At 65.7% G+C, this 55,333-nt stretch carries 57 protein-coding genes (1 of these 57 cut by a window edge); 38 read left to right on the top strand and 19 right to left on the bottom strand.

The features are described 5' to 3' along the window. Positions 1–6 precede the first annotated feature (6 nt). Both ACFOLG_RS09245 and ACFOLG_RS09250 read left to right on the top strand, forming a co-directional pair. The gene (locus tag ACFOLG_RS09245; protein ID WP_386091068.1) at positions 7–1,101 is read left to right on the top strand and encodes an ABC transporter substrate-binding protein; all 1,095 of its coding nucleotides are present in this window, start codon (positions 7–9) and stop codon (positions 1,099–1,101) included. Positions 1,102–1,113: 12 nt separating this feature from the next. Next, entirely contained in the window at positions 1,114–2,343 is a 1,230-nt protein-coding gene (locus tag ACFOLG_RS09250; RefSeq protein ID WP_386091070.1) for a GGDEF domain-containing protein, read from the top strand. Positions 2,344–2,349: 6 nt separating this feature from the next. Here ACFOLG_RS09250 and ACFOLG_RS09255 read toward each other — a convergent pair whose 3' ends face one another. The 7 genes from ACFOLG_RS09255 to prpB form a co-directional block, all read right to left on the bottom strand. Next, positions 2,350–2,844, bottom strand: a complete 495-nt coding sequence (locus ACFOLG_RS09255) for a thermonuclease family protein (RefSeq protein WP_386091072.1) — start codon at positions 2,842–2,844, stop codon at positions 2,350–2,352. A 175-nt stretch (positions 2,845–3,019) separates the two neighbouring features. After that, complete coding sequence (gene prpF, locus ACFOLG_RS09260) at positions 3,020–4,198, bottom strand: 2-methylaconitate cis-trans isomerase PrpF (protein ID WP_386091218.1); 1,179 nt, start codon at positions 4,196–4,198, stop codon at positions 3,020–3,022. Positions 4,199–4,275: 77 nt separating this feature from the next. Beyond that, positions 4,276–4,818 (bottom strand): 2'-5' RNA ligase family protein, encoded by a 543-nt coding sequence (locus ACFOLG_RS09265; protein WP_386091075.1) that lies wholly within the window; start codon positions 4,816–4,818, stop codon positions 4,276–4,278. A gap of 31 nt (positions 4,819–4,849) precedes the next feature. Next, a complete protein-coding gene (acnD, locus tag ACFOLG_RS09270) occupies positions 4,850–7,453 on the bottom strand; it encodes a Fe/S-dependent 2-methylisocitrate dehydratase AcnD (RefSeq protein WP_386091076.1) in 2,604 nt (867 codons plus the stop codon). 127 nt (positions 7,454–7,580) lie between these two features. Next, a complete protein-coding gene (prpC, locus tag ACFOLG_RS09275; protein ID WP_386091078.1) occupies positions 7,581–8,732 on the bottom strand; it encodes a bifunctional 2-methylcitrate synthase/citrate synthase in 1,152 nt (383 codons plus the stop codon). Between the two features lie 49 nt (positions 8,733–8,781). After that, positions 8,782–9,117 (bottom strand): cupin domain-containing protein, encoded by a 336-nt coding sequence (locus ACFOLG_RS09280; RefSeq protein WP_386091080.1) that lies wholly within the window; start codon positions 9,115–9,117, stop codon positions 8,782–8,784. A 3-nt stretch (positions 9,118–9,120) separates the two neighbouring features. After that, positions 9,121–9,993, bottom strand: a complete 873-nt coding sequence (prpB, locus tag ACFOLG_RS09285) for a methylisocitrate lyase (RefSeq protein WP_386091082.1) — start codon at positions 9,991–9,993, stop codon at positions 9,121–9,123. Between the two features lie 271 nt (positions 9,994–10,264). On the opposite strand from prpB, the gene rpoE reads away from it, so the two are divergent. The 16 genes from rpoE (at position 10,265) to nagZ (ending at position 22,779) form a co-directional block, all read left to right on the top strand. Then, positions 10,265–10,864: an RNA polymerase sigma factor RpoE gene (gene rpoE / locus ACFOLG_RS09290; RefSeq protein ID WP_349590852.1), complete on the top strand. Its 600-nt coding sequence runs from the start codon at positions 10,265–10,267 to the stop codon at positions 10,862–10,864. Positions 10,865–10,868: 4 nt separating this feature from the next. Beyond that, positions 10,869–11,357, top strand: coding sequence for a sigma-E factor negative regulatory protein (locus ACFOLG_RS09295; RefSeq protein ID WP_386091084.1), 489 nt, complete (start codon positions 10,869–10,871; stop codon positions 11,355–11,357). A 23-nt stretch (positions 11,358–11,380) separates the two neighbouring features. Next, positions 11,381–12,301 (top strand): MucB/RseB C-terminal domain-containing protein, encoded by a 921-nt coding sequence (locus ACFOLG_RS09300; RefSeq protein WP_386091087.1) that lies wholly within the window; start codon positions 11,381–11,383, stop codon positions 12,299–12,301. A 1-nt stretch (position 12,302) separates the two neighbouring features. Then, positions 12,303–12,776 carry a SoxR reducing system RseC family protein gene (locus ACFOLG_RS09305; protein WP_386091090.1) on the top strand — a complete coding sequence of 158 codons (474 nt, stop codon included), beginning with the start codon at positions 12,303–12,305 and terminating at the stop codon, positions 12,774–12,776. Next, on the top strand, positions 12,758–14,185 hold the full coding sequence (locus tag ACFOLG_RS09310; protein WP_386091092.1) for a DegQ family serine endoprotease: 1,428 nt from the start codon (positions 12,758–12,760) through the stop codon (positions 14,183–14,185). The genes ACFOLG_RS09305 and ACFOLG_RS09310 overlap by 19 nt, the downstream gene beginning before the upstream one ends. Continuing rightward, positions 14,185–14,448, top strand: a complete 264-nt coding sequence (locus tag ACFOLG_RS09315; RefSeq protein WP_386091220.1) for a glutaredoxin family protein — start codon at positions 14,185–14,187, stop codon at positions 14,446–14,448. Before ACFOLG_RS09310 ends, ACFOLG_RS09315 begins: the two co-directional genes overlap by 1 nt. Before the next feature lie 220 nt (positions 14,449–14,668). After that, positions 14,669–16,462, top strand: coding sequence for a translation elongation factor 4 (gene lepA / locus ACFOLG_RS09320; protein WP_386091095.1), 1,794 nt, complete (start codon positions 14,669–14,671; stop codon positions 16,460–16,462). Then, a complete protein-coding gene (lepB, locus tag ACFOLG_RS09325) occupies positions 16,462–17,424 on the top strand; it encodes a signal peptidase I (RefSeq protein WP_386091097.1) in 963 nt (320 codons plus the stop codon). The genes lepA and lepB overlap by 1 nt, the downstream gene beginning before the upstream one ends. Before the next feature lie 20 nt (positions 17,425–17,444). Further along, positions 17,445–17,822 (top strand): DUF4845 domain-containing protein, encoded by a 378-nt coding sequence (locus tag ACFOLG_RS09330; protein ID WP_386091099.1) that lies wholly within the window; start codon positions 17,445–17,447, stop codon positions 17,820–17,822. A gap of 3 nt (positions 17,823–17,825) precedes the next feature. Further along, a complete protein-coding gene (gene rnc / locus ACFOLG_RS09335; RefSeq protein WP_386091102.1) occupies positions 17,826–18,539 on the top strand; it encodes a ribonuclease III in 714 nt (237 codons plus the stop codon). Then, entirely contained in the window at positions 18,536–19,426 is an 891-nt protein-coding gene (era, locus tag ACFOLG_RS09340; RefSeq protein ID WP_386091104.1) for a GTPase Era, read from the top strand. The genes rnc and era overlap by 4 nt, the downstream gene beginning before the upstream one ends. A 28-nt stretch (positions 19,427–19,454) precedes the next feature. Continuing rightward, positions 19,455–19,808, top strand: coding sequence for an antibiotic biosynthesis monooxygenase family protein (locus tag ACFOLG_RS09345; RefSeq protein ID WP_386091106.1), 354 nt, complete (start codon positions 19,455–19,457; stop codon positions 19,806–19,808). Continuing rightward, the gene (gene recO, locus ACFOLG_RS09350; RefSeq protein WP_386091107.1) at positions 19,789–20,520 is read left to right on the top strand and encodes a DNA repair protein RecO; all 732 of its coding nucleotides are present in this window, start codon (positions 19,789–19,791) and stop codon (positions 20,518–20,520) included. The genes ACFOLG_RS09345 and recO overlap by 20 nt, the downstream gene beginning before the upstream one ends. Positions 20,521–20,545: 25 nt before the next feature. Next, positions 20,546–21,280: a pyridoxine 5'-phosphate synthase gene (gene pdxJ / locus ACFOLG_RS09355; RefSeq protein WP_386091110.1), complete on the top strand. Its 735-nt coding sequence runs from the start codon at positions 20,546–20,548 to the stop codon at positions 21,278–21,280. 10 nt (positions 21,281–21,290) lie between these two features. Then, positions 21,291–21,686 (top strand): holo-ACP synthase, encoded by a 396-nt coding sequence (acpS, locus tag ACFOLG_RS09360; RefSeq protein WP_386091112.1) that lies wholly within the window; start codon positions 21,291–21,293, stop codon positions 21,684–21,686. Between the two features lie 7 nt (positions 21,687–21,693). Further along, entirely contained in the window at positions 21,694–22,779 is a 1,086-nt protein-coding gene (gene nagZ, locus ACFOLG_RS09365; protein WP_386091114.1) for a beta-N-acetylhexosaminidase, read from the top strand. Between the two features lie 107 nt (positions 22,780–22,886). Here nagZ and ACFOLG_RS09370 read toward each other — a convergent pair whose 3' ends face one another. Then, on the bottom strand, positions 22,887–23,690 hold the full coding sequence (locus tag ACFOLG_RS09370) for a substrate-binding periplasmic protein (RefSeq protein ID WP_386091116.1): 804 nt from the start codon (positions 23,688–23,690) through the stop codon (positions 22,887–22,889). A 261-nt stretch (positions 23,691–23,951) separates the two neighbouring features. Next, entirely contained in the window at positions 23,952–25,436 is a 1,485-nt protein-coding gene (locus ACFOLG_RS09375; protein WP_386091118.1) for a cobyric acid synthase, read from the bottom strand. Between the two features lie 256 nt (positions 25,437–25,692). Between ACFOLG_RS09375 and ACFOLG_RS09380 the strand changes: the two genes are divergently transcribed. Together ACFOLG_RS09380 and ACFOLG_RS09385 are read left to right on the top strand one after the other, a co-directional pair. Next, positions 25,693–26,616 (top strand): ABC transporter substrate-binding protein, encoded by a 924-nt coding sequence (locus tag ACFOLG_RS09380; protein WP_386091121.1) that lies wholly within the window; start codon positions 25,693–25,695, stop codon positions 26,614–26,616. Next, positions 26,616–29,459, top strand: coding sequence for a putative bifunctional diguanylate cyclase/phosphodiesterase (locus tag ACFOLG_RS09385; protein WP_386091124.1), 2,844 nt, complete (start codon positions 26,616–26,618; stop codon positions 29,457–29,459). Before ACFOLG_RS09380 ends, ACFOLG_RS09385 begins: the two co-directional genes overlap by 1 nt. Positions 29,460–29,534: 75 nt before the next feature. On the opposite strand, the gene trpE is transcribed toward ACFOLG_RS09385, so the two are convergent. Next, complete coding sequence (gene trpE, locus ACFOLG_RS09390; protein ID WP_386091221.1) at positions 29,535–31,001, bottom strand: anthranilate synthase component I; 1,467 nt, start codon at positions 30,999–31,001, stop codon at positions 29,535–29,537. A 201-nt stretch (positions 31,002–31,202) separates the two neighbouring features. After that, the gene (locus ACFOLG_RS09395; protein WP_386091126.1) at positions 31,203–31,898 is read right to left on the bottom strand and encodes a phosphoglycolate phosphatase; all 696 of its coding nucleotides are present in this window, start codon (positions 31,896–31,898) and stop codon (positions 31,203–31,205) included. A 115-nt stretch (positions 31,899–32,013) separates the two neighbouring features. Here ACFOLG_RS09395 and ACFOLG_RS09400 point away from each other — a divergent pair, with 115 nt between their 5' ends. Further along, positions 32,014–33,108, top strand: a complete 1,095-nt coding sequence (locus tag ACFOLG_RS09400) for a hypothetical protein (RefSeq protein WP_386091128.1) — start codon at positions 32,014–32,016, stop codon at positions 33,106–33,108. A gap of 61 nt (positions 33,109–33,169) precedes the next feature. Here ACFOLG_RS09400 and ACFOLG_RS09405 read toward each other — a convergent pair whose 3' ends face one another. Beyond that, positions 33,170–33,895 carry an SDR family NAD(P)-dependent oxidoreductase gene (locus tag ACFOLG_RS09405; RefSeq protein WP_386091130.1) on the bottom strand — a complete coding sequence of 242 codons (726 nt, stop codon included), beginning with the start codon at positions 33,893–33,895 and terminating at the stop codon, positions 33,170–33,172. Further along, a complete protein-coding gene (gene rpe / locus ACFOLG_RS09410) occupies positions 33,892–34,578 on the bottom strand; it encodes a ribulose-phosphate 3-epimerase (protein ID WP_386091132.1) in 687 nt (228 codons plus the stop codon). The genes ACFOLG_RS09405 and rpe overlap by 4 nt, the downstream gene beginning before the upstream one ends. 111 nt (positions 34,579–34,689) lie before the next feature. On the opposite strand from rpe, the gene apaG reads away from it, so the two are divergent. Next, positions 34,690–35,067, top strand: coding sequence for a Co2+/Mg2+ efflux protein ApaG (gene apaG, locus ACFOLG_RS09415; protein WP_386091134.1), 378 nt, complete (start codon positions 34,690–34,692; stop codon positions 35,065–35,067). Positions 35,068–35,141: 74 nt separating this feature from the next. Further along, entirely contained in the window at positions 35,142–36,935 is a 1,794-nt protein-coding gene (locus ACFOLG_RS09420; RefSeq protein ID WP_386091137.1) for an ABCB family ABC transporter ATP-binding protein/permease, read from the top strand. A gap of 60 nt (positions 36,936–36,995) precedes the next feature. On the opposite strand, the gene ACFOLG_RS09425 is transcribed toward ACFOLG_RS09420, so the two are convergent. Continuing rightward, positions 36,996–37,850: a hypothetical protein gene (locus ACFOLG_RS09425; RefSeq protein WP_386091223.1), complete on the bottom strand. Its 855-nt coding sequence runs from the start codon at positions 37,848–37,850 to the stop codon at positions 36,996–36,998. Between ACFOLG_RS09425 and ACFOLG_RS09430 the strand changes: the two genes are divergently transcribed. The 12 genes from ACFOLG_RS09430 (at position 37,796) to ACFOLG_RS09485 (ending at position 49,644) form a co-directional block, all read left to right on the top strand. Continuing rightward, the gene (locus tag ACFOLG_RS09430) at positions 37,796–38,617 is read left to right on the top strand and encodes a basic amino acid ABC transporter substrate-binding protein (RefSeq protein WP_386091139.1); all 822 of its coding nucleotides are present in this window, start codon (positions 37,796–37,798) and stop codon (positions 38,615–38,617) included. The genes ACFOLG_RS09425 and ACFOLG_RS09430 overlap by 55 nt on opposite strands. A gap of 70 nt (positions 38,618–38,687) precedes the next feature. Next, positions 38,688–39,431: an amino acid ABC transporter permease gene (locus tag ACFOLG_RS09435; RefSeq protein ID WP_386091141.1), complete on the top strand. Its 744-nt coding sequence runs from the start codon at positions 38,688–38,690 to the stop codon at positions 39,429–39,431. Between the two features lie 131 nt (positions 39,432–39,562). Next, on the top strand, positions 39,563–42,220 hold the full coding sequence (gene gyrA / locus ACFOLG_RS09440) for a DNA gyrase subunit A (protein WP_386091143.1): 2,658 nt from the start codon (positions 39,563–39,565) through the stop codon (positions 42,218–42,220). 2 nt (positions 42,221–42,222) lie between these two features. Further along, on the top strand, positions 42,223–42,693 hold the full coding sequence (locus ACFOLG_RS09445; RefSeq protein WP_386091145.1) for a PaaI family thioesterase: 471 nt from the start codon (positions 42,223–42,225) through the stop codon (positions 42,691–42,693). Then, positions 42,690–43,136 carry a PaaI family thioesterase gene (locus ACFOLG_RS09450; protein ID WP_386091147.1) on the top strand — a complete coding sequence of 149 codons (447 nt, stop codon included), beginning with the start codon at positions 42,690–42,692 and terminating at the stop codon, positions 43,134–43,136. The genes ACFOLG_RS09445 and ACFOLG_RS09450 overlap by 4 nt, the downstream gene beginning before the upstream one ends. Positions 43,137–43,204: 68 nt before the next feature. Further along, the gene (serC, locus tag ACFOLG_RS09455; protein ID WP_386091149.1) at positions 43,205–44,290 is read left to right on the top strand and encodes a 3-phosphoserine/phosphohydroxythreonine transaminase; all 1,086 of its coding nucleotides are present in this window, start codon (positions 43,205–43,207) and stop codon (positions 44,288–44,290) included. A gap of 153 nt (positions 44,291–44,443) precedes the next feature. Beyond that, entirely contained in the window at positions 44,444–45,658 is a 1,215-nt protein-coding gene (locus ACFOLG_RS09460) for an MFS transporter (RefSeq protein WP_386091151.1), read from the top strand. A gap of 120 nt (positions 45,659–45,778) precedes the next feature. Next, positions 45,779–46,369: an O-methyltransferase gene (locus ACFOLG_RS09465; RefSeq protein WP_386091153.1), complete on the top strand. Its 591-nt coding sequence runs from the start codon at positions 45,779–45,781 to the stop codon at positions 46,367–46,369. A 3-nt stretch (positions 46,370–46,372) separates the two neighbouring features. Beyond that, positions 46,373–47,446: a prephenate dehydratase gene (pheA, locus tag ACFOLG_RS09470; protein WP_386091155.1), complete on the top strand. Its 1,074-nt coding sequence runs from the start codon at positions 46,373–46,375 to the stop codon at positions 47,444–47,446. 94 nt (positions 47,447–47,540) lie between these two features. Next, positions 47,541–48,128 (top strand): LOG family protein, encoded by a 588-nt coding sequence (locus ACFOLG_RS09475; protein ID WP_386091157.1) that lies wholly within the window; start codon positions 47,541–47,543, stop codon positions 48,126–48,128. Positions 48,129–48,138: 10 nt separating this feature from the next. Continuing rightward, a complete protein-coding gene (aroF, locus tag ACFOLG_RS09480) occupies positions 48,139–49,155 on the top strand; it encodes a 3-deoxy-7-phosphoheptulonate synthase (protein ID WP_386091159.1) in 1,017 nt (338 codons plus the stop codon). Between the two features lie 36 nt (positions 49,156–49,191). Continuing rightward, positions 49,192–49,644 (top strand): OsmC family protein, encoded by a 453-nt coding sequence (locus ACFOLG_RS09485; RefSeq protein ID WP_386091160.1) that lies wholly within the window; start codon positions 49,192–49,194, stop codon positions 49,642–49,644. Positions 49,645–49,704: 60 nt separating this feature from the next. Here the strand turns inward: ACFOLG_RS09485 and ACFOLG_RS09490 are convergent, their stop codons facing one another. From ACFOLG_RS09490 to dapF, 3 genes are read right to left on the bottom strand one after another with little or no spacing between them, the layout of a single operon-like run. Beyond that, positions 49,705–50,271, bottom strand: coding sequence for a hypothetical protein (locus tag ACFOLG_RS09490; RefSeq protein ID WP_386091162.1), 567 nt, complete (start codon positions 50,269–50,271; stop codon positions 49,705–49,707). Continuing rightward, positions 50,268–50,903, bottom strand: coding sequence for a DUF484 family protein (locus ACFOLG_RS09495; protein WP_386091164.1), 636 nt, complete (start codon positions 50,901–50,903; stop codon positions 50,268–50,270). Before ACFOLG_RS09495 ends, ACFOLG_RS09490 begins: the two co-directional genes overlap by 4 nt. A 36-nt stretch (positions 50,904–50,939) precedes the next feature. Continuing rightward, positions 50,940–51,770, bottom strand: a complete 831-nt coding sequence (dapF, locus tag ACFOLG_RS09500) for a diaminopimelate epimerase (RefSeq protein WP_386091166.1) — start codon at positions 51,768–51,770, stop codon at positions 50,940–50,942. Between the two features lie 190 nt (positions 51,771–51,960). On the opposite strand from dapF, the gene ACFOLG_RS09505 reads away from it, so the two are divergent. From ACFOLG_RS09505 to ACFOLG_RS09515, 3 genes are read left to right on the top strand one after another with little or no spacing between them, the layout of a single operon-like run. Next, positions 51,961–52,596 carry a TetR/AcrR family transcriptional regulator gene (locus tag ACFOLG_RS09505; RefSeq protein ID WP_386091168.1) on the top strand — a complete coding sequence of 212 codons (636 nt, stop codon included), beginning with the start codon at positions 51,961–51,963 and terminating at the stop codon, positions 52,594–52,596. After that, complete coding sequence (locus ACFOLG_RS09510) at positions 52,596–53,099, top strand: DUF4442 domain-containing protein (protein ID WP_386091170.1); 504 nt, start codon at positions 52,596–52,598, stop codon at positions 53,097–53,099. The genes ACFOLG_RS09505 and ACFOLG_RS09510 overlap by 1 nt, the downstream gene beginning before the upstream one ends. A 4-nt stretch (positions 53,100–53,103) precedes the next feature. Beyond that, the gene (locus tag ACFOLG_RS09515) at positions 53,104–53,916 is read left to right on the top strand and encodes a crotonase/enoyl-CoA hydratase family protein (RefSeq protein WP_386091172.1); all 813 of its coding nucleotides are present in this window, start codon (positions 53,104–53,106) and stop codon (positions 53,914–53,916) included. A 101-nt stretch (positions 53,917–54,017) separates the two neighbouring features. Here the strand turns inward: ACFOLG_RS09515 and ACFOLG_RS09520 are convergent, their stop codons facing one another. Both ACFOLG_RS09520 and ACFOLG_RS09525 read right to left on the bottom strand, forming a co-directional pair. After that, entirely contained in the window at positions 54,018–54,671 is a 654-nt protein-coding gene (locus ACFOLG_RS09520) for a response regulator (protein WP_386091173.1), read from the bottom strand. Continuing rightward, on the bottom strand, positions 54,668–55,333 hold the 3' portion of the coding sequence (locus ACFOLG_RS09525) for a type IV pili methyl-accepting chemotaxis transducer N-terminal domain-containing protein (protein ID WP_386091175.1). It continues 1,242 nt past the right edge of the window; the window shows 666 of its 1,908 coding nt (coding positions 1,243–1,908); its start codon lies off the right edge, out of view; the stop codon is at positions 54,668–54,670. Before ACFOLG_RS09525 ends, ACFOLG_RS09520 begins: the two co-directional genes overlap by 4 nt.

The raw sequence follows: 55,333 nt of genomic DNA on the forward strand, positions 1-55,333 counted from the left end.
AACACCATGCGACACCTGCTTCTGCTGGTCTGCAGCCTGCTGCTGTGCGGCCTGGCCCAGGCCATGTCGGTTACCTTCATCAACCCCGGCAAGCATGACGAGGTCTACTGGCTGACCGCCAGCCGCGCGATGCAGGCGGCGGCCGATGACCTGGGCATCCAGCTGGAGGTGTTGTACGCCGAGCGCAACCACCCGCGCGCGCTGGAGTTCGCCCGCCAGATCATTGCCCGCCCCAAGCCGCAGCGCCCGGACTACGTGCTGTTCTCCAATGATTACGCCACCGCGCCGGAGATGCTCAAGCTGTTCGACGGCGCCGGCATCCGTACTTTCCTGGCCTTCAGCGGTCGCGGCGACGACAAGGGGGCGGAGCCGCTGGGGCCGCCGCGCGGGCAGTACAAACTGTGGCTGGGCTCGCTGGAGCCGCATGCCGAGGATGCCGGCTACCAGTCGGCGCAGGCGCTGATCCGCCAGGGGCGCAGGGCCGGTCTGCCGCGGGTGAACGGCAAGCTGCAGCTGATCGCCATCGGCGGCGACCGCTCCACCCCCACCTCCATCCTGCGTGACAGCGGCCTGCGCCGCGCGGTGGCCGAGGCCGGCGACGTGGAGCTGGTGCAGCAGGTGTACGCCGCCTGGAACCGCGAGCGCGGCGCCGAGCAGAGCGAGTGGCTGTACCAGCGCTACCCGCAGGCGCGCATGGTGTGGGCCGGCAACGATCTGATGGCGTTCGGCGCCATGGACAGCTGGCGCAAGCGCGGCGGCCAACCCGGCAAGGACGCGCTGTTCAGCGGCATCAATACCTCGGCCGAGGCGATGCAGGCCCTGCGCGACGGCAATCTGGCGGCGCTGTCCGGCGGCCATTTCATTGCCGGCGCCTGGGCGCTGGTGATGCTGTACGACTACCAGCGCGGCGTCGATTTCGCCGCGGAAGGGCTGGAGCTGGACCGGCCGATGTTCACGCTGTTCAACGCCGCTCGCGCCGAGCGCTTCATGCGCTACTACGGCGCGCTGGATTTTTCGCGCGTGGATTTTCGCCGCTACAGCAAGGCGCTCAACCCGCGGCTGAAGCGCTACGACTTTGGTTTCCAGCAACTGCTCAAGTAAGAAAGACGTATTTTGCCGCGTAATTTCCGTCCGCTCGCCGTTGCGCTGATCCGTCGCCTGGCCTGGCTGGCGCTGGGCTGCACCCTGCTGTTCAGCGCCGTGCAGGGGGTGTGGATCTACCATTCGGTGCAGCAGCAGCTGCTGGGCAATATCCAGTATGTGGCCGCCAGCAACGTGCCGCTGCTGTCGGTGGCGTTATGGGATATCGAGCCGGAGGTGGTGCAGCGCCAGCTGGCGGTGATCGCCGCGCGGCCGGGGGTGGGCTTTGTGCGCGTCAACGTGGTGACCGGGCAGATGTTCGAGGCCGGCGATGCCTCGCTGCTGTACCGCAACCAGGTGTCGCGCTTCGTCATCCCGATGCCCGCAGGTGGCGGCAAGCCGCTGGGCGAGCTGCTGATCGTGGTGAAGGACGGTTACATCTACCAGCAGGTGGCGCTGTCGCTGGCCGGCATGTCGCTGGGCTATCTGCTGCTGACCGGGCTGATCTGCGCGCTGGTGGTGTATGTGCTGCGACGCGACCTGGAGCGGCCGATGCGCGCGATGGCGGCCTTCGCCGGCCGGCTGGGGCCGCACACGCTGACGGCGCCGCTGCGGCTGCAGCGCGGGCCGCGCGCCACGCAGGACGAAATCGACCTGGTGGCGGCCGGCTTCGTCACCCTGCAGAACGCGCTGACCGAGCACATCGACTCGCTGGACCAGCAGGTGGAGGAGCGCACCCAGCAGCTGGAAAACGCGCTGGCGGAGATTCGCGCGCTGCTGACCCACGACACGCTGACCGGCTGCTACAACCGTGCCTTTCTCAGCGAGCGGCTGCCGCAGGAAACCACCCGCGCGCAGCGCAGCGGCCAACCTTTGGCGCTGGTGTTCTGCGACATCGACCACTTCAAGCAGATCAACGATGAGTACGGCCACCTGATCGGCGACGAAGTGCTGCGCGAAGCCGCATCGCGGCTGCGCAGCCAGCTGCGCAACGACATCGACTGGGTGGTGCGCTATGGCGGCGAGGAGTTCGTGGTGGTGCTGCCGGACATCGGCGGCGAGCACGCGCGCCAGGTGGCCGAACGGCTGCGCGAAGCCATCGCCACCTCGCTGCGGCTGGCCGACGGCCGCCGGCTGCTGATCACCGCCAGCCTGGGGCTGGCCGTGTGGCAGCCGGGCGAATGCATGGATGACTGGCTGAAGCGGGCGGATGCCCTGCTGTACCAGGCCAAGATGAATGGCCGCAACCGGGTGGAAAGCTGAGCGGCGTTACAGCCGGCTGCGCCGCGGCGACGACCAGATGCCCTTGCCCTGGCTCTGCGCCTCGCGTTCGAACGGCACATAGTAATAGGCGCCGAATTGCGCCCGGTCCACGCGGCCCAGCCCGCGCCTGAGCAGCGCCTCGGTGACATCCGCCTTGTACAGCCGCACCCGCCCCAGATCCCGGCCGTGCTTGTCCACGGCAAACACATCCACCCGCACTTGCTGGTACAGCAGGATATTGCCGAGCGCAGTGTGCGCCTGGGCGGCCAGCGGGTGGTTGTCCGGCGGCGGCTGGTAGCCCAGCAGGCTCACCCGCACGCTGCTGGGCAGGCCGTAGTCGCTGCCGGGCAGCGAGCGGTGGCGCTGGCAGCTGAAGCCGCTGGCGGATTCCACCGACTGCACCACGCAGAAAAAACTGGCGAGCGGGCCTTCGGCACGGACGGGTAGCGGCAGGGCAAGCAGCAGGCACAGCAGCCGTTGCCAGAGGCGGAATCGGGACATGGGCGCTCTTCGGGTGAGTCGCCCCATTGTCGCCGCCGGAGAGTGCGCGGATTTGTCTGCCGTGTATCGGCTTTGCCACATTGGCCGGCGCCGGCCCGCGCGGTCCGGAGCAGAAAAACCTTGCGGCCAACCTGTTAGCAGGTTGGCCGCAAGGTTTTGGGCGGTGGCTGCCGCTCTAGAACGCGTCGCCCGGCACCCGCACCCAGCCTTCCATCAGCACGCGGGCGCTGCGGCTCATGATCGCCTTGGTCACGCGCCACTGGCCGTTCTCCAGCACCGCCTCGGCGCCCACGCGCAGGGTGCCGGACGGGTGGCCGAAGCGCACCGCGCTGCGTGAGCCGCCGCCGGCCGCCAGGTTCACCAGCGTGCCGGGAATGGCAGCGGCGGTGCCGATGGCCACCGCGGCGGTGCCCATCATCGCGTGGTGCAACTTGCCCATCGACAGCGCCCGCACCAGCAGGTCGATGTCGCCGGCCTGGATCTGCTTGCCGCTGGAGGCGGTGTAGTCGGCCGGCGGCGCCACGAAGGCGATCTTCGGCGTGTGCTGGCGGGTGGCGGCTTCTTCCGGGTGCTTGATCAGCCCCATGCGCAGCGCGCCGGCCACACGGATGGCCTCGAAGCGCGCCAGCGCCGCCGGGTCGCTGTTGATGGCGTCGCGCAGCTCGGTGCCGCTGTAGCCGATGTCGGTGGCGTTGACGAATATGGTGGGGATGCCGGCACTGATCATGGTGGCCGGGAAGGTGCCGACACCGGGAACCTCCAGCTGGTCCACCAGCTTGCCGGTGGGGAACATGGCGCCGCCTTCGTCACCGTCATCGGACGGGTCGAGGAACTCCAGCACGATCTCGGCGGCCGGGAAGGTGACGCCGTCCAGCTCGAAATCGCCGGTTTCCTGTACCTGGCCGTTGCTGATGGGCACGTGGGCGATGATGGTCTTGTGGATATTGGCCTGCCAGATGCGCACCACGCACACGCCGTTGTGCGGGATGCGCGCCGGGTCCACCAGGCCGGCGTGGATGGCGAAGGCGCCGGCGGCGGCGGACAGGTTGCCGCAGTTGCCGCTCCAGTCGACGAAGGCCTTGTCGATGGCCACCTGGCCGTACAGGTAGTCCACGTCGTGCTCGGGCTGCGTGCTTTGCGACAGGATCACGCACTTGCTGGTGCTGGAGGTGGCGCCGCCCATGCCGTCGATGTGGGCGGAGTAGGGGTCCGGGCTGCCGATCACGCGCATGAACAGCGCATCGCGCGCCGCGCCGGGCTGCTGGCAGCTGGCGGGCAGGTCCTGCAGGCGGAAGAACACGCCCTTGCTGGTGCCGCCACGGATATAGGTGGCGGGGATTTTGATTTGTGGCAGATGGGACATGTCTGGCCTGTTCCTTGTTTGGGTTTCCCTGCTTGCGGCAAGGGCGGTCTGTCTGTTTTGCGCTTGCGCTATAACAGCCGCAGCTGCGCATACGGGTAGCCGGGTGTGGCCAGTGGCCAGCGCTCCAGCGTGCGGTAGTGGTACGGCTGGCTGTCGCCGGCAAGCACCAGCTGGACTTCGTCGATGCTCCAGTCGATGGGGGTGATCACCCTTGTCGATAACGGCATTGGCGCCCGGTAGCTGATGGTGACGTGCGGGCTGTGCGCGTGTTCTTCATTCACCCCTGCGGCACTCAGGGCGGTGCGAACGGCGCGCAGCAACTCGCGGAAACCCTGCGGTTGGCCGCGCGCCCGGAACGCCCAATGTATCCCGCGCGCCGTAGCGGGCAGACTGCTGATGCGATTCAGCGTCAGCACGCAGCAGTTCGCGGCGATCCGGCTGCCGGCTTGCAGCAGCTGCTCGTAGCGCCCTGGCTCATCGCGGTAAGGGCCGGACAGCGACTGGTGCCAGTTCTCCGGCGCGAACAGCGCGGCCCCCAGCTGGGTGTGCAGCCGGTGCTGGCTGACTTCCTGCACCATGGCTGCCAACACCTCCGGCTGGGGTCTGGCCATTAACAACAGCCGCCGCTCGCGCATGGCCGCCTTACGCCGTCTGCGCCGACTCTAGGAAGTCCTTGGCAAAGCGCTGCAGCACGCCGCCGGCTGCGTACACCGACACTTCCTCGTCCGAGTCCAGACGGCAGGTCACCGGCACGGTCAGGCTGTCACCGTTGCGACGGTGGATGACCAGCGTCAGCTCGGCACGCGGGGTGAGCTTGCCCTGCACATCGTAGGTTTCGGTGCCGTCGAGGCCCAGCGTCTTGCGGGTGGTGCCCGGCTGGAACTCCAGCGGCAGCACGCCCATGCCGATCAGGTTGGTGCGGTGGATGCGCTCGAAGCCTTCGGCCACGATCGCCTCCACCCCGGCCAGACGCACGCCCTTGGCGGCCCAGTCACGCGAACTGCCCTGGCCGTAGTCGGCGCCGGCCACGATGATCAGCGGCTGCTTGCGGTTCATATAGGTTTCGATCGCTTCCCACATGCGCATCACCTTGCCTTCCGGTTCCACGCGCGCCAGCGAGCCTTTCTGCACTTCGCCGTCCACCACCGCCATTTCGTTCACCAGCTGCGGGTTGGCGAAGGTGGCGCGCTGCGCGGTGAGGTGGTCGCCGCGGTGGGTGGCGTAGGAGTTGAAGTCCTCCTCCGGCAAGCCCATCTTGTGCAGGTATTCGCCAGCCGCCGAGTTCATCAGGATGGCGTTGGACGGCGACAGGTGGTCGGTGGTGATGTTGTCCGGCAGCAGCGCCAGCGGGCGCATGCCCTTGAGCGTGCGCTCCCCGGCCAGCGCGCCTTCCCAGTACGGCGGGCGGCGGATGTAGGTGGACATCTCGCGCCAGTCGTACAGTGGCGAGGCGGCTTTCTCGGTAGCGTGCTTCTCGAACATCGGGATGTAGACGCGGTTGAACTGCTCCGGCTTCACCGCGCGCGCCACGATGGCGTCGATTTCCTCGTCGCTCGGCCAGATGTCCTTGAGGCGGACTTCCTTGCCGTCCACCACGGTCAGCACGTCCTGCTCGATATCGAAGCGCACGGTGCCGGCGATGGCGTAGGCCACCACCAGCGGCGGCGAGGCCAGGAAGGCCTGCTTGGCATACGGGTGGATGCGGCCGTCGAAGTTACGGTTGCCGGACAGCACCGCGGTGGCATACAGGTCGCGATCAATGATTTCCTGCTGGATTTTCGGGTCCAGCGCGCCGGACATGCCGTTACAGGAGGTGCAGGCGTAGGCGACGATGCCGAAGCCCAGTGCTTCCAGATCGTCCAGCAGACCGGCCTCTTCCAGGTACAGCTTCACTACCTTGGAGCCAGGGGCCAGCGAGGTCTTCACCCACGGCTTGCGGGTGAGGCCGAGCTTGCGGGCATTGCGCGCCAGCAGGCCGGCGGCGATCACGTTGCGCGGGTTCGACGTATTGGTGCAGCTGGTGATGGCGGCGATGATTACCGCGCCATCCGGCATCTGGCCCTGTGCTTCCTGCTCGCGGGCGGCGGCAAGGTTGGCCGCAATGCCGCGCTCGGCCAAGGCGGAGGTCGGCAGGCGCTTGTGCGGGTTGGACGGGCCGGCCATGTTGCGGGTAACGCTGGACAGGTCAAAGCGCAGCACACGCTCGTACTGCACCTCGCGCAGGCTGTCGGCCCACAGGCCGGCTTCCCTGGCGTAGGTTCCCACCAGCTTTACCTGCTCGTCGCTGCGGCCAGTCAGGCGCAGGTAGTCCAGCGTCTGGCCGTCGATGGCGAACATGGCGGCGGTGGCGCCGTATTCCGGGGCCATATTGGAAATCGTCGCGCGGTCGCCGATGGTCAGGCTGGCGGCGCCGGCACCATAGAATTCCAGGTAGGCACCGACTACCTTTTCCTTGCGCAGGAATTCGGTGAGTGCCAATACCACGTCGGTGGCGGTGATGCCGGGCTGGCGCTTGCCGCTCAACTCCACGCCGACGATGTCCGGCAGCCGCATCCACGAGGCGCGGCCCAGCATCACGTTCTCCGCTTCCAGGCCGCCCACGCCCACCGCGATCACCCCCAGCGCGTCCACGTGTGGGGTGTGGCTGTCGGTGCCGACGCAGGTGTCCGGGTAGGCCACGCCGTGCTCGGCGTGAATCACCGGCGACATTTTCTCCAGGTTGATCTGGTGCATGATGCCGTTGCCGGCCGGGATCACGTCCACGTTGTCGAACGCGGTCTTGGTCCACTCGATAAAGTGGAAGCGGTCTTCGTTGCGGCGATCTTCGATGTCGCGGTTCTTCTGGAACGCATCCGGGTCGAAACCGCCGCATTCCACTGCCAGCGAGTGGTCGACGATCAGCTGCACCGGAACGACAGGATTCACTTTGGCCGGGTCGCCGCCCTGGTCGGCAATGGCGTCACGCAGGCCGGCCAGGTCCACCAGCGCGGTCTGGCCGAGGATGTCGTGGCACACCACGCGCGCCGGGAACCACGGGAAATCGCGCTCGCGCTTGCGCTCGATCAGCTGCAGCAGGCAGTCGTTGATGATGGCCGGGTCGGCGCGGCGCACGATGTTCTCGGCGTGTACGCGGGCGGTGTAGGGCAGGCCGGCCCAGGCGCCGGGTTTGAGGGCGTCAACGGCGGCACGGGCGTCGAAGTAGTCGAGGGCGGTGCCGGGCAGGGCTTTGCGGTATTGGCTGTTCATGGCATGGGCACGAGGGTGAGGTTGCTGATCACCTTGCGGCCAACGTTGGCCGCAAGGTGCCGGTGCAGTTTATTGTTGTTGGGCCACGCGGACGTGGCCTGCTGGCTGGTGCGCTGTCTAGGTTCTCTCAGCGCTGGGCCAGCGGTACGAAGGTCTGGTCTTCCGGGCCGGTGTAGTTGGCCGACGGGCGGATGATCTTGCCGTCGATGCGCTGCTCGATCACGTGCGCGCTCCAGCCGCTGGTGCGGGCAATCACGAACAGCGGGGTGAACATGGCGGTCGGCACGCCCATCATGTGGTAGCTCACGGCCGAAAACCAGTCTAGGTTGGGGAACATCTTCTTGATGTCCCACATCACGCTTTCCAGACGCGCGGCGATGTCGAACATCTTGCTGTCGCCGGCGGTCTGCGACAGTTCGCGCGCCACTTCCTTGATGACCTTGTTGCGCGGGTCGCTAATGGTGTACACCGGGTGGCCAAAGCCGATTACCACTTCCTTGCGCTCGACGCGGGCCTTGATGTTGGCCTCGGCTTCGTCCGGCGTTTCGTAGCGCTTCTGCACTTCGAATGCCACTTCGTTGGCGCCGCCGTGTTTCGGGCCGCGCAGCGCGCCGATGGCGCCGGTGATGGCGCTGTACATGTCGGAACCGGTGCCGGCGATGACGCGGGCGGTGAAGGTGGAAGCGTTGAACTCGTGCTCGGCGTACAGGTTGAGCGAGGTATGCATGGCGCGTACCCACTGCTCGGATGGCTGTTGGCCGTGCAGCAGGTGCAGGAAGTGGCCGCCGATGGAATCGTCATCGGTTTCCACCTCGATACGCTTGCCGTTGTGGCTGAAGTGGTACCAGTACAGCAGCATCGAACCCAGGCTGGCCATTAGACGATCGGCGATGTCGCGGGCACCCGGTGCGTTGTGGTCATCCTTCTCCGGCAGCGTGCAGCCCAGCGCGGACACGCCGCTGCGCATCACGTCCATCGGGTGCGATGCCGCCGGCAGCGCTTCCAGCGTGGCTTTCACCGCTGCCGGCAGGCCGCGCAGGCTCTTCAGTTTTTTCTTGTAGCCGGTCAGTTCGGCCTGGTTCGGCAGCTTGCCGTGCACCAGCAGGTAGGCGACTTCTTCGAATTCGCAGTGCGCGGCCAGATCCAGAATGTCGTAGCCGCGGTAGTGCAGGTCGTTGCCGCTGCGGCCAACGGTGCACAGCTCGGTGTTGCCGGCGGCCACGCCGGACAGGGCTACGGATTTCTTGGCTTTGGGAAGCACTTGGAGGGTCTCGCTCATCTTTACTTCTCCTGCTGCTGGTGTTGATTGGGGTTGTGTTGTGTTCGGGTCAGTCGGCGTCGTGGAAGATCGCCAGCCACACGGTGTCGCTATCGGCTGCGGTGGCAGCGACGCGGTGCCGGCGGTGTGCTGGGATCAGCACCGTGTCGCCGGGGTGCAGGGTTTGTCGTGCCGCCGGCGCGTCGTATTCCAGCTCGGCCTGGCCGGCCAGCAGCAGCACCCATTCATGCTGCGGCTGGTCGTACCAGTAGCCGGGCGGCGAGGCGTGGCCGCGCGACACGATGCGCTCGACACGGAAACCGCGCCTGCCACTCAGCAGCGTGTCGAACAGCTCCTGTGGCAGCGCGGCCGGAATGTCGGCCAGCAAGTTGCGCGGCGCGGTCATCGCTTATTTTTCCTGGCGAAACAGTGCGTCCAGCTTCTGCTCGTAATCGTGATAGCCCAGGTGGTCGTACAGCTCCATGCGGGTCTGCATCTTGCCGATCACGTTCTGCTGGCTGCCGTCCTGGCGGATGGCGCCGTAGACTTCCAGCGCCGCCTTGCTCATGGCGCGGAAGGCGGACAGCGGGTACAGCACCAGGCTCACGCCGTGCTCGCCCAGTTCTTGGGTGGTGTACAGCGGGGTGGCGCCGAATTCGGTGATGTTGGCCAGTACCGGCACCTTCACTGCCTCGGCAAACTGCTTGTACATCGCCAGATCGGTCATGGCTTCCGGGAAGATCATATCGGCGCCGGCTTCCACGCAGGCCACCGCGCGTTCGATGGCGGCATCCAGGCCTTCCACCGCCAGCGCGTCGGTGCGGGCCATGATCACCATATCACCCTTGCGCGCGTCCACCGCGGCCTTGACGCGATCCACCATCTCGTCCTGACCGACGATGGCCTTGTTCGGGCGGTGGCCGCAGCGCTTCTGCTGCACCTGGTCTTCGATATGCACCGCGGCCGCGCCGGCCTTCTCCAGGCTGCGGATGGCGCGGGCGATATTGAAGGCGCCACCCCAGCCGGTATCGATGTCTACCAAGAGCGGCAGCTCGGTCACATCGGTGATGCGACGCACGTCGATCAGCACGTCTTCCAGCGTGGTGATGCCGAGGTCGGGAATGCCGCAGGAGCAGGCGGCCACGCCGCCGCCGGACAGGTACAGCGCCTTGAAGCCGCTGTGCTCGGCCAGGCGGGCGGCGTAGGCGTTGACGGCGCCCACTACCTGCAGGGGTTTTTCTTGGGCGACTGCGTCGCGGAAACGTTGGCCGGGTGTCGTCATCGGGATCTCCTGTCCTTGTTCTGGGGTATTGGTCAAAATTCTAGCAAGTGCTTGGTTTTTTGGAAACCGACTTTTTGTCGTGGGGCTTGTTACCTGTGGTCACAAGCTGGCTTGGCACGCAGCTGCCGTGGTTCAATGCGCCATTCAGGGTGATGTCACATTTCAGTGTGAACTAAAGCGGAGGGCCTCCGGTCATAAGTTGTGCCCTGCGCCGGTGCAAGCCGGCAACAAACAAAGAACAGCAGGGCGAATCAGGGAGTGAATGACAACGATGAGTGATCGAGAACTCGATCAGCAACTGGTGGAGCGTGCCCAGCGCGGCGAAAAACGAGCGTTCGACTTGCTGGTCAGCAAGTATCAGCGCCGTCTGTCGCGGCTGCTGTCGCGGTTTATCCGCGACAGCGCCGACATTGAAGACGTGACGCAGGAAGCCTTTGTAAAGGCCTACCGCGCCTTGCCATCGTTTCGTGGCGAAAGCGCGTTTTATACCTGGCTGTACCGTATTGGCATCAATACGGCCAAGAATTTTCTGACCTCGGCCGGGCGGCGGCCAGTGGTGAGTGCGGAGTTCGAGGACGAGGACGGCGATACGCTGGACATGGCCTCGCAAGTGCCGGACTACCACACGCCCGAGGCGGAAATGATGAACCAGCAGATCTTGGCGGCGGTCAATGCGGCCGTCGAACGTCTGCCGGAAGAATTGCGTACGGCGATCTCCCTCCGCGAAATGGAGGGCCTCAGTTACGAGGAGATCGCCGAGGCAATGAATTGTCCGATCGGCACCGTGCGCTCGCGTATCTTCCGCGCACGCGAAGCGATTGCGACAGAGTTGCGTCCGTTGCTGGATACGGCAAAGAACAAAAGATGGTGAGCAGATGATGAAAGAAAACCTTTCCGCCCTGATGGATGGGGAGCTGGCCGACGAGGACGCCGCGCCGCTCATTAAACGCCTGGCTGGCGATGCCGAGCTGCAGACTGCCTGGCAGGAGTTTCACCTGATCGGTGATGCCATGCGCGGTGCGTCGCTGCTGTCGGTCGATGTGCGTGCCGAGGTGAGCGACAGGTTGGCCGCAGAGCCGACCGTGCTGGCGCCGCGCCCGCTGCAGCGCCGGGCCTCGCGCCCGGCCGCCCGCTTTGCCGTTGCCGCGTCGGTGGCGCTGGCCGGCGTGGTGGGCTGGTACAACTGGCAGAGCCAGCCGGCGGATGCCGGGCTGGTGGCCGAGGCAGTACCGGCACCGGCGGCGCTGGTGCAGGTGGCGGCGGACGGTCGTCAATCGTATCTCGACGCGCATCAGGATGGCGCCGTCGGGGAAGGGTTGACGCGCGTCGGCCTGACTCAGCCTGCCGCCCAGGGGGTGCGTTGATGCGTCGGCTTGCCGCCTGTGTGTTGCTGTCCCTGCCTCTGGTGGCGCTGGCCGATGATGACTGGTCGCTGCTGCGCCGCGCCGCAGTGGCGGGGCAGTCGCTGTCGTTCAGTGCCATCTACACCCACCAGCTGGGGGGCGAGCTGGAAACCTTCCGTATTTACCGTAGCCATGACGACGGCCAGCTGCGCGAGCGGCGCGAATCGCTGGACGGCCTGCCGCGCGAAATCGTCCGCCAGGGCAATGAGCTGACCTGCTACGCGCCGGACGCCAAATCGCTGAGCGCCGCCAAGCTGAGTGCGATGAAGATGTTCCCGGCGGTGTTGCCGGATCTGCCGTCCGAACTGGCGGTGGCCTACAGTATCAGCCGCGGCGGTATGGACCGCGTGGCGGAGCGCGATTGCCAGTGGCTGCTGCTCAAGCCGCGCGAGGCCAACTCGCGCTACAGCCAGCGCTTGTGCATCGATCCGACCACGGCTTTGCCGCTGAAGGCGGTGACCTATGGCGTGCGCGGCGAGGTGATCGAGCAGTTTGCCTTCACCGAGCTGGACATGGGCGCCGAGCGCGACAAGAGCAAGCTGCGACCGCGCTACAAGCAGTCGCTGCCGCTGGGCAAGGCGGGGGTGACGACGCCGAGCGCCACGCCGCCGCTGGAGGTGAAGGGCATGCCGGCCGGTTTCCGCCTGGTGCGCTACATGAGCCGGCCGCTGCCGGGGCACGAGCAGGCGGTGCAGCATTATGTGTACTCGGATGGCTTTGCCCGCCTGTCGCTGTTTGTCGAAACCTCCGACGCCGAAGTGCCGCAGCACCCGGTGGTGGTGGCGCCCAATGGCATCGGCGTCGCGTCCCGCCGCATGGGCGAGCAGCTGCTGACCGTGGTCGGCGACTTGCCGGAAAGCGGCCTGCAGACGGTGCTGAAGAATATCCGCCTGATCCAGAAATAACATGATCGAAACCGAAGCCCGGGTTCTGCAGGTGGAGCCCGGTTTTGCCTGGGTGGAGCCACGCCCGCATTCGCCCTGTGGCCAGTGCGATCCGGTCAACGGTTGCCGTTCGCTGCAACTTGCCCGCATGTTCAGCCTGCGCCAGCCGCGCTTCCGTGTGCTGGACCCGTTGGGAGTATTGCCGGGCGAGCAGGTAAATATCGCGGTGCCGGAAGCCGGCATGCTGCGCAGTGCTGCGCTGCTGTACGCACTGCCGTTGCTGGCGCTGCTGGCCGGCGCCATGTTGGCCGCAGCGGCCGGCGAGACGGCGGCGGTGGCCGGCGGCACGCTGGCCTTGCTGCTGACCCTGTGGGCGGTGCGTGGTTACAGCCGCCGTCTGGCCGGCGATGTGCGCTTTCAGCCGCATGTCGCCAGCCGTGTTTCTCCTCACCAACTTTCCATGGAGTTTGTCGGAACATGCCGCTCAAGAAGCTGATTGCCGCCTCTATGCTGATGGCCGGACTGCTGGCCAGCCCGCATTCCCTCGCCGCACCGCTGTCGTCGCTGCCGGATTTCACCCAGCTAGTGGAAGAGCAGGGCAAGGCGGTGGTGAACATCCGCACCGTGCAGACCGTGCGCCAGGTGGTGCGCGAATTGCCGCAGGGTATGGAAAACGATCCGTTCGCCGAATTCTTCCGCCGCTTTGCCCCGCCGCAGCTGCGCGAGTACCGCACCGGCGGCATGGGCTCCGGTTTCATCCTGTCTGCCGATGGCTACGTGCTGACTAATGCGCACGTGATTGCCGAGGCCGACGAGATGATCGTCACCCTGGGCGATCGCCGCGAGTTCAAGGCCAAGGTGGTGGGCGCGGATGCGCGCACCGACGTGGCGCTGCTGAAGATCGATGCCAAGGGCCTGCCGTTTGTGCGCCTGGGCAAGCCGGATGCGCTGAAGGTGGGTGAGTGGGTGCTGGCCATCGGCTCGCCGTTCGGCTTCGAGAACACCGTGACCGCCGGCATCGTCTCGGCTAAGGGCCGGCATCTGCCGGACGAGAGCTATGTGCCGTTCATCCAGACCGACGCCGCGGTCAATCCGGGTAATTCCGGTGGCCCGCTGTTCAACCTGAATGGCGAAGTGGTGGGCATCAATTCGCAGATCTACAGCCGCTCCGGCGGCTTCATGGGCATTTCCTTCGCCATTCCGGTGGACGTGGCGCTGACGGTGGCCGAGCAGCTGAAGAAGGACGGCAAGGTAAGCCGCAGCCGCATCGGCGTGGTGTCGCAGCCGATGACGCCGACGTTGGCCGCATCCTTTGGCCTGAACGATAGCAAGGGCACGCTGATTGCCTCGGTGGAGAAGAACGGCCCGGCGGAAAAGGCGGGCCTCAAGTCCGGCGACGTGGTGCTGGCGCTGGATGGCCAGCTGCTGGACGGCAGTGATGACCTGCCGCGCCTGCTGGGAGGGATTCGTCCCGGTAGCAAGGTCGAGCTGCAGGTGTGGCGCAACCGCAAGCTGCAGAAGCTGAACGTGGTGACCGCCGAACTGCAGGAGGAGGATCCGCGCACCGCCGAGCGCGCCTATCGCGGCAAATCGCCGGAGCAGCAAGGCGAGGAGAGCATGAGCAACCGTAGCGGCCTGGCGGTGCAGCAGCTGGCACCGGCCCAGCTGCAGAAGCTGGGGGTGAAGTTCGGCCTGCTGGTGCGCGCCGCGCAGGGGCCGGCGGCCGATGCCGGTGTGCAGGCTGGAGACGTGGTGGTAGGCGTGGCCGGCGAGGAGCTGGGCAGCGTGCGCCAGCTGCAGCAGGCCATCAACGCAGTGCCGGCCGGCGGCAGCGTGGCACTGCGCATCCTGCGCCAGGGCGAGCCGCTGTTCATCGCACTGAAACCGGAAAAGGTGAAATCTTGATCACGCTGACCCTGTACTTCCGCGAGTATTGCAGCCTGTGCCACGACATGCTGGCGCGGCTGCGGCCGTGGCAGCAGCGGCATGGCTTCGCCATCGACGTGGTGGATGTCGACGCCGACCCGGTGCTGGAAGAGCGCTTCAACGAACTGGTGCCGGTACTGATGCACGGCGAGCTGGAAATCTGTCACTGGCACCTGGACGAAGCAAGGTTGGCCGCACATCTGGCTGCACAGCCGGCTGCACAGGGCAGCGAAATCGGCTAGAATCCGCGCCAGTGTTTATAAAGGGCACCCGTGTGCCCTGAAGATTGTTGACAAAGCCCTTGCGCATAGCGGAAGGGCTTTGTGATGCAAACAGGAAGGCTGCACGCGCAATCACTTGGCCGATGCCACCCGGCGTTGCCGGGGCCGGCAGCACGTGAACCAGGTACTTTGTCGGCAGCCTGAGGGCACTTTGGGTGCCCTTAATTTTTGCTGGATTCAGATGAAACATATCCGTAATTTCTCGATCATTGCCCATATTGACCACGGCAAATCGACCTTGGCCGACCGCTTCATCCAGTTTTGTGGCGGTCTGGAACAGCGTGAAATGAGCGCGCAGGTGCTGGACTCGATGGACATCGAGAAAGAGCGCGGCATCACCATCAAGGCGCAAACCGCCGCGCTGCAGTACAAGGCGCGCGACGGCCAGGTCTACAACCTGAACCTGATCGACACCCCCGGTCACGTCGACTTCTCCTACGAGGTTTCGCGCTCGCTGTCCGCTTGCGAAGGCGCGCTCCTGGTGGTGGATGCCTCGCAGGGCGTGGAAGCGCAGACCGTGGCCAACTGCTACACCGCCATCGAGCTGGGGGTGGAAGTGGTGCCGGTGCTGAACAAGATCGACCTGCCGGCGGCCGACCCGGAGCGCGTGAGCCAGGAAATCGAGGACATCATCGGCATCGAGGCCATCGACGCGGTGCGCGCCTCGGCCAAGTCCGGCATCGGCATCGAGGACATCCTGGAGACCGTGGTCAGCAAGATTCCGCCGCCAGAAGGCAATCCGGACGGCCCGCTGAAGGCGCTGATCATCGACTCCTGGTTCGACAACTACGTCGGCGTGGTGATGCTGGTGCGCGTGATCGACGGCAAGCTCAAGCCCAAGGACAAGATCAAGTTCATGGCCACCCAGGCCGAGCACCTGTGCGAGCAGGTGGGCGTGTTCACGCCGAAATCGGAGCAGCGCGAGACGCTGAGCGCTGGTGAAGTGGGCTTCGTCATCGCCGGCATCAAGGAGCTGAAATCCGCCAAGGTGGGCGACACCATCACCCTGGTGAACAACCAGGCCGCCGAGCCGCTGCCCGGCTTCAAGGAGGTGCAGTCGCAGGTGTTTGCCGGCCTGTACCCGGTGGAAAGCCACGATTACGAATCGCTGCGCGATGCGCTGGAAAAGCTGCAGCTGAACGATGCCTCGCTGAAGTACGAGCCGGAGGTGTCGCAGGCGCTGGGCTTCGGCTTCCGTTGCGGCTTCCTCGGCCTGTTGCACCTGGAGATCGTGCAGGAACGTCTCGAACGCGAGTTCGACATGGACCTGATCACCACCGCGCCGACCGTGATCTACGAAGTGGTGATGAAGGACGGTAGCATCAGCGAAGTCTCCAACCCGTCCAGAATGCCGGAAGCGGGCAAGTACGACGAGCTGCGCGAACCGATCATCACCGCCACCATCCTGGTGCCGCAGGATTATGTCGGTTCGGTGATGACCCTGTGCAACCAGAAGCGCGGTGTGCAGCGCAATATGCAGTACATGGGCCGCCAGGTGATGCTGAAGTACGACCTGCCGATGAACGAAGTGGTGATGGACTTCTTCGACAAGCTCAAGTCCACCAGCCGTGGCTATGCCTCGCTGGACTACGAGTTCAAGGAGTTCCAGGCCGCCGATCTGGTGAAGCTGGACGTGCTGGTGAACGGCGAGAAGGTGGATGCCCTGAGCCTGATCGTGCACCGTGCCACCAGTGTGTATCGTGGCCGCGAGCTGGTGGCCAAGATGCGCGAACTGATTCCGCGCCAGATGTTCGACATCGCGGTGCAGGCCGCCATCGGCAGCCACATCATTTCGCGCGAAACGGTGAAGGCGCTGCGCAAGAACGTGCTGGCCAAGTGCTACGGTGGCGACATCACCCGCAAGAAGAAACTGCTGGAAAAGCAGAAGGCCGGTAAGAAGCGCATGAAGCAGGTGGGTAACGTGGAAATCCCGCAGGAAGCCTTCCTGGCCATCCTGCAAGTTGGGGACAAGTAATGGGGACGAACCTGGTGTGGGTGTGGCTGGTGCTGGCCGTGGTCGGCCTGCTGCTGATCCTGTTTTCGGCCAAGAACGAAGACGGCTCGCCGTCTTCCTCGGTGGAGTGGGGCTATCTGGCGCTGCTGGGCGGGGCGTTCGGCTTGCTGTCCGGCTACATGAGCTTCGGTACGGTGATGCTGATCATCGTGCTGATCACCGGTGCCATCTGGGCTGCCGACAAGTGGCTGCTGGCCAGGAAGCGTGCCGCCGGTGAGCGGGCGCCGCACTACATCGACTTCCCGCGCGGGTTCTTTCCGATTATCGCCGTGGTGTTCCTGCTGCGTTCCTTCGTGGCCGAACCGTTCCAGATCCCGTCCAGCTCGATGCGGCCGGGGCTGGTGGTGGGCGATTTCATTCTGGTCAACAAGTTCAACTACGGCCTGCGTCTGCCGGTGAGCAACCAGGTGATGCTGCCGGTGGGCAAGGTGGAGCGCGGCGATGTGGTGGTGTTCAACTACCCGGAAGATGAAAAGATCAACTTCATCAAGCGCGTCATCGGCACGCCGGGTGACGTGGTGGACTACCGCAACAAGCAGCTGACCATCAACGGCCAGCCGGTGGCGCACGTTTCCGCCGGCGAGCTGGAGTACCTGGAAAAAGGGCTGATGCTGGTGCGTGCCCAGCAGTTCAACGAGACCCTCAACGGCAAGTCTTTCCATACCCTGGTGATGCCGGAAGCGCCGGTTTACATCCCCAACGGTGTGCGCCAGTTTGCCGGGCGTGAAAACTGCGAATACCGCGATGACGGTTTTACTTGCAAAGTACCGCAGGGACAGTATTTCATGATGGGTGACAATCGCGATAACAGCGAAGACAGCCGTTACTGGGGGTTTGTCGAAGATCGTCTGCTGGTGGGCAAGGCCTTCCTGATCTGGATGAACTTCGGCGACTTCTCGCGTATCGGTACCCGTATCCACTGAGCTATCGGAAAGGGCTGGAGATGAAGCGTTCGCAGGGTGGTTTCTCGTTCCTGATTGTGCTGGCGTTCGCCATGTTGGCCGCCGTGGTGGTGTTCGTGGTGCTGAAAGTGGTACCGGTGTACACCGAGTACGGCGCCATCAAGCGCACCATCGACGAGATCGTGGTGGATCAGGAACAGACCGATCATGAAGTGCGCCGCAGCTTCGAGAACAACGACATCGTGCAGGACTTCAATTCCGTGAAGAAGGAAGACCTGCTGGTGACTTCCTCCGGTGGCAAGCTGGGTGTCGGCGTGCGTTACGATACCGACGTGCCGATCATGAAGGACATCAAGCTGGTGTTCCATTTCGAATATCAGGCCGGCAGTATCCCGGTGCTGCAGGACCAAAAACAATAAACCGTGAACCAACAAGACAACCGATTCCGGCGCCTTAGCACGGCGCTGGATTATTTTTTTGAGAAGCCGGACTTGCTGAAGCAGGCGCTGACCCATCGCAGCTTCGGCACGCCCAACAACGAGCGCTTCGAATTCATCGGCGACAGCATCCTCAACTACACCGTGGCGCGCATGCTGTTCGACCAGTTTCCGAAACTGAGCGAAGGCGAGCTGTCGCGGCTGCGGGCCAATCTGGTGAACCAGAACACCCTGGCCGAGATCGCGCAGGAGCTGAAGCTGGGCGACTACCTGTATCTGGGTGAGGGCGAGCTGAAAAGCGGCGGCTTCAACCGGCCGTCCATCCTGGCCGATGCGGTGGAGGCGACCTTTGCCGCCATCAGTTTCGACCGCGATTTCCAGGCCGCCGAGCAGGTGGTGCGCCGGCTGTACCTGGGCCGCGTTACCGCCATCGACCCCACCCGCCACGCCAAGGATGCCAAGACCCGCTTGCAGGAAGCTTTGCAGGCGCGCCGCTTGGCACTGCCGCGCTACACCATCCTGGCGCAGAACGGCGAGGCGCACGAGCAGTCGTTCCGCGTGCAGTGCGACCTGGGCGAACTGGCCATCATCACCACCGGCGAGGGCAGCAGCCGTCGCGGTGCCGAGCAGCAGGCCGCCGAAGTGGCGCTGCAGCTGCTGGAGCAACATTTTGCCGCTGGCAAGAAGAAAACATCATGAGTGACACCCCGTACCGCTGCGGCTTTGTCGCCATCGTTGGCCGCCCCAACGTCGGCAAGTCCACGCTGATGAACCATCTCATCGGCCAGAAGATCAGCATCACCTCCAAGAAGGCGCAGACCACGCGCCACCGCGTCAACGGCATCTATACCGAGCCGAATGCGCAGTTCGTGTTCGTCGACACCCCGGGTTTCCAGACCTACCACAAGGGTGCGCTGAACGAGACGCTGAACAACAGCGTGAAGGACTCGCTGGCCAACGTCGATTGCGTGCTGTTCGTGCTGGAGGCGATGCGCCTGTCCGCCGCCGACCGCGAAGTGATCGCGCTGCTGCCGAAGAAAACCCCGGTGATCCTGGTGCTGAACAAGCTGGACAAGGCCAAGGACCGTCTGGCGCTGTCGGCCTTCATCGAAGAGGCCCAAGCCGAGTTCCCGTTTGTCGATGTCGAGGTGGTGAGCGCCAAGCACGGCCAACGTCTGGCCGAGTTGCTGGACAAGGTGCGCCCGCACCTGCCGGAATCGGTGCCGCTGTACCCGGAAGACATGGTCACCGACAAGACCCAGCGTTTCCTCGCCGCCGAAATCGTGCGCGAAAAGCTGTTCCGCTACCTGGGCGAGGAGCTGCCGTACGAGATGAACGTGGAAGTGGAGTCGTTCGAGGTGGACGGCAGCATGTTCCGCATCTACGTGGCGGTGCTGGTGGACAAGGAAGGCCAGAAGCCCATCGTCATCGGTCGCGGCGGCGAGAAACTGAAGAAGATCTCCACCGAGGCACGCCTGGACATGGAGCAGCTGTTCGACTGCAAGGTGTTCCTGGAAGTGTGGGTGAAGGTGAAATCCGGCTGGGCCGACGACGTGCGCTTCCTGCGCGATTTCGGCATCAACTAAGCCCGCAAGCCACAGCAAGGTTGGCCGCATGTTTGCAAACACTCCCGAGCCGCCGTACTGGGCGGTGATCTTCAGCAGCCAGCGCACTGCGGGTGATGCTGGCTATGGTGACATGTCGGCGCGCATGGTGGCGCTGGCCGGCGAGCAGCCGGGCTTTCTCGGCGCCGAGAGCGCGCGCGATGCCGATGGTTTCGGCATCACCGTGTCCTACTGGGCCAGCGAGCAGGCGATTGCCGCATGGAAAGCCGATAGCGAGCACCGCCTGGCGCAGCAGCAGGGCTTTGCCCGCTGGTATGCTGGCCTGGCGCTGCGGGTAGCAAAGGTCGAGCGCGCCAAGCTATGGCTGCGGCCGGAGCAGGGCGATGCAGCCGGGCAAGGTTGACCGCCAGCCCGCCTACGTACTGCACACCCAGCCGTACAAGGAAACCAGCCTGCTGGTGGAAGTGCTGAGCCGCGATCACGGCCGCTTCACCCTGGTGGCGCGCGGGGCGCGCCGGCCGCGCTCCGACCTGCGCGGCCTGCTGCTGCCGTTCCAGCCGCTGCAGCTGTCCTGGTTCGGCAAGAGCGAATTGCGCACCCTGCACGTGGCCGACTGGCGCGGCGGCGTGCCGCAGTTCGCCGGCGAGCGACTGGTGTGCGGCTTCTATCTCAACGAACTGCTGCTGCGGCTGGCGCCACGCGACGACCCGGCGCCGGAACTGTTCAAACTGTACGACCGCAGCGTGCGCACCCTGGCCGGCGACGTGCAGTTCAGCAATGTGCTGCGCCGCTTCGAACTGGAACTGCTGGCGCTGCTGGGCTACGCCCCGGAGTTGGCCGCAGACGCTGCAGGGCAGGCGGTTGCCGCCGACGCGCTGTACCTGTGCCGCTTCGGCGAGCCGCCGCAGCGGGTGGCACCCATCGAGCGCCCGCCGGCCCGCAGCTGCCTGCTGCCGGGTGCCAGCCTGCTGGCGCTGGCCGCCGGCGACCTGGGCCAGGCGCAGACCCGCCGCGATGCGCGCCTGCTGACGCGGCTGCTGCTGGATGAACTGCTGGGGCCGGACCCGCTGGCCACCCGCGAATTACTGACGACCTTGTATGCGCTGGCCGACTAGCCAGCGCCAGCCGGAGAAACCCATCATGATTTTGCTCGGTGTCAACATCGACCACGTCGCCACCCTGCGCCAGGCGCGCGGCACCCGCTTCCCCAGCCCGATCGAGGCCGCACTGGTGGCCGAATCCAGCGGCGCCGATCTGATCACCCTGCACCTGCGCGAAGACCGCCGCCACATCCAGGACCACGACGTGGACGCCATGCGTGCCACCATCAAGACGCGCATGAACCTGGAAATGGCCCTGACCGACGAGATGCTGGCCAATGCGCTGCGCGTGCAGCCGGACGACGTGTGCCTGGTGCCGGAAAAGCGCGAGGAAGTCACCACCGAGGGCGGCCTGGACGTGATCCGCTACTTCGACCAGGTGCGCGAGTTCACCCGCCAGCTGAGCGAGGCCGGCATCCGCGTGTCCATCTTCATCGACCCGGACCGGGAGCAGATCCAGGCCGCCTGGGACGCCGGCGCGCGAGTGATCGAGCTGCACACCGGTGCCTACGCTCACGCCGACTTCAAGCACGAAGAGCAAGCTGCCGAGCTGGCGCGCATCCGCGACGCCGCGGTATTCGGCGCGCACCTGGGCATGGTGGTGAACGCCGGCCACGGCCTGAACTACCACAACGTGAAGCCGGTGGCCGCCATCGCCGAGATCGCCGAACTGAACATCGGCCATGCACTGGTGAGCCATGCGCTGATGGTGGGCTTCGCCAACGCGGTGCGCGAAATGAAGGCGCTGATGATCGAAGGCCGTCAGGGCCAGTAAGGCGGCAGCGATGATCTACGGCATTGGTACCGATATCGCCCGCATCGAACGCTTCGAGGCGATGCTGGCGCGCTGGGGGCTGGAGGTTGGCCGCCGCCTGCTGGCCGAACCGGAGCGCGAGGAGCTGGCCGCCGCTGCCAAACCGGCGCGCTTCCTCGCCAAGCGCTTTGCCGCCAAGGAGGCACTGGGCAAGGCGTTGGGCACCGGCATCCGCGAACCGGTGCTGCTGACCGCCATCGCCGTCACCCACGACACGCTGGGCAAGCCGATGTTCGCCTTTGACGAGGCGCTGAAAGCCTTCATCGAAGCGCGCGGCATCGTCAACGTACACCTGTCGATTTCCGACGAACAACAACATGCACTGGCGTTCGTGGTTTGCGAAACCGCCGGTGCGGCCAACCTGTGAGCCAGACATGACGACCCTGCAACTGCCCCGCGGCCCGGTAATGGCGGACGTGGCCGCCTTCAGCCTCAGCGACGAAGAGCGCCAGCGCCTGTGCCACCCGCTGGTGGGCGGCGTGATCCTGTTCCGCCGCAACTTCCACAACATCGAGCAACTCAAGGCGCTCACCGCCGAGATCCGCACGCTGCGCAACCCGGCGCTGCTGATCGCCGTCGACCACGAAGGCGGCCGCGTGCAGCGCTTCATCGACGGCTTCACCCGCCTGCCGCCGATGCAGCTCTTGGGCCAGCTGTGGGACAGCGCCGGCGCGGAGGCGGCAGAGGCCGCCGCCGACAATGTCGGCTACGTACTGGCGGCCGAACTGCGCGCCTGCGGCGTGGATCTGTCGTTCACCCCGGTACTGGATCTGGACTGGAGCCAGTGTGCGGTGATCGGCAACCGCAGCTTCCACCGCGACCCGGCGGTGGTGTCGGCGCTGGCGGTGGCGCTGCAGCGCGGCCTCGCACGCGGCGGCATGGGCAGCTGCGGCAAGCACTTTCCCGGCCACGGTTTCGTCGAGGGCGACAGCCACCACGTGATTCCGGTGGATGCGCGCAGCCTGGACGCGCTGCGCAGCGATGACCTCAAGCCGTTCGCGGCGCTGGCCGCCGCCGGCATGGCGTCGGTGATGCCGGCGCACGTGGTGTACCCGGCGGTGGACAGCCAGCCGGCCGGGTTCTCGCGCGTATGGCTGCAGGACATCCTGCGCGCCGAGCTGGGCTTTGACGGCGCCATCTTCTCCGACGACCTGACCATGGAAGGCGCCGCCGGCGTCGGCGATATCGTGGCGCGCGCCGAGGCGGCGTTTGTTGCCGGCTGCGACATGGCGCTGGTGTGCAACCGCCCGGACCTGGCCGATGACTTGTTGGCACGACTTGTGCCGCCGGCGCTGCCCAAGCTGGCAGAGCGCCTGCAGCGCATGGCCGGGCAGGGCGAGGTGGCCGACTGGCAGACGCTGCTGGGCAGCGAGGCCTTCCGAGCCGCGCAGCAGGCAGTGCTGCAGCTGGGGCTGCCGCGCGAGACGCTGCAAGGCCCCATCGTCGGCGAGGCGTACTGAGCGCCGGTCGACGGCAAGCAAAAGGCCCAACCGATGGTTGGGCCTTTTCATTGGCAAGTGCCGGCTGGCGGTCTGGCTAACGGCGGCAAGGTTGGCCGCATGGCCGGCTAGTTGCTTTCTTCCTGCCAGCGCTGCTGGTTCTTCTCGATCAGCTGTTCCATCACCTTGCTGTCCACCAGCTTCTTCATTGCCTTGTTCAGGCGCTGGTACAGCACGTCGCTGAAGCAGGCGGACTGGTGGCCCAGCGTCAGGTACAGCGGTTCGCGGGTGATGGTGCCGCTGGCGGTTTTCAGGTTCTGCAGCCCGAGGCGGCTGGCGTAGGCCTGCGCCGGGGCGTCTTCGTAAATCAGGTAGTCGGCACGCCCCAGGCTGAGCATGCGTAGCGCGTTTTCCACGCTGCCGACGGTTTCGATGTTCAGGCTGTGCTCGGCGAAGCGGTCGAATTCCTCGCCGAAGCTGTTGTTCACCACCGTCACGCCGCGATAACTCACCAGGTCCAGCCAGCGGCTGTAGTTGACCGGTTTGCTGTCGCGCATCCAGATCGCGGTGCGCGTCACCGTCATCGGGGTCTGGATGTAGCTCATGTACTGGCGGCGCGGCTGGGTGAAAAAGGCGCCGGCAATCAGGTCGACGCGGCCGTCGCGCACCGATTTCTGCACCCGCGCCCACGGGCCGGTGTAGTTGACGGTGATCGGAATGCCCACTTCGCGCGACAGCAGCTGCATCATGTCGGCGGCGGCGCCCACCAGATGCTTGCCGTCGCTGGGGTCCACCCACAGGTACGGGGGGTACTCCGGGTTGCCGGATGCGACCAGTTGTGTGCACGGCGCGGCGACCGCAAACGCGGTGGCCACGGGCAGGCTGGTGGCCAGCAACAGGGCAGTGGCAGTAAGCAAGCGGCTTAACGACATGGTGACGGTCTTGATAACAGGCTGAAACAGTGTGCCAGTCTAGGCAGGCACTTGCTGGGCGACAAGCGGCGTATTTCGGATATTTGATTTGATTACGTTTTTCGCATGTGTGCTAATGAAAACCGTTGTTTTATGCAAATGAAATTACGCGCAAGTTGCTGTTTCCATTGTTTGATATACAAAGCGCATTAACCAATCGTGTTTTGATAAGTTTTTGTTGTTTTTACAACGCGGTGCATTTTGTCGGACAACGCGCCATGCTCATTGCTGCTGCTGGAATGGCCTGCCGTGCGGCAGGGTGCTCAGGCGCTGGTACAGCGTCTCGCAGGCATCGGCCAGCCGCTCGATGCTGGCTTCGCGCAGGGCGGCCAGATCCACGCTGACGGCATTGTCCAGCCCGGCCCAGCGCAACAGGGCGGCGCCGGCGGCCGGGTGGTCGAACAGGCCATGCAGATAGCTGCCCATTACCTGGCCGTCGCTGCTGATGGCGCCGTCGGCCTCACCCGCCAGCAGCAAGGCCGGGCGCGCGCAATCCGGGCCGTGGCTGATGCCCATGTGGATTTCGTAGCCGCTGACCTCGGCGGCGGCAAACGCGCACTGGCCGTGGCGCTGGCGCAGGGTCTTGTCGGCGGCCAGCGTGGTGTCGATGGCCAGCAGGCCCAGCCCGGTGCTGCTGCCGGCACTGCCTTCCACCCCCAGCGGGTCGTGCACCTGCCGGCCCAGCATCTGGTAGCCGCCGCAGATGCCCAGCACTTTGCCGCCGTAGCGCAGGTGGCGTTGCAGATACTGCGGCCAACCTTGCTGCTGTAGGAAGGCCAGATCGGCGCGGGTGTGCTTGCTGCCCGGCAGGATCACCAGGTCGGCCGGCGGCTTGGGCGCGTCCGGGCCGACAAAGTGCAGGTTCACCTGCGGGTGGGCGCGCAGGGCGTCGAAATCGGTATGGTTGCTGATGCGCGGCAACACCGGTACCACGATGTCGAAACTGCCGCGTTGCTGCTGTTGCTGGATGCTGTCCTCCGCATCCAGCTGCAGGCCGTGCAGGTAGGGCAGTACCGCCAGCACCGGCTTGCCGGTCCGCGCCTCCAGCCAGTCCAGCCCGCCCTGCAGCAGGCCGATGTCGCCGCGAAAGCGGTTGATCACGAAGCCGATGATGCGGTCGCGCTCGCTCTGGCTCAGGCAATCCAGCGTGCCGAGCAGGTGGGCGAACACGCCGCCGCGGTCGATGTCGGCCACCAGAATCACCGGGCAGTCCACTGCTTCGGCAAAGCCCATATTGGCGATGTCGCGGTCGCGCAGGTTGATTTCCGCCGGGCTGCCGGCGCCTTCCACCACCACCGCATCGTAGCCGTGCTGCAACCGGCGGTAGGAATCCAGCACCGCCAGCATGGCGGTGCTCTTGTAGTGGTGGTAATCGCGGGCGTCCATGTCGGCGCGCACCCGACCCTGGATGATGATCTGCGCGCCGGTGTCCGAGCTGGGCTTGAGCAGCACCGGGTTCATGTCGCTGTGCGGCGCCACCCCGGCGGCCAGCGCCTGCAGCGCCTGGGCGCGGCCGATTTCGCCGCCATCGGCGGTAACCGCGCTGTTCAGCGCCATGTTCTGCGGTTTGAACGGTGCCACGCGCAGGCCGCGGCGCGCCAGCAGCCGGCACAGCGCGGCGACCACGGTACTCTTGCCGGCGTCCGAAGTGCAGCCCTGTACCATCAGGGTGGGCCAGGGCCAGTGGGCGGGGTGGGCGGCGGGCATGGGCAGTTCCTGTCGAGAGCGGAGCGCGATTCTAGCAGCATGGCCGCGCACGGGGGCGTTGGCGATGGACGGCGGCCAGCGGCGATGCGGCCAACCTTGCGGCGGCCGGCTGCATGGCAGTTACATTTCGCATCGTCAATAAATATGTCGGATACTGGCAAATAAGCCTCTGCCGACTACGGTCACCAAACGCATGCTCCCTCTCGCTTCTTGCCACTACCCCCGGCGCGATTGCCTGCGTGCCGCGGCGGCGGCCATGTTGGCCGCGGGCCTGGCCGGCTGCCAGCTGCCCACCCCGCTGCTGCGGGTGGGCAGCAACGGCTGGCCCGGCTATCTGATGCTGGAGCTGGCGGCACAGCGCGGGCGCTACCCACCGGGGCGAATCCGCATGGTGCGCTTTCCGTCGTCTACGCTGGTGATGCAGGGCCTGGCCGCCGGCGTGCTGGAAGCCGCCTGTCTGACGCTGGACGAGGTGCTCGCCATGCGTGCCGAGGGCGTGGCGCTGCAGGTGGCGGCGGTGCTGGATGTCTCCGCCGGCGCCGACGTACTGCTGGTGCAGGACGCGATCAGCGAGCTGGCGCAGCTGGCCGGCAAGCGCATCGGCGTGGAGCAGAGCGCGGTCGGCGCGCTGATGCTGGCGGCGGTGCTGAGCCGGGCGCAGCTGCTGCCGTCGGATGTCACGCTGCTGCCGCTGCTGCTGGATCGACACGAGCAGGCGTTTCTGAGCGGCCAGGTCGATGCCATCATCACCATGGAGCCTTTCGCCCACCGGCTGCTGGCCCGGGGCGCGCGGCTGCTGTTTTCCAGCGTGGCGATTCCCGGCCGCATCCTGGGGGTGCTGGCGGTGCGCAGTGAAGTCGTGGCGGCGCAGCGCGACAATCTGCGGCGTTTGCTGGCGGGGCATTTCCGGGAGCTGGTGGCGTTCGAGCAGCAGGATCGGCAAGCGCTGGCCGGCCTGGCCGCCTTGCTGGACGAGCAGGGGCCGGACGTCAAATCCTATTTCTGGGGAGTGGATTTCCCTGACCGGCAGGCAAACCGCGGCTGGTTCGACGGTACGCCGCCACGCTTGCAGCTGGCGGCCCGCGAGCTGTTGACCGTGATGCAGGGTGCCGGGCTGGTGCGGACGGAGGTGGCGCTGGATGCGCTGCTGCTGCCCGATGTCTTGCGGGAGGGAGGCTGATGCGCCTGGGATCACTCAAGAGCCAGCTGCTGCTCATCGTCGTCGGCATGGTGGGGCTGACCCTGGCCGGCGCCTACCTGATCGGCGTCAACAGCCGGCTGGACGCCGAGTTTGCCGATGCCCGCCGCGACGGGCTGCAGAACGTCTTCCGCCTGAGCCAGTACCTGCTGGCCGACGGCGAACAGCATCAGGCCGACATCGCCCAGGAGCTGGCGATGCTGGCGACCGACCCGCGCATCAGCCAGGTGCTGATCGCCGACCCGCAAGGCATCGTGCGCCATGCGCTGGACCGCCAGCTGCTGGGGCAGGAGCTGGCGCTGCAGCCGTGGGCCGATGCCGCGCTGCTGCAGTCGCTGCGCAGCAGCCGGCTGGGCATGGTGCGGCAGGACCCGCAGCAGGGCAGCGTGCTGGTGGGGATTTCCTATGCGCCGCTGGAGCGCGACGTGGTGCGCAGCAAGCAGCGCGGCATGGTGCTGCTCCGTTACGACCTGACCGCCACTGCGCGGCAGTTGCGCTGGCAGCTGCTGCAGGTGTTCGTGCTGCCGGGGGTGATGCTGCTGTTGCTGGTGCTGCTGCTGGGCTGGCTGGCGCAGCGCTATGTGGCCGGACCGCTGGGGCGCTTGCGTGCCGCCACGCTGCAGTACGCGCGTGACGGCACCTTGCAGCCGTTGCCGGAGGCCGGGGTGCCGGAGGTGCGCGCGCTGTTCCGCGCCTTCAATACCCTGCAGCAGCAGCTGCAGGACTCGCTGCGCATGCTGGAGGCGCAAAAGCAGGCGGCCAGCCAGCTGGTGCAGGAGCGTGAGGCGCTGCTGCTGGCGGTGCCGGACTTGCTGTTCGAGATGTCGCCGGAGGGGCGCTACCTGCAGGTGTGGTCCAACACCGCCCGCGACAGCCTGAGCACCACCCGCGAGCAGCTGCTGGGCAAACTGGTGCATCAGGTGATGCCGCTGGATGCCGCCGACACGGTATGCCTGGCGATCCGCCAGGCGCTGCAGCAGGGGGTGTCGCGCGGCCTGCGCATCTGCCTGTACCTGGACTGCGAGGCGCGCTGGTTCGAGCTGTCCGCCGCGCGCAAGGATGGCGCCGACGGCAGCAGCAGCTGCATCGTGCTGTCGCACGATATCACCACCCGCAAGCAGGCCGAGGACGAACTGCAGCTGTGGGCGCAGGTGTTCGCCGCCGCGCATAACGGCATCCTGGTCACCGACAGCTTCCGCAATATCGTGCTGATCAACAGCGCCTTTACCCGCATTACCGGTTACGAGCAGGGCGACATCGTTGGCCGCACGCCGAGCGTGCTGTCATCCGGCCGCCATGACGAGGCGTTCTACCGCCGCATGTGGCAGGAGATCGGCAGCCGCGGTTACTGGCAGGGCGAGATCTGGAACCGGCGCAAGAGCGGCGAGATATTCCCGGAGTGGCAGTCGATCTCGGCGGTGCGCGGCGAGAACGGTGAGGTCAGCCACTACATCAGCGTATTCAGCGACATCAGCAGCCAGAAGGAGGCCGAGCAGTACATCCGCCGGCTGGCCTATTTCGACAGCCTTACCGGGCTGCCCAACCGCGCGCTGCTGCAGGATCACGCTGCGCAGGCGCTGGCGCTGTCGCGGCACGACAGTACGCCGCTGGCGCTGATGTTCATCGACCTGGACCGCTTCAAGAACATCAACGACACCCTGGGGCACAGTGTCGGCGACCAGCTGCTGGTGGAGGTTGGCCGCAGGCTGCTGCTGTTGCTGCAGGAGAAGGACACCCTGACGCGGCTGGGCGGCGACGAGTTCATCATCCTGCTGCCGGAGACCAACGAATCCGCCGCCAGCCACCTGGCCGACAGCGTGGTGCAGGCGCTGTCGGCGCCGTGCTACCTCAGCGGCTACGAGCTGGTCATCACGCCGTCGATCGGCATCGCCATGGCGCCGGTGGATGGCGGTACGCTGGAAGAGCTGCTGCGCGCCGCCGATGCCGCCATGTACCGCGCCAAGGCCGAGGGGCGCAGCACCTTCCGTTTCTTTACCGCGCAGATGCAGCAGCGCTCGGCGGCGCGGCTGAAGCTGGAGGCCGAGCTGCGCCGCGCGCTGGACAAGCGCGAACTGCAGCTGTACTACCAGCCGCAGTGCAATATGCAGGGCCAGCTGGTGGGGGTGGAGGCGCTGCTGCGCTGGATGCATCCCGAGCTGGGGGTGGTGGCGCCGGTCGAGTTCATCCCGCTGGCGGAGGAAAGCGGGCTGATCGTGCCGATCGGCATGTGGGTGCTGCAGGAGGCGATCGAGCAGATGCGCGACTGGCGCGAGCGCGGCATCCGGGTGCCGGCGGTGGCGGTGAACCTGTCAGCGCTGCAGTTCCGCCAGCCGTTGCTGGTGGAGCAGATATCGCGGCTATTGCACGAGGCGGCGCTGCCGGCGGAATGCCTGGAGCTGGAGCTGACCGAAAGCGTGGTGCTGGAAGACCCGGACGATGCGCTGGGGCTGATGGAGCGGCTGCACAACCTGGGCGTGCGGCTGGCGATCGACGATTTCGGCACCGGCTATTCCTCGCTCAACTACCTGCGCCGCTTTCCGGTGGACCGGCTGAAGATAGACCGCAGCTTCGTGCAGGATCTGGAGCAGGGGCGCGGCATCGCCATCGTGCGCGCGATTGTCAGCCTGGCGCATTCGCTGGGCTTCGTCACCATTGCCGAAGGGGTGGAGACGCCGGCGCAGCTGGCGCAGCTGCGGCGCCTGCGCTGCGACGAGGTGCAGGGTTTCCTGTTTGCACGGCCGATGGCGCTGCTGCCGTTCGAGGCCTGGCTGCAGCGGCATCACATGGTGGGGCCGGATGGCGAGAGCTGGAGTTTCGAGCTGTGAGGGCGGCAAGGTTGGCCGCATGCACAAGGCCCGCCATCGGCGGGCCTTGTGCATGGCGCTGCTGCGGCAGCGCGCTCAGGCATCCAGCCCCTGCTGCACCAGCGCGGCGGCGCGCACCACCGCGCGCGCCTTGTTCTGGGTTTCCTGCCATTCCGATTCCGGCACCGAGTCGGCGACGATGCCAGCGCCGGCCTGCACGTACAGGGTGTCGTTCTTGATCACCGCAGTGCGGATGGCGATGGCCATGTCCATGTCGCCGGTAAAGCCGAGGTAGCCCACCGCACCGCCGTACACGCCGCGCTTGGTCGGCTCGAACTCGTCGATGATCTCCATCGCCCGCACCTTGGGCGCACCGGACAGCGTGCCGGCCGGGAAGGCGGCCTTGAGGATGTCGATGTTGGATACTTCCGGCTTTACCGTGCCTTCCACGCTGGAGACGATGTGCATCACGTGCGAATAGCGCTCGATGGCCATATTGTCGGTGATGCGCACGCTGCCGGTGTCGGCGACGCGGCCAACGTCGTTGCGGCCCAGGTCCATCAGCATCACGTGCTCGGCGATTTCCTTCGGATCGGCCAGCAGCTCGTCGGCCAGCGCCAGATCCTCCTCGCGGGTCTTGCCGCGCGGGCGGGTGCCGGCGATCGGGCGCACGGTGATGGTGTCGTCTTCGCGGCGCACCAGGATTTCCGGCGAGGCGCCCACCACGTGGAAGTCGTCGAAGTGGTAGTAGAACATGTACGGCGACGGGTTCAGGCTGCGCAGCGCGCGGTACAGCGCCAGCGGCGAATCTGCAAACGGCATGCTCATGCGCTGCGACAGCACCACCTGCATGATGTCGCCGTCCAGAATGTAGTTCTTGGCGTCGCCCACTGCCTGCTTGAAGGCGTCCTGGCCGTACTCGGACACCGCCTCGGTGGTGGTGGACGGCAGCGACAGCGGGATGCTGGTGTTCTCGCGCAGCTTGCCGCGCAGCTGGTTCAGCCGTGCCTGCGCCTTCTGCAGCGCGTTGGGCACCGCCGGGTCGGCGTACACCACCAGGTACAGCTTGCCGGACAGGTTGTCCACCACCGCCAGCTCTTCGGACAGCATCAGCAGGATGTCCGGGGTGCCGATCGGGTCCGGCTTCTGCGTTGCGGCCAACCTTTTCTCGACGTAACGCACGGTGTCGTAGCCGAAGTAGCCGACCAGGCCGCCGGTAAAGCGCGGCAGACCGGCGATCGGCGGGGTGTTGAAGCGGGCCATGAAGCTGGTGATGAAGCCCAGCGGATCGCCTTCGTGGCGCTCGATCACCTTGTCACCGTACTCCACCTGCACGTTCTGCCCCTGCACGCGCAGGCGGGTGGTGGCCGGCAGGCCGATGAAGGAGTAGCGGCCGAAGCGCTCGCCGCCGACCACCGATTCCAGCAGGTAGGAATACGGCTGGTTGGCCAGTTTCAGGTACACCGACAGCGGGGTGTCCAGGTCGGCGAACAGTTCCAGGGTAACGGGGATGCGGTTGTAGCCGGCAGCGGCCAGCTCGGCGAATTGTTGTGGCGTCATGATGAAATCCGGATGTCTTTGCAGGCGGCGCGGCGGCGCCAGGAACGGAGGGAGTGCGGTGTGGCGGTCAGCGTTGCCATCGCCAGCTGGCTCGGTTGGGCAGGAATTTCATCGCGGATCGGGTAACAGTCATCAACAGGATATGCCGGGGCATTGTGGCGGAAAACCGCGCCGCCGTACAGGCGGCGCGGCGCGTGTTGGTGCTCAGTCGCGGCGGTGTACGTGCGGGTCCTGCGACTGCTTGAGCAGGGCGTACAGGTCCACCAGGCTGCCCAGCACCAGGTCGGCATCCAGCGTGGCGGCATCGCGGTAGCCGTAGCTTACCGCCACCGCCAGCGCGCCGGCCTTGCGCGCACAGGCGATGTCGTTTTCCGAATCGCCCACCAGCACCATCTCCTGCGGCTTCACGTTCAGCACCGCGGCGGCGTGCAGCAGCGGCAGCGCCGACGGTTTCTTTTCCGCTAGGCTGTCGCCGCCGAGGATCAGGCTGAAGGCGGTGTCGATGCCCAGCTGCTGCAGCAGCGGCACGGCCAGGAACTGCGACTTGTTGGTGATCACCACCAGCGGCAGCTCCAGCGAGCGCAGCAGGCCCAGCGCGTCGGAGACGCCCGGGTACATGCGGGTGCGCACGGTGAGGTGCTCGCGGTAATGGCGGATGAACAGGTTGAAGCCCTGCGTCCAGGTGGCTTCGTCACTGTGCTGGTCCATGCTGTCGGTCAGCGTGCGGTGCACCAGGCTGCCGACGCCGTCGCCCACATAGGTGGCGACGCGCGCGGCTGGCAGCGGGTCGAGGTTCATGGCTTCGCGCATGGCATTGGCGCTGGCGGCCAGGTCGGCGATGGAATCCACCAGGGTGCCATCCAGGTCGAAGGCAACGGCTTTGATGTGCTTCAGGTTCATGGTGTCGAGTCGGAATCGGAGAGTGGCGATATTGTACCCGATGGTGGCAGGCTTGTTCCGCCGCGCCGGCATGGCTACCATCGCGGTTTTGGCCAATGTCATAAAGCGAAACGCGATGCCCATTTTGACCCGTACCTTCCCCCTGTTGGCCGCAGCCCTGCTGCTGGCCGGTTGCGCCAGCTCGCCGCTGGAAGGCAAGCGCGCCGACCAGGCGGCCATCTACACCCTGTACCACCACACGGCGGAGGCAGCCTACAACTTCCAGGGCGAGTCGCGCGTCACCAGCCTGCAGCTGCCCGGCAAGAGCAGCGCCGAGCAGCAGGCGCTGCTGCAGGAACTGGCGGCATCGTTCCGCTTCCAGTACAGCGGCGCGGTGGACATGACGCAGCGCCGCATCGAGCTGATTCCCACGCTGCGCTTTACCCGCCCGCAGGCCGAAGCCTGGGTGCGCTTGCCGCTGCAATTGCAGCTGGACACCCTGACCCTGTACGTGGATGGCTCGGTGGCGGACCTGATGTTCCCGTCGCTCAAGCACAAGCTGGTGCAGTTCCAGCTGCCGCAGGACAAGCTGAAGGACATGCCGGTGGCCGCGGTGCTGGCCGAGGTGCCGGACATCGTGCAGCGGGTGTACGCCGCGGTCGAGCAGCGGGCCTACAGCTTCCAGCCGCTGACCGCGGCGGACCGCCAGCGCGGCGCACAGTACCGCATCCGCCTGACGCTGGACCCGGTGGCGGACCGCGTGCTGACGCGGCAGATGGTGACCGAGCTGGTGGCCAGCATCAAACGCCACAGCGACAACCAGGACGTGCAGGCGTTTGCCGACGGACTGGCCGGCCTGGCCGCCAGCGAGCCGCTGCGCCTGCAGTCGGAAAGCCAGACCGAGCTGCTGGTTAGCCGCCAGGGCAAGCTGCTGGCGATGGAAGAGCAGCGCTCGATGGCTGCTGGCGGCGAGGAGGGCATGAAGCTGGGGCTGCTGACGCAACTGAACATCAGCAACAGCGGCAAGCCGGTATTCAGCCTGCAGCCGACTGCGGCCAACGTGGTGGATTACCGGAACGTGGCATTGCCGGACTGGTTGCAACCGCACAAGGCAGAGGAGCCGGAAGCCGAGGCCGAGGAGGTCGACGCGGCAGCGGCGCCGGAGCCGATGGCGGTGCTGCCAGCGGTCAAGCCCGCGCACAAGCCACGCAAGCCGCGCAAGAAATCCTAGGTCGGCGCAAACGCAAACACCCCGCTACGGCGGGGTGTTTTACATGCGACGGCGCGCGGGTCTACAGCTGGCGGATGTCCAGCACCGGCTGGCGACCGAACGCCGGGCTATCGAGATAGCAGATGATGCGTGCCGCGGCGGCGGCCGGGGTGGTCAGCCCGCCGTCGGCCTTCAGCGCCTCGAAACGCGGGCGATTCGGGAAGGCGGCCGGGTCGGCGGCGCGGATTTCCGCCTGCATGCCGGTATCGATCACGCCGGGGTACAGCGACACCGCCAGCGCCGGCACGGCGCGCTGCGCCTGCTCGGCGGCCAGGGTGCGGGTGAAGTGATCCAGCCCGGCCTTGGTGGCGCAGTACACCGCCCAGCCCGGATAGGGGTTGGCCGCAGCGCCGGAGGAGATGTTGATGATGCGGCGCGGGCTGTCCGCCGCGGTCAGCGCCAGGAAGTGGCTGCACAGCAGCATCGGCGCCGACAGGTTCAGCGCCACCGCCTGCAGCGTGGCCTCATCCGGCAGCGCATCGGCGCTGGCGATCGGCTGCACGGTGCCGGCATTGTTGATCAGCGTGACGCTGTCGCCGCTGCCCAGTGCTGCCAGCGCGCGTTCCAGCAGCAGTGGCAGCAGCTGGCTGTCGGCCAGGTCGGCGTCCAGCGTGATCAGCTGCGGATGCTCCGCCAGGGGGCTGCAGTCGCGGGCGATGGCCGCCACGCGGTAGCCGTCGGCCAGCAGCTGCGCGGTGAGCGCCGCGCCCAGCCCGCGCGAGGCACCGGTGACGATGGCCAGTTTCATGCGCGGCCAACCTTGGCCAGTTCGGCGCGCATGGCGTCGATTACCGCCTTGTAGTCCGGCTGGCCGTAGATGGCGCTGCCGGCCACGAAGGTGTCGGCGCCGGCGGCGGCCACTTCGGCGATATTGTCCACCTTGATGCCGCCGTCCACTTCCAGCCAGATCTCGCCGCCGTACTTGGCGGTGTGCTCGTCGATGCGCTGGCGCACCGCGCGCACCTTGTCCAGCGTCTGCGGGATGAACTTCTGGCCGCCGAAGCCCGGGTTCACCGACATCAGCAGGATCATGTCCAGTTTGTCCATCACGTGGTCGAGGTGCGACAGCGAGGTGGCCGGGTTCAGCACCAGGCCGGCCTTGCAGCCGGCGTCCTTGATCAGGCCCAGGGTGCGGTCGATGTGGTGCGAGGCTTCCGGGTGGAAGGTGATGATGTCGGCGCCGGCCTTGGCGAAGCTGACGGCGAGGGCATCGACCGGGGTCACCATCAGGTGCACGTCGATCGGGGCGGTGGTGTGCGGGCGGATGGCTTCGCACACCAGCGGGCCGATGGTCAGGTTCGGCACGTAGTGGTTGTCCATCACGTCGAAGTGGATGATGTCGGCGCCGGCGGCGATGACGTTGCGGACTTCCTCGCCCAGGCGGGCGAAGTCGGCGGACAGGATGGACGGGGCGATACGGAACTGGCTCATGGCGTGTGCGCGATGCGGGGTCGGAAAAATGCCGGCCATTGTACGCGATAGCAGCCGGACGGCGCGACGTGGCGTAGAATCAGACTTCACATGCCGCCACGAGGATTTGCCGTGAGCCAGAAACATCACATTAGTGTCGAAGCCCAGGCCTTTTACCTGGAAGAGCATTCCAATGCCGTCGACGACCAGTATGCGTTTGCCTATCGCATCACCATCCGCAATACCGGCGAGGTGCCGGCCAAGCTACTGACCCGCCACTGGCTGATTACCGACGCCAACGGCAAGGTGCAGGAGGTGCGCGGCGCCGGCGTGGTGGGCGAGCACCCGCACCTGGCGCCGGGCGAGGCGTTCAGCTACACCAGCGGCGCCACCATCCGCACGCCGTACGGCACCATGCGCGGCAGCTACCAGATGGAGGCCGATGACGGCGTACGTTTCGATGCCGACATCCCGGAGTTCCACCTGATCGCCCCGCGCGTGCTGCACTGAGCGTTTCTGCCGTTTTCCATTCTCTGCCGGGTTGGCCGCATGCCTGCCCGGCGCTGCCCGATTGCCCGTGACCGATGCGACATTACGCTCATGCTTCCTCCCCGGCGCCTGCCGACCGCAACGACCTGCACACCCTGAAAACCCTGCTGCCCTACCTGTGGCGTTTCAAGTGGCGCGTGCTGTTGGCGCTGGTGTGTCTGATCGCCGCCAAGGTGGCCGGGGTGATGACGCCGCTGTACCTGAAGGACATCGTCGACCAGCTGTCGATCCGCAATGTGGTGCTGGCGCTGCCGGTGCTGGCGCTGGCCGGTTATGGCCTCGGGCGCCTGTTGTCCAGCGTGCTGGGCGAGCTGCGCGACGCCATCTTTGCCCGCGTGGTGCAGGGCGCGGTGCGCAGCGTGGCGCGCGAGGTGTTTGCCCACCTGTTCCGCCTGTCGCTGCGCTTCCATCTGGAGCGCCAGACCGGCGGCATGAGCCGCGACATCGAGCGCGGTACCAAGGGCATCGGCTTCCTGCTCAATTTCACCGTGTTCAACATTCTGCCGACGCTGGTGGAAATCACCCTGGTGGTGGCCATCCTGCTGCAGCGGTACAGCGCCTGGTTCGCGGTAGTGACTTTCGGCACCATCGCCATCTACATCGCCTTCACGCTGACCGTTACCGAGTGGCGCACGGTGTTCCGCCGCAGCATGAACGACCTGGATTCCAAGGCCAACAGCAAGGCCATCGATGCGCTGCTCAATTACGAGACGGTGAAATACTTCGGCAACGAGCGCTATGAGAACCAGCGCTACGACAGCAATCTGGCGTCGTGGGAGCAGTCGGCGATCAAGAACCAGGTGTCGCTGTCGGCGCTGAACGCCGGGCAGGGCGCCATCATCGCCACCGGTGTCACGCTGGTGATGTGGTTGGCCGCACGCGGTGTGGTGCGCGGAGAGATGACGGTGGGCGACGTGGTGCTGGTGGCCACTTTCCTCACCCAGCTGTGGGCGCCGCTGCACTTCCTCGGCTTCATCTATCGCGAGATCAAGCATTCGCTGGCCGATATGGAGCGCATGTTCACGCTGCTGAACGTGGGGGCGGAGGTGGCGGACCGGCCGCAGGCGCAGGCACTGGCCAGCCGCAATGTGCACATCGGTTTCGAGGCGGTGAACTTCGGCTACGATGCCAAGCGCCAGATCCTGCACGAGGTCAGCTTCGAGATTCCCGCCGGCCATACCGTGGCGGTGGTGGGGGCCAGCGGCGCCGGCAAGTCCACGCTGTCGCGGCTGCTGTTCCGCTTCTACGACGTGTCCGGCGGCAGCATCCGCTTCAACGGCGTGGATGGCCGCGAGCTGACGCAGGACAGCCTGCGCGCCCACATCGGCATCGTGCCGCAGGATACCGTGCTGTTTAACGACAGCATCTATTACAACATTGCCTACGGCCGGCCGGATGCCAGCCGCGACGAGGTGATCGAGGCGGCGAAGTCGGCGCACATCCACGACTTCGTGATGAGCCTGCCCGATGGCTACGACACCATGGTGGGTGAGCGCGGCCTGAAGCTGTCCGGCGGCGAAAAGCAGCGGGTGGCAATCGCGCGCACCATCCTGAAGAATCCGCCGGTGCTGGTGTTCGACGAGGCGACCAGCGCGCTGGATTCGCAGACCGAAAAGGCGATCCAGGCCGAGCTGATGAGCATTGCGGCCAACCGTACTACGCTGATCATCGCGCACCGGCTGTCCACCATTGCCGACGCCGATTGCATCCTGGTGATGGAGCAGGGGCGCATTGTCGAACGCGGCAGTCACCGCGAGCTGCTGGCGAGCGAAGGCCGCTATGCGCAGATGTGGCGCCTGCAGCAGGAAGGGGAGCCGGAGCCGGCCTGAGTCGCGCTATTGCGGCCAACGTAAAACGCCCCGCAGCTGCGGGGCGTTGTGCTGTGTGGCTTACTTGCCGGCGCCGGTCTTGCGCAGCGGCTTGCGTTTTTTCAGCGCTTTTGGTGCTGCGCTCTTGTGCTTGACGGCCTTGCTGGCGCTCAGCGCTGGCGCCTTGCGGCTGTGCTTGGCGACTGCCTTGCTGCTGCGCTGGCCGCTGCGGGCTTGCAGCTGCGGCTTGGTCTTGCCCTGGCGCAGGCTGCTGGCCTTGCCGGCGCGGCTGGTGTGCTGGGTGGCAGGCGCCTGGGCTTTGCGCTTGCCCGCCGCCTGGCGTAGCGGCTTGCGTGCCACGGCCTTGGTCGCGCGCTGCGGGCTGGCGTGTTGGCGCTTGCCGGCTAGCTGCTTGCGGTTGGCATTGCGTTTGCTTGGCTTGGCGGCGGCGCGCTGGCTGCTTTTCGCCTGGCGCAGCACACTGCGGCTGGCGCTCTTGCCGCGTTTGGCCGGCTTGCTGGCGCTGCTGTTCGCCTCCTGGCGCGGCGCTTCGCTCTTGGCCTGGGCCGGTGCCTTGGCCGGGTTCGGGTTCACCGGCGGCAATTGCAGCGGTTTTGCCTTGGGCGGTTTGGCCGGTGGCGTGGGCTGGAAATCGCCCGGCAATGGCGCATCTTCGCCTTCGGCATGGCTCAAGCTGGCAGAAAATGCCATTGTGGCGATCAGTAATGCAGCAATGGTGCGAGTTAATTGCATGTGGGTAATTTGGGCAGGCAAAACAGCGGTTATGCGGGCGTTGTGGCCCCCGAATGAGGTTGTTATATTAGCACGCCGGTCGTTGGTGCAACGCATGGGCCGGCTATCACGCCTAGGAGAATCAGGGAATGAAACAAAATAGAAGAACGCTGCTCGCGGGGATGTTGTTGTCCGTTTTCGCACTGGCCGGTTGTGGCCAGAAGCAGGAGGCCCAGCAACAGGCTTCCGCACCGCAGGCCGCTGCGCCGGCAGCGGGAGGCGAGATGAAGGAATACGTAGTGGGCACGGATGCCAGTTACGCACCGTTCGAGTTCCAGAACGACAAGCAGGAAATCGTCGGCTTTGATGTGGATGTGCTGACCGCCGTGGCAGCCAAGGGCGGCTTCAAGGTCAAGTTCGTCAATACCCCGTGGGAAGGCATGTTTGCCACCCTGCCGCAAGGCGACCGCGACATCCTGTCGTCCGCCATCACCATTACCGACGAACGCAAGCAGAGCATGGATTTCTCCGATCCGTACTTTGAGGCGCGCCAGCTGATCGCCATCGGCAAGGGTGTGGCCGATGTGAAGTCGTTTGCTGATCTGAAGGCCAAGAAAGTGGCCGTACAGACCGGCACCACCGGCGACGAAGTGGTGCAGAAGCTGCTGGGCAAGACCAACCCGAGCATCAAGCGCTTCGAAAGCATGCCGCTGGCACTGAAAGAGCTGGAAGGCGGCGGGGTCGATGCCGCAGTGGGCGATAACGGCGTGGTGGCCAACTATGTGGCCAACAACCCGCAGCACGGCATGGTGACGGTGGAAGACACCAAGAGCTTTGCGCCCGAGTATTACGGCTTTGCGGTAAACAAGGGCAACAAGGAACTGCTGGACAAGATCAACGCCGGTATCAAGGCCGTCAAGGCTGACGGTACTTACGACCAGATCTTCAAAAAGTACTTCGGTAGCAAATAACAAGTTGTCGCAGGCGGCGGGTCTGGGTTGCAGGCCCGCCGTTTGCTTTTAGTATCCGGGAGGGACAAGCATGGATTTCCGCTGGGGCATGATTGCCGAATACGCGCCGTTGTTTATTGACGGCGTGAAAATGACGATGGGTATTACGGTGATTGCCGTGGTAATGGGAACCCTGATCGGCTTGTTCATGGGGATGGCGCGCCTGGCCGAGGCCAAGCATGGCGGCATGAAATACTTCCTCAAGTTTGGCGTGCGCATGCCGGCGGGGGCTTATGTCGCCTTTTTCCGCGGCACGCCGCTGTTTGTGCAGATTCTGCTGATTCACTTCGCGCTGATGCCGATGCTGATTCACCCGACCGACGGCCTGTTGCTCAATGGCGACGCCGCGCGCGAGATTCGCCAGAACTACGGTGCCTTCCTGTCCGGCCTGGTGGCGCTGACGCTGAATGCCGGCGCCTACATCACCGAGATCTTCCGTGCCGGCATCCAGTCCATCGACAAGGGGCAGATGGAAGCGGCGCGCTCGCTGGGGCTGTCCTACGGCCAGACCATGAAGCACGTCATCGTGCCGCAGGCATTCCGCCGCATGCTGCCGCCGCTGGGCAACGAGGCCATCATGCTGCTGAAAGACAGCTCGCTGGTGTCGGCCATCGGCCTGGCCGAACTGGCCTTTGCCGCCCGTACCGTGGCCGGGGTGTACTCGCGCTACTGGGAGCCGTACCTGACCATTTCCTTCATCTATCTGGCGCTGACCATGCTGATGGCGTGGGGGATCGGCCGTCTGGAGAAGAAGCTGCAGATCGGCGCTCGCTGAGTGCTGCGTTGCCATGAAAAAGGCCGGTGCAGACCGGCCTTTTTTGCGTCTGTCATCCGGTGTCGCAGCCGCTGGCGGCGGGGCTTTGTGGTAGAATGCGGCGATATTTTTGCTCACGTTAACGGATTTCCATGACCGATCAGCTTTTTGCCAAGGAAACACTGCCCGTCAGCCTGGAAGAGGAGATGCGCCGCTCCTATCTCGATTACGCCATGAGCGTGATCGTTGGCCGCGCCCTGCCAGACGTGCGGGACGGCCTGAAACCGGTGCATCGTCGTGTGCTGTTCGCCATGCACGAGCTGTCCAACGACTGGAACCGCGCCTACAAGAAGTCTGCCCGTATCGTGGGCGACGTGATCGGTAAGTACCACCCGCACGGCGACTCGGCGGTGTACGACACCATCGTGCGCATGGCGCAGGATTTCTCGCTGCGCTACCCGCTGGTCGATGGCCAGGGCAACTTCGGCTCGGTGGACGGCGACAACGCCGCCGCGATGCGATACACCGAAATCCGCATGGCGCGCATCGCGCACGAGCTGATGGCGGATATCGAGAAGGAAACCGTCGATTTCGGCCCCAACTACGACGGCTCCGAGCAGGAACCGCTGATCATGCCGTCGCGCATCCCCAACCTGCTGATCAACGGCGCCGCCGGTATTGCAGTGGGCATGGCGACCAATATCCCGCCGCACAATATCACCGAGGTGATCGATGGCTGCCTGGCGCTGCTGGCCAACAGCGAGCTGACCATTGACGAGCTGATCGACATCATCCCGGCGCCGGACTTCCCCACCGCCGGCATCATTTACGGTACCGCCGGCATCAAGGAGGGTTACCGCACCGGCCGCGGCCGCGCCATCATGCGCGCCCGCGTGCATTTCGAAGACATCGGCAAGGGCGACCGCCAGGCCATCATCGTCGACGAGATTCCGTACCAGGTGAACAAGGCGCGCCTGCTGGAGCGCATCAGCGAGCTGGTGCGCGATAAGCAGATCGAAGGTATCTCCGACCTGCGCGACGAGTCCGACAAGTCCGGCATGCGCGTGGTGATCGAGCTCAAACGCGGCGAAATGCCGGAAGTGGTGCTCAACCACCTGTACAAGCAGACCCAGCTGCAGGACAGCTTCGGTATCAATATGGTGGCGCTGGTCGACGGCCAGCCGCGTTTGCTGAACCTGAAGCAGATCATCGAGGAATTCCTGCGCCACCGCCGCGAGGTGGTGACCCGCCGCACCATTTTCGAACTGCGCAAGGCGCGCGAACGCGGCCACATCCTGGAAGGCCTGGCGGTGGCGCTGTCCAACGTGGATGAGATCATCGCGCTGATCAAGGCATCGGAAGCACCGCCACAGGCCAAGGCCGCGCTGATGGCCAAGGCCTGGCGTTCCGAGCTGGTGGAAAGCATGCTTTCGCGCGTGGATCAGAGCCAGGCGCGTCCGGACGGACTGGCGGAGAACTTCGGCCTGCATCCGGCGGGCTACTACCTGTCCGAGGTACAGGCGCAGGCGATCCTGGATCTGCGCCTGCAGCGCCTGACCGGTCTGGAGCAGGACAAGATCGTCGGCGAGTACCGCGAGATCATGGACACCATCATGGATCTGATCGACATCCTGGCGCGCCCGGAGCGTATCAACCAGATCATCAACGACGAGCTGAACGCCATCAAGCTGCAGTACGGCGATGCGCGCCGCTCCGAGATCGAGCCGTTCGGCGGCGACATCAATATCGAAGACCTGATCACCCCGCAGGACATGGTGGTGACGGTTACCCACGGCGGCTATCTGAAGGCGCAGCCGGTGGACGACTACCAGTCGCAGCGCCGTGGCGGTCGCGGCAAGCAGGCCGCTGCCACCAAGGACGACGACTTCATCAACACCCTGTTCGTGGCTAACACCCACGACTACGTGCTGTGCTTCTCCAGCTTCGGCCGTTGCTACTGGATCAAGGTGTACGACATGCCGCAGGGCGGTCGCACCAGCCGCGGCAAGCCGATTGTCAACGTGCTGCCGCTGGCCGAGGGCGAGAAGATCAACGCCATGCTGCCGGTGAAGGCGTTTACCGGCAACGAGGCGGAGTTGGACGACGACGCCGAGGTCAGCGACAAGGTCAAGGGTCCGTTCGTGTTCATGTGTACCGCCAACGGCACTGTGAAGAAGACCCCACTGGAAGCGTTCTCCCGTCCGCGCAGCGCCGGCATCATCGCGGTGAAGCTGGACGAGGGCGACAAGCTGGTAGGCGTGGCGCTGACCAGCGGCAATGACCAGATCATGCTGTTCTCCAACGCCGGCAAGGCGGTGCGTTTCGATGAGGCCAACGTGCGTGCCATGGGTCGTACCGCCGGCGGCGTGCGCGGCATGGCGCTGGGCGAAGGCCAGCAGCTGATCTCGCTGCTGGTGGCCAACAGCGACGAGCAGCAGGTGCTCACCGCCAGCGACGGCGGCTACGGCAAGCGTACCCGCGTCGGCGAATTCCGCCATACCAGCCGCGGCACCCAGGGCGTGATCGCCATGGATCTCACCGACAAGACCGGCCTGGCGCTGGTGTCGGCCAGCCTGGTGGAAGACAGCGACGACGTGATGCTGATCACCACCGGCGGCGTACTGATCCGCACCAAGGTGGCGGAGGTGCGCGAGACCGGCCGCTCCGCCCAGGGCGTACGCCTGATCAACCTGGACGATGGCGAGAAGCTGATCTGCCTGGTGAAAGTGGCGGAGAGCGAAGACGAGGCCGAAAGCGAAGGCGAGGGTGACGAGCTTGCGGCCAACGTTGACGCCGGCGAGGAGGTCTGAGCATGGGTCTGGCACCTGCCAACGCCGAGTTGCTGCAGGCGATGGGCGAATTGTTCGTCTCGTTTCCGCATTGCGTGACGCTGGGGCTGCAGTATTTGGGCACCGTGGACCGCAAGCCGACGCTGAAAGTGGAATGGCGCGACGAGCTGGTGGGTAACCCGGCCACCGGCGTGGTGCACGGCGGGGTGATCACCTCCATCGTCGACACCTGCAGCGGCATTGCGGTGACCGCACACATGGACGAGCTGGAAACCATCGCTACGCTGGACCTGCGCATCGACTACCTGAAGGCGGCCACGCCGGGCAAGGCCATCTACTGCACCGCGGAGTGCTACCGCATGGCCAACCAGATCGCTTTCACCCGTGCGGTGTGCTATCACGACAGCCCGGATGATCCGATCGCCCACGGCGTCGCCACCTTCATGCGCGACTCCAACCCGAAACCGATGCTGCCGAAGGAGGGTGCGACATGAGCACCTTCATGGAGACTTTCGCGCAACTGCGCGACGAGAAGCGCTACGATGAAATCATCGCCGCGCTGCCGTACGCCAGGCTGATGGGGGTGGAATTCGGCGAGGACGAGCAGGGCGAGCTGTTGTTCCGCCTACCGTTCCTCGAACGCAACGTCGGTAACGTCACGCTGCCGGCGCTGCACGGCGGCCTGATCGGCGGCTTCCTGGAAAACACCGCGCTACTGCACCTGATGTGGAACCGCGAGTCGCTGACCACGCCGAAGATCGTCGATTTCTCGCTGGACTACCTGCGCTCCGGCCGGGCGCAGACGCTGTACGCGCAGTGCGAGATCACCAAGCAGGGCAAGCGCGTGGCGCATGTGCTGATCGAGGCGTGGCAAGACGACCGCAACAAGCCGGTGGCGGTGGCGCGTGCCCACTTCTTGCTGAGTCCCGGCAGCTAGCAACAACAAGGCCACGCTACAAGCGTGGCTTTTTATTCGAATCAGAGACAAAGAGATTGGGAACTGACATGGCAAAGGTGTACAACTTCTCCGCCGGCCCGGCAGTGCTGCCGCACGAGGTTCTGGCCACGGCACAGGCAGAATTGCTGGACTGGCACGGTTCCGGCATGTCGGTGATGGAGATGAGCCACCGCGGCAAGGAATTCATGGAAATCATCCATGAGGCCGAACAGGATCTGCGCGAGCTGCTGCAGGTGCCGGCCGGCTACAAGGTGCTGTTCCTGCAGGGCGGTGCCTCGCAGCAATTCTCGATGGTGCCGCTGAACCTGGCGCCGGCCGACGGCGTGATCGACGTGCTGGATACCGGGCACTGGTCCAAGCTGGCGATCAAGGAAGCCAAGCGCTACACCAACGTCAACGTGGTGGCCAGCAGCAGCGACCGCAACTATGCCTACGTGCCGACGGTGGAGAGCTGGCAGCGCAGCCCCAATGCCGCCTATTTCCACTACACCTCCAACGAGACCATCGGCGGCCTGCAGTACAGCGATATTCCCGAGCTGGGCGCGACCCCGCTGGTGTGCGACATGTCGTCCGATTTCCTGTCGCGCGAGATCGACGTGTCGAAGTTCGGCCTGATCTACGCCGGCGCGCAGAAGAACATCGGTCCGTCCGGCCTGACGGTGCTGATCGTGCGCGAAGATCTGCTGGGTCATGCCCAGCCGCAGACGCCGACCATGCTGAACTACCAGATCCACGCCGATGCCGACTCCATGTACAACACCCCGGCCACTTACCCGATCTACATCGCTGGGCTGGTGTTCAAGTGGCTGAAGGCCCGCGGCGGCATCAAGGGCATCCAGGCGCGCAACGACGAGAAGGCCGGCCTGCTGTACCACGCCATCGACAGCAGCGACGGCTTCTACTACAGCCATATCGATGCGCCGTATCGTTCCAAGATGAACGTGGTGTTCCGCCTCAAGGACGATGCGCTGGAAGACGTGTTCCTGTCTGAAGCCAAGAAAAACGGCCTGGTGCAGCTCAAGGGCCACCGCTCGGTTGGCGGCATGCGCGCCTCCATCTACAACGCGATGCCGATCGAGGGCGTGAAGTCGCTGGTGCACTTCATGCTGGATTTCGCCCGTCAGCACGGCTAAACACCGCCTGCGGCCAACGTTGGCCGCCTGATGCCCAGCCCGCCGCGATGGCGGGCTTTTTGTTGTTCGGCAAAACGATCAATCTGTTCCCGGCACGGACTGGCGGTGCGGCGCAAATGGTTGCACCATGCGCAAAATCATCAAGGAATCATCATGAAACTGTCACCCATTGCCCTGCTGTTGCTGGCCGCCAGTGCCATCGTCTCGCTCAGCATGGGGGTAAGGCATGGCTTTGGCTTCTTCCTGCCGCCGATGACGCAGCAGTTCGGCTGGAGCCGCGAGACCTTCGCGCTGGCGCTGGGCATCCAGAACCTGATGTGGGGCGCATCGCAGCCGTTTGCCGGCGCGTTCGCCGACCGCTACGGCCCGGGGCGGGTGCTGGTGCTCGGCGGCCTGCTGTATGCGGCTGGTCTGGCCTTGATGACAGTGTCGGCCAATGGCTGGCTGCTGTCCGGTTCCGCCGGCCTGCTGCTGGGGCTGGCGCTGTCCTGCACCACCTACAGCGTGGTGTTTTCCGTGATCGTGCGTGCGGTGCCGGACAGCCATCGCTCCAGCGCCATGGGCCTGACCGCCGCGGCCGGCTCCTTCGGCCAGTTCATGATGGTGCCGGTCGAGCGCGGGCTGATCGATGGCCTGGGCTGGATGCCGGCCTTGCTGGTGCTGGCAGCGCTGGCGGCACTGCTGGTGCCGTTGGCCGCGCCACTGCAGCGCGCCTACCTGCGCGCGCCGGCCCTGCCCAAGGCGACGCTCGGCGTCTGGCACGGCATCACCCATGCCTTCGGCGAGGCGTGGCAGCAGCGCTCCTTCCGCCTGCTGATGGCCGGCTACTTCGTCTGCGGCTTCCAGGTGGTGTTCATCGGCGTGCACCTGCCGGCCTATCTGCGTGACCACGGCCTGGCCGGCAACGTCGCCAGTACCGCGCTGGCGCTGATCGGGCTGTTCAACATCGCCGGCACCTATATTTCCGGCAAACTCGGCGGGCGCTATTCCAAGCCTTATCTGCTGGCCGGCATCTACTTTGTCCGCAGCGTGGTGATCGCCATCTTCCTGTGGCTGCCGCTGAGCAGCACCTCGGTGGCGGTGTTCGCCGCGGCGATGGGCTTCCTGTGGCTGTCCACGGTGCCGCTGACCAATGGCGTGATCGTCAGCCTGTTCGGCATCAAGAACCTGGGCATGCTGTCCGGCGCGGTGTTCTTCTCGCACCAGGTCGGCAGTTTCCTCGGCGTGTGGCTAGGCGGGCTGATCTATGACCGCACCGGCAACTACGACCTGGTGTGGGGGCTGGCGATCGGGTTTGGCATCGCCGCGGCGCTGGCCAACCTGCCGGTGAAGGAAACGTTGGCCGCACCGGTCGAGGCGCGGGCATGAGAGTGCTGGCCTGGGTGCTGTTGGCGGCAATGACGGCACTGGGCTTCTGGGGCTATCTGCAGCCCAATTTTGTCGTCAATCTGGGTAATATGCTGTCAGCCTGTTTTTAAGGAGTAAGCCATGCTGACCGCGGCCCACCGCACGCGCCTGCAACAACTGTGGCAGGAGGGCGAGGCGCACGACGCGCGCCACGCCGCCCGTGCCGACAAGCGTCTCAACATCACGCCGCAGACCGGCATGTTCCTGTACCAGCTGGTGCGCGCCCGCAAGGCGATGTCGCTGCTGGAGATCGGCACCTCCAACGGCTATTCCGCGGTCTGGCTGGGGCTGGCGGCCCAGGCGAACAAGGGCCGGCTGCGCTCGGTGGATCACAGCGCGCACAAAATCGCGCTGGCCAGTGCCATGCTGGAGTCTTTCGGCCTGCAGCACACGGTTGCCCTGCAGACTGGCGATGCCTTCGGGCTGCTGGCCGGCTGCGACGACGAATCGGTGGATATGCTGTTTCTGGACGCGGACCGGTCACGTTATGCCGGCTACTGGCCTGAAATCGCGCGAATTCTCACGCCGCGTGGCATGGTGGTAATGGACAATGCCATTTCCCATGTCGACGAGTGTGCGGATTTCCGTGCCGCAGTGCTTGCGACCCATGGCTATCTCGCGGAAACTTACGAGATCGGTAAAGGCCAGTTTGTCATCCTGAAAGACCTCTGAATCGTGTCGGAAGAACTGCTCAAGCAACATCGTGACGCCATCGACAATATCGATGTCGAAATTCTCAATCTTCTCAACCAGCGCGCCCAGCACGCCCGCGACATCGGCGAGATCAAGGGCGGCGGCATCATCTACCGCCCGGAACGCGAGGCGCAGGTGCTGCGCCGCGTCAAGGATCTGAATCCCGGCCCGCTGCCGGGTGAGTCGGTGGCCCGGCTGTTCCGCGAAGTGATGTCGGAATGCCTGGCGCTGGAAAAGCCGCTGTCCATCGCCTATCTCGGCCCGGAAGGCACCTTTACCCAGTTGGCCGCACTCAAGCACTTCGGCCACGCCGCGCGTACCGTGGCCTGTGGTTCCATCGACGAGGCTTTCCGCCTGGTGGAATCGCGCGCGCTGGATTACGTGGTGGCGCCGGTGGAAAACTCCACCGAAGGCGCCATCGGCCGTACCCTGGACCTGATGGTCAGCTCGCCGCTGAAAATCTGCGGCGAAGTGGTGCTGCGCATCCATCACCACCTGCTGCGCAAGGAAGGCAGCATGGACGGCATCCGCCGCGTGTATGCCCATGCCCAGGCGCTGGCGCAGTGTCACGAATGGCTGAACAAGAATCTGCCGGCCAACGTGGAGCGGGTGTCGGTGGCCAGCAATGCCGAGGCGGCCAGGTTGGCCGCAGAAGAGACGGACTGCGCCGCCATTGCCGGCCAGGCCGCGGCGGAGCGTTACTGTCTGCTGAAACTGGCGGAAAACATCGAAGACGAGCCGAACAACACCACGCGCTTCCTGGTGCTGGGTAATCAGGACGTCGGCCCGACCGGGCAGGACAAGACCTCCATCATCGTAGCGGCGCCCAATCGCCCGGGCGCGGTGCATTACCTGCTGGAGCCGCTGGCGGCCAACGGTGTGTCGATGACCAAGTTCGAGTCGCGCCCGTCGCGCGCCGGGCTGTGGGACTACGTGTTCTTCATCGACATGGAAGGCCATGCCCAGGATGCCCACCTGGTGCAGGCGCTGGCCGGCCTGCGCGAGCGCACCGCCTTCGTGAAGGTGCTCGGCGCCTACCCGCAGGCGGTACTGTAACTGGCGGCAGCTCGCCGGGCAGGTGCCCGGCGAGCTGCTTTTTACGCCCAGCTTCATTTGTGGAGAGCCCGCCAAGCGCGGGCGCAAGCACACCATGACGATTCAATCCATCTGTCTGTTTTGCGGTTCCAGCAGCGGTAGCAATCCTGCCTACAGCGTGGCCGCGCGCGAACTGGGCGCCACGCTGGCGGCCCGCAATATCACCCTGGTGTACGGCGGTGGCAATATCGGCCTGATGGGCGTGGCCGCCGATGCCGCGCTGGCGGCCGGTGGCCGCGTCATCGGGGTGATCCCGGGCTTTCTGAAGGAGAAGGAAGTCGCCCACGACGGTCTGTCCGAGCTGCACGTCACCCACACCATGCACGAGCGCAAGGCGTTGATGGAAGACCTGTCCGGCGGCTTCATCGCGTTGCCCGGCGGCTTCGGCACCTACGACGAGCTGTTCGAGATGCTGACCTGGGGCCAGCTGTCGGTGCACCAGAAGCCGATCGGCCTGCTCAACGTCGCCGGCTTCTTCGACCCGCTGCTGGCCATGGTGCAGCACGGCGTGCGCGAAGGCTTCATCCGCGAGGCCAACCTGGAGTTGTTCGTGGTGGCAGACACGCTGCCGGAACTGCTGGAAGGCATGAACAGCTATCGCGCCGCGCCGGTGGCCAAGTGGCTGTCGCACGACCGTATCTGAGTCCGTTCCCATGATTATCGTGATGGCCGCGAGCGCGACGGCGCCGCAAATCGATGCCGTGGTTGGCCGCATCCGTGCCGCCGGCCTGAGTGAGCACATTTCGCGCGGCACCGAGCGTACCATTATCGGCGCGGTGGGTGACGAACGCAGCTTGAGTGCCGACATGTTCGAGACCATGCCCGGCGTCGAGCGCGCCATGCGGGTGGTGAAGGACTACCGCATGGTGTCGCGCGAGGTGAAGCCGGACAGCAGCGTGGTGTCGATCCGCGGCGTGCCCATCGGCGGGCCGCAGTTGCAGCTGATCGCCGGCCCCGGCGCTATCGAGGACGCCGCGCAGCTGAACGCGCTGGCGGGCGAGCTGCGCGCGCAGGGCGTGCGCCTGCTGCGCGGCGGCGCCTTCAAGCCGCGCACCAGCCCGTATGCGTTCCAGGGCGTGGGCGAGATCGGCCTGGAATACCTGCAGCAGGCCGCTCGCGCGCACGGCATGCCGATGATCAGCGAAATACTGGATGTGCGGCTGCTGGATACCTTCTTGGAATACGACGTCGACGCCATCCAGGTGGGGCCGCGCAATATGCAGAACGTGCCGCTGCTGCGCGAACTGGGGTGCATCAACAAGCCAGTGCTGTTGTACCGCGGCGTGTCCGCCACCCTCAGTGAGTGGCTGATGGCGGCGGAGTACATCGCCATCGGCGGCAATCACAATATCGTGCTGTGCGAGCGCGGCATCCGTAGTTTCGAGCCGGCGGCGCGCCATGCGCTGGACATCAGCGCCATTCCGCTGCTCAAGCGCGAGACGCATCTGCCGGTGCTGGTGGACCCCAGCCATGCCGGGGGCCGTGGCTGGCTGGTGCCGCCGCTGGCCGCCGCTGCGGTGGCCGCCGGGGCCGACGGCCTGCTGCTGGAGGTGCACCCGTCACCACAGGATGCCTGGTGTGACGCCGAGCAGGCGATTACTCCGGCCGAGCTGCAGGCACTGCAGGCGCAGCTGCAGCCGCTGGCGGCGGCGGTTGGCCGCAGCCTGTAGCACTGGGATGTTATTTTTCAGCGACAAGGGGACGCCGTGAGCGAGAACGCCATCGTCAAGCTGCAGCAAGTGCAGGACTACCGCTTTGACAACCATTTTGCCGACGTCGCGCTGCCGTTGCAGACCGATGAGCCGCCGCCGTTGGGAAGTGGTAGCGGCCCGTCGCCGTCGCAGCTGTTGGCCGCGGCGGTGGCCAATTGCCTGACCGCCAGCCTGCTGTTCGCCTCGCGCAAGTTCCACATCGACTTCGAGCCGTTGTCCTGCGAGGCCAATGCCATAGTCGACCGCAACGAGCGCAACCGGCTGCGGGTGCAGCGCATCGAAGTGCAGCTGCGCGCCGGGCAGCCGGTAGCGGCTGCGGCCAACCTTGAGCGGCTGCTGGGCAGTTTCGAGGATTTCTGCACCGTGTCGCAAAGCGTGGCGCAGGGCATTCCCGTGCTGGTCACGGTGCTGGATGCCGACGGCACGGTATTGAAGGCGCCGGCCTGAGCGTGTTCCGCGATGAAAAAACCCGCCGATTGGCGGGTTTTTTCTTGTATGGCGCGGCGCTCACACGTAGCGCAGCAGCAAGGGCACCAGCAGTTCCGCCGCCCAGCCCAGCAGCAGCGGCGCCGCCACGGCGGTGATGATGACGCCCGGCCATGACAGCCAGCCTTGCTGCTGGCGGCTGAACCACAGGCACAGCCGGTACAGCAGGTAGCCGCCGGCCGCCACCAGCGGCGGCAGCATGGCATAAGCCTGCAGCGGGCGGTCGGCCAGTACGGTGCTGAGCGTGACCAGCCCCAGATGCAGGCACAGCTGCGACAGCGCATAGGCGGTCATCAGCGGCGGTACGCCTTGCAGGCGGATGCCGGCGCGGCCAACCTGCAGCGTGCCACAGGCCAGCAGCAGTGCGGCAATGCCGGTCCAGGCATACGGATACAGAAAGGGCAGCCACACCGGCACCACCGCCAGTGTCGGCAGCGTCAGGCGGAACAGCACCGCGCAGATGAAGTAGGCGCCGATGAAGGCCAGTGCCGCCGGCAGGCTGTCGCTGGCGATCAGCCGCCACAGCGCATGCAGCACGTACAGGGCGAGGGGGGCCAGCAACAGCAGGCTGGAAATGTCCGGACTCATGCCTTGCCAAGTACCCGCAGCAGCGCCTGCGACATCAGCTCCGCCATCTGCGCCAGGTAGTGGGTCTGCATTTCCAGGGTGAAGCGCTGCGCATCATCGCTGGCGATCACCAGCATGCCGAACGGCTCGGTGCCATCGCGCAGCGCCAGCTGCGCAAACGACTGCAGCACCGGGGTGGTCGGGAACCAGCTGATGATCTCGTCGTTGGCGTAAGGGCCGCAGTAGGGCGCGGACAGGTTGCCGGCCAGCAGGCGGATATCCTGGCGGCTGTTGTACAGCTCGCTGCTTTCCGCGCCCGGGTGCCACAGGCGCAGCGCCACGCGCGGCAGGCCGAAGTGTTCGGCAAAGCTGTGCTGGATGGCCTGGTGCACTTCAGCCAGGCTCTGGCCGCGCAGCAGGGAGACCGCCAGCTTGTGGCTGCGCGCCACGATCTGATCGTTCTGTTCGCCGTGGCGGATCAGCTGCGTCAAGCGCGCCTCCAGCTGCCGGTTGCGATCTTTCAGGTCCAGCATCTGGCGATCGGCAAACGACACCACCCGGTCCTGTAGCGGCTTCAGGCCATAGCGCGGCGCATGGCTGGCCAGGAAGTCCGGATTGTCGTCGAGGTAGGCCAGAATCTCTTCAGCTTGCACAGAACACTCCTTTCTTGCGGGCGGCCAGGTTGGCCGCTAGACGTCGATTTCGCCGTTGAATACCGTTACCGCCGGGCCGGTCATCTTCACCGGCAGGCCGGGGCCACCCCAGGCAATGGTGAGGTCGCCACCGCGGGTGTGCACGCGCACCACCTTGTCCAGCAGGCCGCGACGGATGCCGGCCACCACGGCGGCGCAGGCGCCGGTGCCGCAGGCCAGTGTTTCGCCGGCGCCGCGCTCGTACACGCGCAGGCGGATTTCGCCGCGGCCGACGATCTGCATGAAGCCGGCGTTGACGCGTTCCGGGAAGCGGCTATGACGCTCGATCAGCGGCCCTTGTTCCGCAACCGGTGCGGTATCGACGTTATCGACCACCTGCACCGCGTGCGGGTTGCCCATCGACACCACACTGACATCCACCGAATGCTCGCCTGCCTGCAGCGGATGGCTGATGGCATCGCCTTCGGCAAGGAACGGGATCTCCAGCGGCGCAAAGCGCGGCACGCCCATGTCCACGGTGATCAGGCCGTTGTCGTCCAGCATCGGCACGATCACGCCCTTGGCGGTTTCCACGCGGATGGCGCGCTTGTTGGTCAGCTTCTGCTCGGTGACGAACTTGACGAAGCAGCGTGCGCCATTGCCGCACTGTTCCACCTCGCTGCCATCGTTGTTGAAGATGCGGTAGCGGAAGTCGTTTTCGGCCGCTTGCGGCGCTTCCACCAGCAGCAGCTGGTCGAAACCGACGCCGGTATGGCGGTTGCCCAGCTGACGCAGGCGCTCCGCAGTCAGGTGCACGGTCTGGCGCACGCCGTCGATCACGACAAAGTCGTTGCCCAGGCCATGCATCTTGCTGAACTTGAGTTTCATGGGTGCTCTGAAATGGCGGAAAAATGGTCTTCATCATAACCGATTCGCCCGGCCTGTCATGCAAATTCACCGCCTGCAGCGGCCGGCAATTTATTGGCGCACGCCGCCTGGCCATTGGCCCGTGGCGGCATGACGGTAGAAATTCAAACGCTTGATTGACACCTTACTGACCGGTAAGTAGAGTCGCCGCATGAAAGTGGAAAACGACGCGCGCGGCGATACGCGCAGAAAGATTCTGGATCTGGCGGAAACGCTGCTGCTGTCGCGCGGCTTCAATGCCTTCAGCTACCAGCACATCAGCGCCGGGCTGGGGGTGCGCAATGCCGCCATCCACTACCATTTCGCGCGCAAGACCGACCTGGGCGTGGCGCTGATCGAGCGCTATCGCCGCCGTTTTGCCCGTTTTATCGCGGCCCAGGCCGGGCTGGCGCCGGCCGAGCAGCTGGAGCGCTATTTCACGCTGACCGACAGCTATTTCCTGCGCCAGCAGATCTGCCCCAGCGGCATCCTGTCGGCCGAGCTGCAGACGCTGCCGCCGGAGATGCAGCAGGCGGCCGGCGGTTTCGTCGCCGAGATGCGCGCCTGGGCGGTGGACATCGTGGCGCGTGGCCAGGCGGATGGCAGCATGCACTACGCCGGCAGCGCCGCCGGCATGGGCGCGCTGATGTTTGCCAGCATGCAGGGCGCGCTGCAACTGGCGCGTTTCGACGAGGCTGCCATCGGCAGCGTCAAGCGCCAGCTGCGGCAGCTGCTGGGCCTGGCGGCCGAGGCCAGCGGCACACACCATACCGATAACACCGCAACAACACACGAGGAGACACAATAATGAGCACACCCAAAAACAGCATGTGCCGCATGGTGGACAAGACCGCCGCGCTGCCGGCCGGCCTGCGCAGCTGGGCGATCACCAAGATGTTCGGCAAGTTCGTGCCGTTCCTCGGCACCGCCGGGCTGGTATTCGAGCAAGTCAGCCGCGAGCGCATGGTGGTCAGCGTCAAGAACCGCAAAAAGGTGCAAAACCACATCCACGGCCTGCACGCGGCGGCGATGGCGCTGCTGGCGGAAACCGCCACCGGCTTCGTGGTGGGCATGAACGTGCCGGACGACAAGCTGATGCTGCTCAAGTCGATGAAGGTGAGCTACTTCAAGCGCGCGCAGGGCAATATGAAGGCGGTCGCCACGCTGAGCGCGGAGCAGGTTGGCCGCATGCAGCTGGAAGAAAAGGGCGATGTGCTGGTGGAGGTGCTGGTCACCGACGAATCCGGCGAATCGCCCATTGCCTGTGAAATGGTGTGGGCGTGGGTGCCGAAGAAACGCAAGGAGGGTTGAGGCCATGGAATACCGCACGCTGACGCTGAATGTGGCGGCGCATGTCGCCCACCTGGCGCTGAACCGCCCGGACAAGGCCAATTCGCTGAACGAAACCATGTGGCAGGAGCTGCAGGCGGCGCTGGAGTGGTGCGACGCCGAGCCGCAGGTGCGTGCGGTGGTGCTGTCCGGCAACGGCAAGCACTTCTGCGCCGGCATCGACCTCACCATGCTGATGGGTGTGCAGCAGGCGGTGGAAGACAGCTGCGAGGCGCGCAAGCGCGAGAAGCTGCGCCGGCTGATCCTGCAGCTGCAGGCCAGTGTCAACAGCCTGGAGCTGTGCCGCAAGCCGGTGATCGCCGCCATCCACGGCGCCTGTGTCGGCGGCGCACTGGACATCGTGCTGGCGGCGGACATCCGCCTCGCCGCGGCCAATGCCGTGTTCAGCGTACGCGAGGTGGATGTCGGCATGGTGGCCGATGTCGGCACCCTGCAGCGGCTGGCGCGGGTGGTGGGCGAGGGCAATGCTCGTGACATGGCGTTGACCGCGCGCGACGTATCGGCCGCCGAGGCCGAGCGCATGCACCTGGTCAACCGGGTGCAGCCGGATGCCGAGGCGGTGCTGGCCGATGCACTGGCTACTGCTGCGCAGATCGTCGCCAAGTCGCCGCTGGCGGTGCGCGGCACCAAGGAAATCCTCAACTACAGCCGCGACCACAGCGTGGCCGACAGTCTCAACTACGTGGCCACCTGGAACGCGGCGATGCTGCTGTCGGACGACATCCAGCAGGCGGTGATGGCGGCGGTAAGCGGCGGCAAGGCCAGCTTCCGCGACTGAGCGCTGCCGGCATAAACAAAAAGGTTGGCCGCACTGTTGCGGCCAACCTTTTTTATTCGCGCCGCCGGGGCGGGCTCCCCGGTGTGGCAAGCGCCGAACGCTCAGCCCTTTTCCAGACCGTGCTCCACCGCGTACACCGCCGCCTGCACCCGGCTGGACAGGCCCAGCTTGCGCAGGATGTTCTGCACGTGCACCTTCACCGTGCTTTCCGCCAGATCCAGTGCGCGGGCGATTTCCTTGTTGCTGGCGCCGCGCGATAGCCAGGCCAGGGTCTCCCGTTCGCGCGGAGTCAGGCTTTCCAGCTCCGGGTTGCGCGTCTCGGCGGCCGGCGCGCGCAGCCGCGCCACCAGCTTGGCGGTCATCTCCGGCGACAGCACGCTGTCGCCGTCCACCGCGCGGCGGATGCTGGCGAGCAGGAAATCGGCATTGATGTTCTTCAGCAGGTAGCCGCGCGCACCGCTCTTCATGCACTCGGCCAGGTCGTCGCCGTCCTCGGACACGGTGAGCATCAGCACCGCCAGCTGCGGCTGCGTCACCAGGATCTGCGCCAGCGCCTCGCGGCCGTTCATCTGCGGCATGTCGATGTCCAGCAGCACCACGTCCGGCTTCAGCTGCTCGGCCAGCTTGACGCCCTCCAGCCCGTCGGCGGCCTCGCCGACGATGTCGAAATCGGGCTGGCGCTGCAGCAGCGCCTTCAGGCCGCTGCGGAACAGGGTGTGGTCGTCTACCAGCAGAATGCGGATGGTTTGGCTCATGCGGCTTGTCTTTCAGTGTGGGGCAGGGTGAGGCAGACCTCGGTGCCGGTGTCCGGCAGCGGGCGGATGGCGATGTGGCCGTGGATGCGCGAGGCGCGCTCCTGCATGATGGACAGCCCGACGTGGCGGCTCTTGCGCGCCTCGAAGCGCTGCTGGTCGAAGCCGCAGCCGTCGTCGCGGATGGTCATCACGAAGTCGGCCTCGTTGCGGATGTCGATGCGCACTTGCTGCGCCTGGGCGTGCTTGCGCACATTGGACAGCGCCTCCTGCAGGATGAAAATCACCTGCAGTTGCTGCTGCGGGTCCAGCGGCAGGCCGTTGCCCTGCATGTTCAGCTGGGTGGCAACCTGCGCCTGCTGCTCGAAGCGCGACAGCAGGGTGCGCACCGCGTCGGCGAAGTCTTCCTTGTTGATGCGGGTGCGGAAGTTCAGCAGCAGCTCGCGCACGTCCTCGTAGCATTCCTGCACCCCGGTGCGGATGAAGCCCAGGTTTTCCTGCGCCTGCTCGGTTTCGCCGCCGTCCATGGCCGATTCCAGCATCTGCACCTGCAGATTGAGGAAGGACAGCGACTGCGCGATGCTGTCGTGCAGCCCCTGCGCCATCAGGTTGCGCTCCTCGGCCACCGCGAACTGGCGGTCGCGCGCCGCCAGGCGCAGGTTTTC

It is taken from the genome of Vogesella facilis (genome assembly GCF_042648525.1).
Taxonomy (GTDB): Bacteria; Pseudomonadota; Gammaproteobacteria; order Burkholderiales; family Chromobacteriaceae; genus Vogesella; species Vogesella facilis.

Excerpts from the sequence above, each read along its gene's own strand:
- rpe (WP_386091132.1), bottom strand. The coding sequence starts at position 34,578 with ATGAGCCAGTTCCGTATCGCCCCGTCCATCCTGTCCGCCGACTTCGCC.
- ACFOLG_RS09380 (WP_386091121.1), top strand. The coding sequence starts at position 25,693 with ATGTTGGCCGCGGGCCTGGCCGGCTGCCAGCTGCCCACCCCGCTGCTG.
- acpS (WP_386091112.1), top strand. The coding sequence starts at position 21,291 with ATGATCTACGGCATTGGTACCGATATCGCCCGCATCGAACGCTTCGAG.
- ACFOLG_RS09435 (WP_386091141.1), top strand. The coding sequence starts at position 38,688 with ATGGATTTCCGCTGGGGCATGATTGCCGAATACGCGCCGTTGTTTATT.
- ACFOLG_RS09370 (WP_386091116.1), bottom strand. The coding sequence starts at position 23,690 with ATGTCGTTAAGCCGCTTGCTTACTGCCACTGCCCTGTTGCTGGCCACC.
- ACFOLG_RS09405 (WP_386091130.1), bottom strand. The coding sequence starts at position 33,895 with ATGAAACTGGCCATCGTCACCGGTGCCTCGCGCGGGCTGGGCGCGGCG.
- ACFOLG_RS09510 (WP_386091170.1), top strand. The coding sequence starts at position 52,596 with ATGAGCACACCCAAAAACAGCATGTGCCGCATGGTGGACAAGACCGCC.
- ACFOLG_RS09430 (WP_386091139.1), top strand. The coding sequence starts at position 37,796 with ATGAAACAAAATAGAAGAACGCTGCTCGCGGGGATGTTGTTGTCCGTT.
- nagZ (WP_386091114.1), top strand. The coding sequence starts at position 21,694 with ATGACGACCCTGCAACTGCCCCGCGGCCCGGTAATGGCGGACGTGGCC.
- ACFOLG_RS09475 (WP_386091157.1), top strand. The coding sequence starts at position 47,541 with ATGACGATTCAATCCATCTGTCTGTTTTGCGGTTCCAGCAGCGGTAGC.
- prpB (WP_386091082.1), bottom strand. The coding sequence starts at position 9,993 with ATGACGACACCCGGCCAACGTTTCCGCGACGCAGTCGCCCAAGAAAAA.
- ACFOLG_RS09280 (WP_386091080.1), bottom strand. The coding sequence starts at position 9,117 with ATGACCGCGCCGCGCAACTTGCTGGCCGACATTCCGGCCGCGCTGCCA.
- pdxJ (WP_386091110.1), top strand. The coding sequence starts at position 20,546 with ATGATTTTGCTCGGTGTCAACATCGACCACGTCGCCACCCTGCGCCAG.
- ACFOLG_RS09450 (WP_386091147.1), top strand. The coding sequence starts at position 42,690 with ATGAGCACCTTCATGGAGACTTTCGCGCAACTGCGCGACGAGAAGCGC.
- lepA (WP_386091095.1), top strand. The coding sequence starts at position 14,669 with ATGAAACATATCCGTAATTTCTCGATCATTGCCCATATTGACCACGGC.
- ACFOLG_RS09515 (WP_386091172.1), top strand. The coding sequence starts at position 53,104 with ATGGAATACCGCACGCTGACGCTGAATGTGGCGGCGCATGTCGCCCAC.
- aroF (WP_386091159.1), top strand. The coding sequence starts at position 48,139 with ATGATTATCGTGATGGCCGCGAGCGCGACGGCGCCGCAAATCGATGCC.
- ACFOLG_RS09520 (WP_386091173.1), bottom strand. The coding sequence starts at position 54,671 with ATGAGCCAAACCATCCGCATTCTGCTGGTAGACGACCACACCCTGTTC.
- ACFOLG_RS09490 (WP_386091162.1), bottom strand. The coding sequence starts at position 50,271 with ATGAGTCCGGACATTTCCAGCCTGCTGTTGCTGGCCCCCCTCGCCCTG.
- ACFOLG_RS09330 (WP_386091099.1), top strand. The coding sequence starts at position 17,445 with ATGAAGCGTTCGCAGGGTGGTTTCTCGTTCCTGATTGTGCTGGCGTTC.
- ACFOLG_RS09395 (WP_386091126.1), bottom strand. The coding sequence starts at position 31,898 with ATGAACCTGAAGCACATCAAAGCCGTTGCCTTCGACCTGGATGGCACC.
- ACFOLG_RS09445 (WP_386091145.1), top strand. The coding sequence starts at position 42,223 with ATGGGTCTGGCACCTGCCAACGCCGAGTTGCTGCAGGCGATGGGCGAA.
- prpC (WP_386091078.1), bottom strand. The coding sequence starts at position 8,732 with ATGAGCGAGACCCTCCAAGTGCTTCCCAAAGCCAAGAAATCCGTAGCC.
- ACFOLG_RS09460 (WP_386091151.1), top strand. The coding sequence starts at position 44,444 with ATGAAACTGTCACCCATTGCCCTGCTGTTGCTGGCCGCCAGTGCCATC.
- recO (WP_386091107.1), top strand. The coding sequence starts at position 19,789 with ATGCAGCCGGGCAAGGTTGACCGCCAGCCCGCCTACGTACTGCACACC.
- ACFOLG_RS09295 (WP_386091084.1), top strand. The coding sequence starts at position 10,869 with ATGATGAAAGAAAACCTTTCCGCCCTGATGGATGGGGAGCTGGCCGAC.
- ACFOLG_RS09305 (WP_386091090.1), top strand. The coding sequence starts at position 12,303 with ATGATCGAAACCGAAGCCCGGGTTCTGCAGGTGGAGCCCGGTTTTGCC.
- ACFOLG_RS09420 (WP_386091137.1), top strand. The coding sequence starts at position 35,142 with ATGCGACATTACGCTCATGCTTCCTCCCCGGCGCCTGCCGACCGCAAC.
- dapF (WP_386091166.1), bottom strand. The coding sequence starts at position 51,770 with ATGAAACTCAAGTTCAGCAAGATGCATGGCCTGGGCAACGACTTTGTC.
- ACFOLG_RS09385 (WP_386091124.1), top strand. The coding sequence starts at position 26,616 with ATGCGCCTGGGATCACTCAAGAGCCAGCTGCTGCTCATCGTCGTCGGC.
- ACFOLG_RS09310 (WP_386091092.1), top strand. The coding sequence starts at position 12,758 with ATGCCGCTCAAGAAGCTGATTGCCGCCTCTATGCTGATGGCCGGACTG.
- rpoE (WP_349590852.1), top strand. The coding sequence starts at position 10,265 with ATGAGTGATCGAGAACTCGATCAGCAACTGGTGGAGCGTGCCCAGCGC.
- acnD (WP_386091076.1), bottom strand. The coding sequence starts at position 7,453 with ATGAACAGCCAATACCGCAAAGCCCTGCCCGGCACCGCCCTCGACTAC.
- ACFOLG_RS09465 (WP_386091153.1), top strand. The coding sequence starts at position 45,779 with ATGCTGACCGCGGCCCACCGCACGCGCCTGCAACAACTGTGGCAGGAG.
- ACFOLG_RS09375 (WP_386091118.1), bottom strand. The coding sequence starts at position 25,436 with ATGCCCGCCGCCCACCCCGCCCACTGGCCCTGGCCCACCCTGATGGTA.
- serC (WP_386091149.1), top strand. The coding sequence starts at position 43,205 with ATGGCAAAGGTGTACAACTTCTCCGCCGGCCCGGCAGTGCTGCCGCAC.
- era (WP_386091104.1), top strand. The coding sequence starts at position 18,536 with ATGAGTGACACCCCGTACCGCTGCGGCTTTGTCGCCATCGTTGGCCGC.
- ACFOLG_RS09245 (WP_386091068.1), top strand. The coding sequence starts at position 7 with ATGCGACACCTGCTTCTGCTGGTCTGCAGCCTGCTGCTGTGCGGCCTG.
- ACFOLG_RS09400 (WP_386091128.1), top strand. The coding sequence starts at position 32,014 with ATGCCCATTTTGACCCGTACCTTCCCCCTGTTGGCCGCAGCCCTGCTG.
- ACFOLG_RS09255 (WP_386091072.1), bottom strand. The coding sequence starts at position 2,844 with ATGTCCCGATTCCGCCTCTGGCAACGGCTGCTGTGCCTGCTGCTTGCC.
- ACFOLG_RS09345 (WP_386091106.1), top strand. The coding sequence starts at position 19,455 with ATGTTTGCAAACACTCCCGAGCCGCCGTACTGGGCGGTGATCTTCAGC.
- ACFOLG_RS09265 (WP_386091075.1), bottom strand. The coding sequence starts at position 4,818 with ATGGCCAGACCCCAGCCGGAGGTGTTGGCAGCCATGGTGCAGGAAGTC.
- gyrA (WP_386091143.1), top strand. The coding sequence starts at position 39,563 with ATGACCGATCAGCTTTTTGCCAAGGAAACACTGCCCGTCAGCCTGGAA.
- lepB (WP_386091097.1), top strand. The coding sequence starts at position 16,462 with ATGGGGACGAACCTGGTGTGGGTGTGGCTGGTGCTGGCCGTGGTCGGC.
- ACFOLG_RS09505 (WP_386091168.1), top strand. The coding sequence starts at position 51,961 with ATGAAAGTGGAAAACGACGCGCGCGGCGATACGCGCAGAAAGATTCTG.